Source organism: Acidovorax sp. GW835-FHT14G06 (assembly GCF_058793595.1).
In genome coordinates this window covers 1-55,875 of sequence record NZ_JBXAGA010000009.1, presented here as the reverse complement: position 1 = coordinate 55,875, position 55,875 = coordinate 1, and the positions used below count along the sequence as shown (strand labels likewise).

Annotated in this window: 52 protein-coding genes (1 of these 52 only partly in view); 31 read left to right on the top strand and 21 right to left on the bottom strand. The window is 66.2% G+C overall.

Annotation, left to right across the window (positions count from 1 at the left end; all coding sequences use genetic code 11):
- On the bottom strand, positions 1-928 hold the 5' portion of the coding sequence (locus AC1Q64_RS16755; protein ID WP_492252119.1) for an SPFH domain-containing protein. It extends 422 nt beyond the left edge of the window; only the first 928 of its 1,350 coding nucleotides appear in the window; it begins with the start codon at positions 926-928; its stop codon lies off the left edge, out of view.
- A gap of 230 nt (positions 929-1,158) precedes the next feature.
- Here AC1Q64_RS16755 and AC1Q64_RS16750 point away from each other — a divergent pair, with 230 nt between their 5' ends.
- The 3 genes from AC1Q64_RS16750 to AC1Q64_RS16740 all read left to right on the top strand — a co-directional run bounded on the left by AC1Q64_RS16750 (position 1,159) and on the right by AC1Q64_RS16740 (position 4,551).
- The gene (locus AC1Q64_RS16750) at positions 1,159-1,857 is read left to right on the top strand and encodes a response regulator transcription factor (protein WP_492252118.1); all 699 of its coding nucleotides are present in this window, start codon (positions 1,159-1,161) and stop codon (positions 1,855-1,857) included.
- Positions 1,854-4,031, top strand: a complete 2,178-nt coding sequence (locus tag AC1Q64_RS16745; protein ID WP_492252117.1) for a sensor histidine kinase — start codon at positions 1,854-1,856, stop codon at positions 4,029-4,031. The genes AC1Q64_RS16750 and AC1Q64_RS16745 overlap by 4 nt, the downstream gene beginning before the upstream one ends.
- 127 nt (positions 4,032-4,158) lie before the next feature.
- Positions 4,159-4,551 carry a hypothetical protein gene (locus tag AC1Q64_RS16740; RefSeq protein ID WP_492252116.1) on the top strand — a complete coding sequence of 131 codons (393 nt, stop codon included), beginning with the start codon at positions 4,159-4,161 and terminating at the stop codon, positions 4,549-4,551.
- A 69-nt stretch (positions 4,552-4,620) separates the two neighbouring features.
- Here the strand turns inward: AC1Q64_RS16740 and rpe are convergent, their stop codons facing one another.
- Positions 4,621-5,301 (bottom strand): ribulose-phosphate 3-epimerase, encoded by a 681-nt coding sequence (gene rpe / locus AC1Q64_RS16735; RefSeq protein ID WP_291432779.1) that lies wholly within the window; start codon positions 5,299-5,301, stop codon positions 4,621-4,623.
- 89 nt (positions 5,302-5,390) lie between these two features.
- On the opposite strand from rpe, the gene apaG reads away from it, so the two are divergent.
- The 4 genes from apaG to AC1Q64_RS16715 all read left to right on the top strand — a co-directional run bounded on the left by apaG (position 5,391) and on the right by AC1Q64_RS16715 (position 10,431).
- Positions 5,391-5,798, top strand: coding sequence for a Co2+/Mg2+ efflux protein ApaG (gene apaG / locus AC1Q64_RS16730; RefSeq protein ID WP_291432778.1), 408 nt, complete (start codon positions 5,391-5,393; stop codon positions 5,796-5,798).
- 82 nt (positions 5,799-5,880) lie between these two features.
- Complete coding sequence (locus AC1Q64_RS16725) at positions 5,881-7,899, top strand: site-specific recombinase (RefSeq protein WP_492252115.1); 2,019 nt, start codon at positions 5,881-5,883, stop codon at positions 7,897-7,899.
- A 158-nt stretch (positions 7,900-8,057) separates the two neighbouring features.
- Complete coding sequence (locus tag AC1Q64_RS16720; RefSeq protein ID WP_291432776.1) at positions 8,058-9,317, top strand: cation:proton antiporter; 1,260 nt, start codon at positions 8,058-8,060, stop codon at positions 9,315-9,317.
- Entirely contained in the window at positions 9,307-10,431 is a 1,125-nt protein-coding gene (locus AC1Q64_RS16715; protein WP_492252114.1) for a YbdK family carboxylate-amine ligase, read from the top strand. The genes AC1Q64_RS16720 and AC1Q64_RS16715 overlap by 11 nt, the downstream gene beginning before the upstream one ends.
- A 24-nt stretch (positions 10,432-10,455) precedes the next feature.
- Here the strand turns inward: AC1Q64_RS16715 and AC1Q64_RS16710 are convergent, their stop codons facing one another.
- Positions 10,456-10,854 carry a tautomerase family protein gene (locus tag AC1Q64_RS16710; RefSeq protein WP_492252113.1) on the bottom strand — a complete coding sequence of 133 codons (399 nt, stop codon included), beginning with the start codon at positions 10,852-10,854 and terminating at the stop codon, positions 10,456-10,458.
- Positions 10,855-11,169: 315 nt separating this feature from the next.
- On the opposite strand from AC1Q64_RS16710, the gene AC1Q64_RS16705 reads away from it, so the two are divergent.
- The 4 genes from AC1Q64_RS16705 (at position 11,170) to AC1Q64_RS16690 (ending at position 13,983) form a co-directional block, all read left to right on the top strand.
- Positions 11,170-12,078, top strand: a complete 909-nt coding sequence (locus AC1Q64_RS16705; RefSeq protein ID WP_291432773.1) for a LysR family transcriptional regulator — start codon at positions 11,170-11,172, stop codon at positions 12,076-12,078.
- A 48-nt stretch (positions 12,079-12,126) separates the two neighbouring features.
- Positions 12,127-13,101 carry a thiamine-phosphate kinase gene (gene thiL, locus AC1Q64_RS16700; RefSeq protein WP_492252112.1) on the top strand — a complete coding sequence of 325 codons (975 nt, stop codon included), beginning with the start codon at positions 12,127-12,129 and terminating at the stop codon, positions 13,099-13,101.
- Positions 13,102-13,221: 120 nt separating this feature from the next.
- The gene (locus AC1Q64_RS16695; RefSeq protein WP_492252111.1) at positions 13,222-13,425 is read left to right on the top strand and encodes a YgaP family membrane protein; all 204 of its coding nucleotides are present in this window, start codon (positions 13,222-13,224) and stop codon (positions 13,423-13,425) included.
- 6 nt (positions 13,426-13,431) lie between these two features.
- Positions 13,432-13,983, top strand: a complete 552-nt coding sequence (locus AC1Q64_RS16690; RefSeq protein ID WP_492252110.1) for an RNA polymerase sigma factor — start codon at positions 13,432-13,434, stop codon at positions 13,981-13,983.
- Positions 13,984-14,006: 23 nt separating this feature from the next.
- Here the strand turns inward: AC1Q64_RS16690 and AC1Q64_RS16685 are convergent, their stop codons facing one another.
- The 3 genes from AC1Q64_RS16685 to AC1Q64_RS16675 all read right to left on the bottom strand — a co-directional run bounded on the left by AC1Q64_RS16685 (position 14,007) and on the right by AC1Q64_RS16675 (position 17,732).
- Complete coding sequence (locus AC1Q64_RS16685; RefSeq protein ID WP_492252109.1) at positions 14,007-15,323, bottom strand: ferredoxin reductase family protein; 1,317 nt, start codon at positions 15,321-15,323, stop codon at positions 14,007-14,009.
- A gap of 153 nt (positions 15,324-15,476) precedes the next feature.
- Positions 15,477-16,658 carry an Acg family FMN-binding oxidoreductase gene (locus tag AC1Q64_RS16680; RefSeq protein ID WP_492252108.1) on the bottom strand — a complete coding sequence of 394 codons (1,182 nt, stop codon included), beginning with the start codon at positions 16,656-16,658 and terminating at the stop codon, positions 15,477-15,479.
- Positions 16,659-16,691: 33 nt separating this feature from the next.
- Positions 16,692-17,732 (bottom strand): NAD-dependent epimerase/dehydratase family protein, encoded by a 1,041-nt coding sequence (locus AC1Q64_RS16675; protein ID WP_492252107.1) that lies wholly within the window; start codon positions 17,730-17,732, stop codon positions 16,692-16,694.
- Positions 17,733-17,874: 142 nt separating this feature from the next.
- Between AC1Q64_RS16675 and AC1Q64_RS16670 the strand changes: the two genes are divergently transcribed.
- The 7 genes from AC1Q64_RS16670 (at position 17,875) to AC1Q64_RS16640 (ending at position 23,778) form a co-directional block, all read left to right on the top strand.
- Entirely contained in the window at positions 17,875-18,759 is an 885-nt protein-coding gene (locus tag AC1Q64_RS16670) for a LysR family transcriptional regulator (RefSeq protein ID WP_492252106.1), read from the top strand.
- A 156-nt stretch (positions 18,760-18,915) separates the two neighbouring features.
- Complete coding sequence (locus AC1Q64_RS16665; protein WP_492252234.1) at positions 18,916-20,535, top strand: DUF4139 domain-containing protein; 1,620 nt, start codon at positions 18,916-18,918, stop codon at positions 20,533-20,535.
- 110 nt (positions 20,536-20,645) lie between these two features.
- Positions 20,646-21,125, top strand: a complete 480-nt coding sequence (locus AC1Q64_RS16660; protein ID WP_492252105.1) for a universal stress protein — start codon at positions 20,646-20,648, stop codon at positions 21,123-21,125.
- An 18-nt stretch (positions 21,126-21,143) separates the two neighbouring features.
- Positions 21,144-21,668 (top strand): phosphatidylglycerophosphatase A family protein, encoded by a 525-nt coding sequence (locus AC1Q64_RS16655; RefSeq protein ID WP_291432763.1) that lies wholly within the window; start codon positions 21,144-21,146, stop codon positions 21,666-21,668.
- On the top strand, positions 21,668-22,195 hold the full coding sequence (locus tag AC1Q64_RS16650; protein WP_291432762.1) for a CinA family protein: 528 nt from the start codon (positions 21,668-21,670) through the stop codon (positions 22,193-22,195). Before AC1Q64_RS16655 ends, AC1Q64_RS16650 begins: the two co-directional genes overlap by 1 nt.
- Before the next feature lie 94 nt (positions 22,196-22,289).
- Positions 22,290-23,195, top strand: a complete 906-nt coding sequence (locus AC1Q64_RS16645; protein WP_291432761.1) for an alpha/beta fold hydrolase — start codon at positions 22,290-22,292, stop codon at positions 23,193-23,195.
- Between the two features lie 94 nt (positions 23,196-23,289).
- The gene (locus tag AC1Q64_RS16640) at positions 23,290-23,778 is read left to right on the top strand and encodes a nuclear transport factor 2 family protein (protein ID WP_291432760.1); all 489 of its coding nucleotides are present in this window, start codon (positions 23,290-23,292) and stop codon (positions 23,776-23,778) included.
- A gap of 559 nt (positions 23,779-24,337) precedes the next feature.
- On the opposite strand, the gene AC1Q64_RS16635 is transcribed toward AC1Q64_RS16640, so the two are convergent.
- Positions 24,338-25,189, bottom strand: coding sequence for a UPF0149 family protein (locus tag AC1Q64_RS16635; protein ID WP_492252104.1), 852 nt, complete (start codon positions 25,187-25,189; stop codon positions 24,338-24,340).
- 216 nt (positions 25,190-25,405) lie between these two features.
- Here AC1Q64_RS16635 and AC1Q64_RS16630 point away from each other — a divergent pair, with 216 nt between their 5' ends.
- The 3 genes from AC1Q64_RS16630 to AC1Q64_RS16620 all read left to right on the top strand — a co-directional run bounded on the left by AC1Q64_RS16630 (position 25,406) and on the right by AC1Q64_RS16620 (position 29,974).
- On the top strand, positions 25,406-27,148 hold the full coding sequence (locus AC1Q64_RS16630; RefSeq protein WP_492252103.1) for an FMN-binding glutamate synthase family protein: 1,743 nt from the start codon (positions 25,406-25,408) through the stop codon (positions 27,146-27,148).
- The gene (locus tag AC1Q64_RS16625; protein WP_291432757.1) at positions 27,145-27,960 is read left to right on the top strand and encodes a BUD32 family EKC/KEOPS complex subunit; all 816 of its coding nucleotides are present in this window, start codon (positions 27,145-27,147) and stop codon (positions 27,958-27,960) included. Before AC1Q64_RS16630 ends, AC1Q64_RS16625 begins: the two co-directional genes overlap by 4 nt.
- 160 nt (positions 27,961-28,120) lie before the next feature.
- A complete protein-coding gene (locus tag AC1Q64_RS16620; RefSeq protein ID WP_492252102.1) occupies positions 28,121-29,974 on the top strand; it encodes an ABC transporter ATP-binding protein/permease in 1,854 nt (617 codons plus the stop codon).
- Between the two features lie 11 nt (positions 29,975-29,985).
- On the opposite strand, the gene AC1Q64_RS16615 is transcribed toward AC1Q64_RS16620, so the two are convergent.
- Genes AC1Q64_RS16615 through AC1Q64_RS16605 form a run of 3 tightly spaced genes read right to left on the bottom strand, consistent with a single transcriptional unit; the run spans position 29,986 to position 32,248 of the window.
- A complete protein-coding gene (locus AC1Q64_RS16615) occupies positions 29,986-30,477 on the bottom strand; it encodes a putative toxin-antitoxin system toxin component, PIN family (protein WP_492252101.1) in 492 nt (163 codons plus the stop codon).
- A complete protein-coding gene (locus tag AC1Q64_RS16610; RefSeq protein WP_492252100.1) occupies positions 30,474-31,769 on the bottom strand; it encodes a THUMP domain-containing class I SAM-dependent RNA methyltransferase in 1,296 nt (431 codons plus the stop codon). The genes AC1Q64_RS16615 and AC1Q64_RS16610 overlap by 4 nt, the downstream gene beginning before the upstream one ends.
- Entirely contained in the window at positions 31,766-32,248 is a 483-nt protein-coding gene (locus tag AC1Q64_RS16605) for an acyl-CoA thioesterase (RefSeq protein ID WP_291444428.1), read from the bottom strand. The genes AC1Q64_RS16610 and AC1Q64_RS16605 overlap by 4 nt, the downstream gene beginning before the upstream one ends.
- A gap of 241 nt (positions 32,249-32,489) precedes the next feature.
- Here AC1Q64_RS16605 and AC1Q64_RS16600 point away from each other — a divergent pair, with 241 nt between their 5' ends.
- Positions 32,490-32,969 (top strand): glutaredoxin domain-containing protein, encoded by a 480-nt coding sequence (locus tag AC1Q64_RS16600; protein ID WP_291432753.1) that lies wholly within the window; start codon positions 32,490-32,492, stop codon positions 32,967-32,969.
- A gap of 61 nt (positions 32,970-33,030) precedes the next feature.
- Here AC1Q64_RS16600 and AC1Q64_RS16595 read toward each other — a convergent pair whose 3' ends face one another.
- The 6 genes from AC1Q64_RS16595 to argS all read right to left on the bottom strand — a co-directional run bounded on the left by AC1Q64_RS16595 (position 33,031) and on the right by argS (position 39,511).
- Positions 33,031-34,632: an RNA polymerase factor sigma-54 gene (locus AC1Q64_RS16595; protein WP_291432752.1), complete on the bottom strand. Its 1,602-nt coding sequence runs from the start codon at positions 34,630-34,632 to the stop codon at positions 33,031-33,033.
- 172 nt (positions 34,633-34,804) lie between these two features.
- Positions 34,805-35,602, bottom strand: coding sequence for an LPS export ABC transporter ATP-binding protein (gene lptB, locus AC1Q64_RS16590; protein WP_291432751.1), 798 nt, complete (start codon positions 35,600-35,602; stop codon positions 34,805-34,807).
- 11 nt (positions 35,603-35,613) lie between these two features.
- Positions 35,614-36,273 (bottom strand): lipopolysaccharide transport periplasmic protein LptA, encoded by a 660-nt coding sequence (gene lptA, locus AC1Q64_RS16585; RefSeq protein WP_291432750.1) that lies wholly within the window; start codon positions 36,271-36,273, stop codon positions 35,614-35,616.
- Between the two features lie 107 nt (positions 36,274-36,380).
- Positions 36,381-37,037: a thiol:disulfide interchange protein DsbA/DsbL gene (locus AC1Q64_RS16580; RefSeq protein WP_146872007.1), complete on the bottom strand. Its 657-nt coding sequence runs from the start codon at positions 37,035-37,037 to the stop codon at positions 36,381-36,383.
- A gap of 92 nt (positions 37,038-37,129) precedes the next feature.
- Positions 37,130-37,786 carry an SPOR domain-containing protein gene (locus AC1Q64_RS16575; RefSeq protein ID WP_291432749.1) on the bottom strand — a complete coding sequence of 219 codons (657 nt, stop codon included), beginning with the start codon at positions 37,784-37,786 and terminating at the stop codon, positions 37,130-37,132.
- A 15-nt stretch (positions 37,787-37,801) separates the two neighbouring features.
- Entirely contained in the window at positions 37,802-39,511 is a 1,710-nt protein-coding gene (gene argS / locus AC1Q64_RS16570) for an arginine--tRNA ligase (RefSeq protein ID WP_492252099.1), read from the bottom strand.
- 110 nt (positions 39,512-39,621) lie between these two features.
- Here argS and AC1Q64_RS16565 point away from each other — a divergent pair, with 110 nt between their 5' ends.
- Positions 39,622-40,143 carry a hypothetical protein gene (locus tag AC1Q64_RS16565; RefSeq protein ID WP_291432747.1) on the top strand — a complete coding sequence of 174 codons (522 nt, stop codon included), beginning with the start codon at positions 39,622-39,624 and terminating at the stop codon, positions 40,141-40,143.
- Between the two features lie 132 nt (positions 40,144-40,275).
- On the top strand, positions 40,276-40,569 hold the full coding sequence (locus AC1Q64_RS16560; protein ID WP_291432746.1) for a PsiF family protein: 294 nt from the start codon (positions 40,276-40,278) through the stop codon (positions 40,567-40,569).
- Positions 40,570-40,662: 93 nt separating this feature from the next.
- Here AC1Q64_RS16560 and AC1Q64_RS16555 read toward each other — a convergent pair whose 3' ends face one another.
- Both AC1Q64_RS16555 and AC1Q64_RS16550 read right to left on the bottom strand, forming a co-directional pair.
- Positions 40,663-41,109, bottom strand: a complete 447-nt coding sequence (locus AC1Q64_RS16555; RefSeq protein WP_492252098.1) for a DUF2214 family protein — start codon at positions 41,107-41,109, stop codon at positions 40,663-40,665.
- 172 nt (positions 41,110-41,281) lie between these two features.
- Positions 41,282-42,652, bottom strand: a complete 1,371-nt coding sequence (locus tag AC1Q64_RS16550) for a dicarboxylate/amino acid:cation symporter (RefSeq protein WP_056747783.1) — start codon at positions 42,650-42,652, stop codon at positions 41,282-41,284.
- Between the two features lie 242 nt (positions 42,653-42,894).
- Here AC1Q64_RS16550 and AC1Q64_RS16545 point away from each other — a divergent pair, with 242 nt between their 5' ends.
- Positions 42,895-45,576, top strand: coding sequence for a hybrid sensor histidine kinase/response regulator (locus AC1Q64_RS16545; protein ID WP_492252097.1), 2,682 nt, complete (start codon positions 42,895-42,897; stop codon positions 45,574-45,576).
- Positions 45,577-46,153: 577 nt separating this feature from the next.
- Positions 46,154-46,477, top strand: coding sequence for a hypothetical protein (locus AC1Q64_RS16540; RefSeq protein ID WP_492252096.1), 324 nt, complete (start codon positions 46,154-46,156; stop codon positions 46,475-46,477).
- Between the two features lie 54 nt (positions 46,478-46,531).
- On the opposite strand, the gene AC1Q64_RS16535 is transcribed toward AC1Q64_RS16540, so the two are convergent.
- From AC1Q64_RS16535 to AC1Q64_RS16525, 3 genes are all read right to left on the bottom strand, one after another.
- Positions 46,532-47,173, bottom strand: a complete 642-nt coding sequence (locus AC1Q64_RS16535) for a LuxR C-terminal-related transcriptional regulator (RefSeq protein ID WP_492252095.1) — start codon at positions 47,171-47,173, stop codon at positions 46,532-46,534.
- Between the two features lie 30 nt (positions 47,174-47,203).
- On the bottom strand, positions 47,204-48,139 hold the full coding sequence (locus AC1Q64_RS16530; protein ID WP_492252094.1) for a LysR family transcriptional regulator: 936 nt from the start codon (positions 48,137-48,139) through the stop codon (positions 47,204-47,206).
- Positions 48,140-48,290: 151 nt separating this feature from the next.
- Positions 48,291-50,216 (bottom strand): acyl CoA:acetate/3-ketoacid CoA transferase, encoded by a 1,926-nt coding sequence (locus AC1Q64_RS16525; RefSeq protein ID WP_121941242.1) that lies wholly within the window; start codon positions 50,214-50,216, stop codon positions 48,291-48,293.
- 230 nt (positions 50,217-50,446) lie between these two features.
- Between AC1Q64_RS16525 and AC1Q64_RS16520 the strand changes: the two genes are divergently transcribed.
- From AC1Q64_RS16520 to AC1Q64_RS16500, 5 genes are all read left to right on the top strand, one after another.
- A complete protein-coding gene (locus AC1Q64_RS16520; RefSeq protein WP_492252093.1) occupies positions 50,447-52,657 on the top strand; it encodes a malate synthase G in 2,211 nt (736 codons plus the stop codon).
- A 202-nt stretch (positions 52,658-52,859) separates the two neighbouring features.
- Positions 52,860-53,111 (top strand): cysteine-rich CWC family protein, encoded by a 252-nt coding sequence (locus AC1Q64_RS16515; protein WP_492252092.1) that lies wholly within the window; start codon positions 52,860-52,862, stop codon positions 53,109-53,111.
- Positions 53,112-53,154: 43 nt separating this feature from the next.
- Complete coding sequence (locus AC1Q64_RS16510; RefSeq protein WP_291438609.1) at positions 53,155-53,346, top strand: 4-oxalocrotonate tautomerase; 192 nt, start codon at positions 53,155-53,157, stop codon at positions 53,344-53,346.
- A gap of 56 nt (positions 53,347-53,402) precedes the next feature.
- Positions 53,403-54,860: a DHA2 family efflux MFS transporter permease subunit gene (locus AC1Q64_RS16505; protein WP_291438607.1), complete on the top strand. Its 1,458-nt coding sequence runs from the start codon at positions 53,403-53,405 to the stop codon at positions 54,858-54,860.
- 91 nt (positions 54,861-54,951) lie between these two features.
- Positions 54,952-55,719, top strand: a complete 768-nt coding sequence (locus AC1Q64_RS16500; RefSeq protein ID WP_291438605.1) for a class II glutamine amidotransferase — start codon at positions 54,952-54,954, stop codon at positions 55,717-55,719.
- The last annotated feature ends 156 nt before the right edge of the window (positions 55,720-55,875 follow it).

Genomic DNA, 55,875 nt, shown 5'->3' with positions numbered 1-55,875 from the left:
CGTGCTTCATGGCCTCTTCCTGGGCCTTGGCGGCAATGACCTGCTCACGCGCGGCGGCTTCGGCGGCCACTTCGCGACGCACCTTGTCGGCGTTGGCGTCCAGCTCGGTTTCCTTCACACGCTTGTCTTTCAGCTCCAGCGTGTAGCGCATTTTTTCGGAGGCCAACTCTTCGGCCAGCAGGCTGTCCATGCCACGGCGGTATTCGGCGGGCAGGTCCACCTTGCCGATCTGCAGGCTGCGCAGCGTCACGCCATCGGCAGCCAGGCGGGCTCGCAGTTCGGTTTCGATGATCTGTGCAATTTCGGCGCGCTTGGACGAGAAGATTTCACGCACCGTGTAGCGGGCAAACACCTTGTAGACCAGGCCCTGCACGGCAGGCTCCACGATGTCGACACCCACGTTGTCGGGCAGGTTGCCGGCCTTGACGGCGGGCGAGTTGGGGTCCAGGGCATAGCGCACGCTAAGGTCCAGCCCCAGCGACAGGCCTTCCACTGACTGCAGCGGCGCGCTGCCCGTGGCCTGGCGCATGGCTTCGGGGCGGTAACTCTGGTCGCGCAGCGAGAACACGCGCACCGTGTGCAGGCCGGGCACCACCCACACGCTGCCATCGCGCCACAGGCTCACGGCACCGGTGAACTGATTCAGGCGCACACCGAGGTCGCCTTGCGCTAAGTGTTGCACCGGCGGATTGCGGTACACCATCAGGCCTGCGGCGGCCACCACAGCGCCAGCGGTCAGCCAGCGCACGGTGCGGGCGGTGGGCAGCAGGTAGGCCCAGTTCAGGTGAGGGGCTTCGGCGCCGCGTGCATCGGCTGCCACAGGGCTTTGCAATTCAGCCTCCAGCAAGGGCTCCGTGCCTGCTTCGGACAAAGGGGTAGAGCGGCGGCCCTTCAGGGTCTGCACGATGCGATTCCAGGTGGCTTTCATGGTGTTTCTCTCTTGGGTTGGTTCGGTGTTGTTGTCGGTTCTGAGCCGCCGCGGTGGCTGGCTCATTGAGGACCGATTGTTCGGATCCACCCCGGAAGCAACAATGCAGCGCGGCCCCCAATGCGCTCACACCGGTCGCACGAACCTTCCGGCCCCGGAAGAAAAACTCACACCACCCAATACGGGCCGCCGGGATAATCCGCCCACCCCTCTACTGCCCCGCCCTGCCCATGACCCGCATTGCCGTGATCGAAGACGACCTGCCCACCAGCAACCAGTTGGCCGGGTGGATACGCAGTGCGAAGAGCGGTATCGTCATCGACCAGTGGTTCACCCGCGACGAGGCCGAGGCCGCGCTGGCCCGCGAGCACTACGACGCCGTGGTGCTCGACATCGAACTGGGCCGCGAGCGCCATGCAGGCGTGGCCCTCCTCAACGCTATCAACAAGCTGCGCCAGGGCACGCCGGTGCTGGTGGTGTCGGCCATGCCTGCGGCCATCTACCGCAGCATCATGAAGGCGCTGGACGCGTGGGACTACCTGCAGAAAACCACGTTCGAAGAGGCAGACTTCATCGAGACCTTTCTCGACATCTTGCGTACCACACAGGCCCAGGCCCCAGCCAGCGCGCCCTCCGCCCCCGTGGGTGATGCACTGGTGCTGGACCCGCTGTGGCAGCGCACCCCCACCTGGCGCGGCGAGCGCATCAACCTGCCGCTCACGGCCCAGCGCATCCTGGCCACGCTGCACCAGCGCAGTGGCGAGGTGGTGTCGTATGACGAACTGTTCGAGGTGGTGAAAAGCGGCCGCAACCGCGACAACGTACGTAAGCATGTGAGCACCATCCGCGAGGCGCTGCGTGAAGTCGATCCTGGGTTTGAGGGAATAGAAAACGTGCCCATGCGCGGGTTCCGCTGGGTCGGCAAATGAAGCGCCTGCTGCGCCGCCCCGCGCTGGAAATGCCTAGACTGGGCCTGCCCGCGTTCCGCCTGCGCATCCTCGTGCGCGGGGTGTTCGTGCTGCTGGCCCTGGCCACGGTGGTGCTGAGCGTGGTGGTGCTCAAGGACGAAAAGGAGCGCGCCTGGCAGGCCTACCAGCATGGGTTTGTGCGCAGCCAGGCAGAGGTCATGGCGCGGCTGCGCCACCCCTCCGGCCAGTTGGCGCTGCTCAATGCCAGCCACCTCGGCCAGGGCGTGACGCCGCTGGCGCCGCTGCTGCTGCCCTATGCGGCCATCGACTTTGACGACCCGCAAAAATCACAGCAAGCCGTGGAGATGGCTGGCTGCTCCGTGCAATACCCCGATGGCGCCTCAGTGTGCGTTGCGATTGGCAACAACCCCTATGCAGGCGGCTTCATCTACCTGGTGGGCAGCTTCTATGCAGGCGAACTGACGCCCCGCGAGCGCGGCGCCTTGGTGCCCGCCGAGGCGCACCGCGCGCGCATCAGCCTCGACATGCGCGGTGCCACCTACCGCTGGATTGCGCCGTATGAGGCCATGCCCCCACAAGGCAGCGCGGCCGTGCGCGGGCGCCTGACGGGGTTTGTGGACAACGGCACGCCGCAGCTCGAAGCCCGCGCGCGGCCGGTGCGCGACTTTCGCGGCTGGCTGTGGCAAAACGGCCAGTGCCGCGACCTGCCGCCCCCATCGGTGCAACAACCCACTAGCGGGGCCGCCATCACCTCCGACTGCCTGCGCCGCACCCACTACTCCATCCGCCTGCCGGTCGAACTGTTCCGCGAAGCCCTGTTCCGCAAGGACGAGCGCCTGGTCTGGCCGCCGGAAGACCTGGGGCAGCTGCGTGTGCGAGTGGAGATGCTGGCGCCGGGCGAGGACACCAAACCGCTGTTCGACAGCGACGCACCCGGCGCGCAGCTGGCCGCATCGCTGGGAGACCTCTCGCGCAGCCTGTTGCCGGGCGAGCGTGTGCAGATCCGCAAGCTGGGCAGTGACGAAGCCAGCGCCATCACCCTCAAGGGCGTCGAAGTGCAGGCCGATCCATCTGCCCCTTGGCTCCTGCGCCTGATCCGCTGGCTGCCGCTGGAGGCCGCAGGTGTGGGCCCGGCAGCAGCCACGCCCGCCGCCCCCACGGCCCTGGACATTCTGGACACGCCCACCGGCAACTACGTGGTCAACTTCACCGGCCACCTGCGCGGCGTGGAGCAAGGCCTGGCCGCTGTGGCCACGCGCCTGTCGTGGTACCTGGGTGCCATGCTGGGCGCCATTGCGCTGACCTGGCTGGTGGTCGAGGTGGGCCTGATCCGCCGCGTGACGGCCCTGACCCGCCGCGCCGCCGCCGTGTCGTACAACGTGCAGCCTGGCCACACCGGCCCCCGGCTGGGCGGCCTGGATGTGTCGGACCTGCGCGGCTCGGACGAGCTGGGCATCCTGGCCGGTGGCTTGGCCGACCTGCTGCAGCGCGTGAAGGACGACCTGCAGCGCGAGCAGCTGCGCGCCCAGCAAGAGCGCGACATGTGGCACGCCGTGGGGCACGAGATCATGTCGCCCCTGCAGTCGCTGATGGCACTGAACGGCCCGCAAGACCCTGGCCACCGCTATGTGCAGCGCATGCAGCAGGCCATCCACGTGCTGTACGGCACCGCATCGCCCGCCGAGGCGCTGCAAGCCGCCGATGTGCCCGAGGGGCGGCTGGACCTGGATTCCTTCTTGCGCAACGTGGCGGACAACGCGCACTTTGCGGGCATTCTGGGTGTGAAGTACACGCCAAGCACCACCCGCCCTGGCCCTGTCATCGTGCGAGCCGACGAGTTTGCGCTCGAAGACGTGGTGACCCATATCCTGCGCAATGCCGACCGCTACCGCCCCACGGGCAGCGCCATTACGCTGACGCTGACGGCGTCAGAATCCACCGCCAGCGCCACGCTGCACAACCAGGGATCGACGATTGCCGACGACCTGCTGGAGCGGATATTCGAACTGGGCGTATCCGACCCCGACAGCCCCACCCCGATGGGCGAGGGCGAGCACCGGGGCCAGGGCCTGTTTGTGGCCAAAACCTACATGGCCAAGATGGGTGGCACCATCAATGCGCGCAATATGTCCGATGGCGTGGCATTCGTCCTGACGTTTCAGCGCCTGGGCTGACCAGGCACAAGACGCGCAACCCGCGCACGGGCAAGGGCGGCGCTGTCCGACAGGGGCACATCGTCACGGGACCTACCCTGCTGGCATAGGTTCAGACCTTCGTCTGCCATTGCCTCAGGAGCCCTCCATGAAACGCTTTTCCTTTGCCAGTCCCGTCTTCACCGCTGCCTTGCTGCTGGCCTGCACGGGCGCATCCGCACAAACTCCACCGCAGGACGCGCGGGCACGCTACGAGCAGGAGCGGGAAAAGTGCATGACCAACAACACCCAGGACAGCCTGGCCACCTGTCTGCGCGAGGCCAACAACGCACTGGACGCTTCGCGCAAGGGTGATCTGAGTAACCCTGGAGCCGCCGCCACCAACAACGCCACCCAGCGTTGCGCAGCGTTCCAGACGGCTGCCGACCAGGCGGATTGCATGCGCCGCGTGCAAAGCAGCCCGGCGAGTGGCTCGGTATCCGGCGGCGGCGTGCTGCGCGAATCGACCACGACCACCATCACCGTGCCTGCGCAACAGTAACCAGACCTCCAGTCAGGCCCGGTCTGTCACAGAGGCAGCAGCGCCAAGTCTTCGCGGCGGCCCGTGCGATCAGCCCAAGGCCACACGCATCGCGTCGATCACACCCCGGTAGTCCGGTTTGCCAAAGATGGCACTGCCTGCGACAAAGGTGTCTGCGCCCGCATCGGCCACACGGCGGATGTTGTCGGTCTTGATGCCGCCATCGACTTCCAGACGAATGTCCTTGCCAGAAGCATCAATGCGCTTGCGCACGGCTTCGATCTTGCGCAGCGCGGAGTCAATGAAACTCTGGCCGCCAAAGCCGGGGTTCACGCTCATGATCAGGATGAGGTCGATGTCGTCGATCACCCAGTCCAGCACGTCCAGCGGCTCGGCCGGGTTGAACACCAGGCCCGGCTTGACGCCCTTGGACCGGATAGCCTGAATGCTTCGGTGCACATGGCCCGAGGCATCGGGGTGGAAGCTGATGTAGTCAGCCCCCGCGTCTGCAAAGGCAGCGGCCAGGGCGTCCACGGGCTGGATCATCAGATGCACATCAATCGGCACGGCCACGCCCGTTGCCGTTTTGGCGTGAGGCTTCAAGGCCTGGCAGACCATGGGGCCAAAAGTCAGGTTGGGCACGTAATGGTTATCCATCACGTCAAAGTGGATCCAGTCGGCGCCAGCGGCAATGACATTGCCCACTTCCTCGCCCAGGCGGGCAAAGTCGGCGGAAAGGATGGAGGGGGCGATTCGGAATGTGCGGCTCATCCCCCGATTGTCGCAAAGCGCAGAACCATTGGTGGTTTTGACGCCTGGGAGTTGCCCACACAAGGGGCGGCACGGTTACCATGCGGCCCATGCCAAAGTACCAGTTTGACGTGGAAGTACTGCCCGAATACCTGCCCGAGCAGTCTGCGCCGGACACGGGGGTGTTCAGCTTCTCCTACACCATCACCATCACCAACACGGGCGACAAGCCCGCCCAGTTGATCTCGCGCCACTGGATCATCAGCGACGCCCGCGGCCATACGGAAGAGGTCAAGGGCCTGGGCGTGGTGGGACAGCAACCCTTGCTCAAGCCGGGCGAGTCGTTCCAGTACACCAGTGGCTGCAGGCTGCGCACCTCCAGTGGCACCATGCATGGAACCTTCCATTGCGTTGCCGAAGACGGCGAGCCTTTCAACACCCCGGTGCCCTTGTTTGTGCTGGAGGCGATCAGCCACGGCCCGTCTGGCGAACCCCTGAGCGGCCGGGTGCTGCATTGAAGAACCATTCCCACAGCCCCCACCCTTCCATGAGACCGCTATCCATCGGATGGGCTGCTTTTCCTATGGGGGCAGGCCACCTATGAAAAATTCCGCCGAGCCCAAAGACCTGGCCCACCTGCTGGCGGCGCTGGACCCTGCCGCCGACCTGGCCCATCGCCACCTGTGGCTCATCCACCTGCTGGACTGGGTGCGCGGCAAGCGTGATTCCGTGCCCGCCGCTGTGGGCCGGGTGCAGCTTTTCATCGATGCGGTCGCGGCGCGGCCCGATATCCAGCAGCGGCTGCAGGCCTGGTGGGCGACGCTGGTGGACCAGGTGGACATCACCACCTTGCTGGCGGACTTTGGCTTTGCCCCCCGCACTGCCCTGGTCAGCGAGGTGGCCGAGCGCCTGCGCACCAAGCTGCTGCCCGGCAGCCCCGAAACCATCGATGCCTCAGAGCTTTTCATGCTGGCACTGCCCAGCGCCTTTGATGCCCAATGGCTGACGGCACTGGACGAAGCCACGCTGAATCGGCTGGTGATGCTGCTGGCCCAGAACGGCACGGGCGAAAGCCCAGGCGGCGCCACGCGCTGGCACAAGGCCCTGCTTGACGCCATCACCTACTGCGCGGGGCAAATCCTCTCGACCGGCTTTGCGCCCGAGTTGCGGCTGCGCATGAGCGAGTCCGCGCGCGAGGCACAGCCCTTCCACGCACTCATCCGCGACGTGGAAAGCCTTCGTGTGGAAGTGCTGCACGCCCTGCGCACCCCCGACCGGCTGGACGCATCCGCCCAGCGCCTGCGCGAACGCCTGGAGGCCTGCCGCGCGGCGGCGGCCACCGTGTATGCGCATTTCGAGGACAACGGCATTTCGGTGGGGCTGGTGTTCCGGCTGCGGCAGCTGCGCGAGCGCATCCTGCGAGTGCGGGTGCTGCTCGACTGCCTGCTGTCTGCACAGCCAGCCCTCACAGCGGCGCAGCTCATGGCGCAGCTGGTGATGGTGGGACAAGAGCGGCGCAGCCTGCGCGCGCTGCTGGCGTCCAACTCGTCGCTGCTGGCAGCCAAGGTGGCGGAGCGCAGCGCTGAAACAGGCGAGCACTACATCACCCGCACCAGCGCCGAATACCGCTCCATGCTGCGCAAGGCGGCCGGTGGCGGTGCGTTGATGGCCTTCACCACGCTGGCCAAATTTGGCCTGTATGCGCTGGCACTATCGGCCTTCTGGGGTGGTTTCATGGCAGGCATCAACTACGCCGTGAGCTTTGTGCTGATCCAGCTGCTGCACTTCACGGTGGCCACAAAACAACCAGCCATGACGGCGCCAGCCATGGCAGCCAAGCTCAAGGAGCTGGGCACCGGCGATGCCATCGAGTCGTTCGTGGACGAAATCACGCACCTGGTGCGCTCACAGGTTGCCGCCGTGCTGGGCAATGTGCTGGTGGTATTCCCGGCCGTGCTGGCGCTGGCCGCGCTGATTGCGCTGGCCACCGGCGGCCCGGCCATCAGCGAGAAACAGGCTGAGCATGTGTTCGAGTCCCTGCATTTGCTAGGGCCGTCGCTGTTCTTTGCCGCCTTCACCGGGGTGCTGCTGTTTGCGTCCAGCATCATCGCGGGCTGGACGGAGAACTGGTTTGTGCTGCACCGCATGGACTCGGCCCTGCACTACAACCCGAGCATCACCGGGCTATTGGGTACCGAGCGTGCCGCGCGCTGGGCACGGTTCCTGCGCGAGAACCTGTCGGGCTTTGCGGCGAATATCTCGCTAGGCTTCATGCTGGGCCTGGTGCCTGCGTTTGCTGCGTTCTTCGGTCTGGGGCTGGACGTGCGGCACGTCACGCTGTCTACAGGTCAGGTGGCGGCCGCCAGTGCCACGCTGGGCCTGCAGGTGCTGCAGTTACCCGCATTCTGGTGGGCGGTGGCCTCGCTCCCGTTCCTGGGCGCACTGAATGTGTCGGTGAGCTTTTACCTGGCCTTCAGCCTGGCGCTGCGTGCACAGAACGTGAGTGGCGTGGACCGATCGCACATCTATGCCGCCATCCGCGCCCGCCTGCGTACCGCGCCTCTGAGCTTTTTTGTGCCCGAGCGGCGGCCGCCGTTGGCGACAACCGCACAGGGCTGAGGCGAAACCGCCGCCTCTGTCCTACAAGGGTGGAGTGTGTCCCCCTGTAAATTCGAGGGCCCAACGCCCCAGCGCACCCCGTCCCAACTGCGGAGGGCCTGTGCGCCGGGGCCTCCACTCCAACGGGCAGCGCCCGTCTGACGCAGAGGTCCGATGACATGAATGAAATCCTGAGCTTTTGGGCGCAGTGGCTGCGCCCCTCGGCCGGGCTGCCCACGGTGCAATGGTCACTGCTGCTGGCGGTGGCCGCCATGGCAGGCTATCTCACCCAACGCCACACCGGCCTGCCCAAGGTGGTGGGCTATTCGCTGGTGGGTACAGCAGCGGGCCTGGCGGGCTTCAGCGGCGCTGTCTGGCCGCTGCAGGGCATTGGCCTGTTCCTTCTGGAGCTGGGCGTGGCCATTGTGCTGTTTGAATGCGGCGGCCGCATTCCGCTGCGCTGGTTCCGCCACAACCCCATGGTGCTGGTGCAGAGCATTGCTGAATCCGTGCTGACCTATTTCGCGGTGTACTGGGTGCTGGTGTGGCTGCAGCTGCCCACCCAGGCAGCAGGCCCACTGGCACTGGTGGCGCTGGCGGCATCTCCTGCAGTGCTGACCCGTGTGGTGGCCGACACCCGTGCCGCCGGCCCGGTGACCGAACGCGCCATTGTGCTCACCACGCTCTCCACGCTGTATGCCCTGACGCTGGGCAGCGCCAAGGCAGAACTCATCAACCGCCAGAGCCTCACGGTGCTGGAGGCCGTGTCGCCCGTGGTGGTGGTGCTGGGCGTATCGATTGTGGTGGCCGCCGTACTGGCCCTGGTGCTGCGCATGGCGCTGCGCTTCATGAGCCCCACCAGCGAAAACACCTCCATGCTGTTTCTGGCCCTGGTGGCTGCAGGCACGGCGGTGGCGGCACACATGGGTGGCTCGGCACCGCTGGCCGCACTGCTGGGGGGCATGCTGCTCAAGCAGCTCAACCCCCGCCCCTGGGCCTGGCCACGGCAGCTGGGCAATGCATCGTCCCTGCTCACCATGCTGATGTTCGTGCTGGTGTCCACCGTGGCGGCGCAGGCCGACTGGAGTGCGCCGGTGGTCGGTGTGGTGCTGGCACTGATCGCCGTGCGCCTGCTGGCCAAGGCCACCGGCGTGGCGCTGGGCAATGTGGGCAGCGGCGCCAGCTGGAAGCAGGCGCTGTGGGTGGGCTGCGCGATGACGCCGATGTCGTCCATCGCCTTGCTGATTGCCTCGCAGTTCGTGCTCGCATCGCCTTCGACCGGCCATGTGATTGCCGGTGTGGCGCTTCCCGCCATCTTGCTGATGGAAGTGTTTGGTGCCGTCATTGCCACCGTGGCCATTTACCGTGCGGGCGAAAGCTCCAAACCCTGGGCGCCCCTGACCCGCAGCAACAACGGAGATTCCCCCCGTGAGTCTTGAAGCCTTTACCCATTCCGAGCCGCTGACGCTGGGCGTCGAGCTGGAGCTGCAGCTGGTCAACACCAACGACTACGACCTGGCGCCCTACGCCGAGGACATGCTGCGCCTCATGAAGAAAACCCCGCTGCCCGGCAGCGTGGTGCCCGAGATGACGAACAGCATGATCGAAATCTCCACCGGCATCTGCCACTCGGCCAGCGAGGTGCTGGGCCAGCTCACGCCCATCCGCGATGCGCTGGTCAAGAGCGCAGACAAGCTCAACATTGCCGTGGTGGGTGGCGGCACGCACCCGTTCCAGCAGTGGCACGAGCGCCGCATCTACGACAAGCCGCGCTTTCGCGAGCTGTCGGAGCTGTATGGCTACCTGTCCAAGCAGTTCACCATCTTCGGCCAGCATGTGCACATCGGCTGCCCTGACGCGAACGCCGCGCTGCTGATGCTGCACCGCATGAGCCGCTACATCCCGCACTTCATTGCACTGTCGGCATCGAGCCCTTATGTGCAGGGCCAGGACACGGCATTTGATTCGGCACGCCTGAACTCGGTGTTTGCCTTTCCGCTGTCCGGTCGCGCCCCGTTTGCGCTGACCTGGGACGACTTCACGACCTACTTCAACAAGATGACGCGCACCGGGGTGGTCAAGAGCATGAAGGACTTCTACTGGGACATCCGCCCCAAGCCCGAGTTCGGCACCATCGAGATCCGCGTGTTCGACACACCCCTGACCATCGAGCGCGCCGCCGCCCTCGCGGGCTATGTGCAGTCGCTGGGCGCATGGTTCCTGGCCGACCAGCCTTTCATGCCTGAAGAAGACGACTACCTCGTGTACACCTACAACCGCTTCCAGGCCTGCCGTTTTGGCATGGACGCGGTGTACGTAGACCCGGCCACGGGCGACCACATGCCGCTGCGCGAGCACATCCTGCGCACCATGGACAAGATCGCCGGGCACGCCGCCGTGCAGGGGGCATCCAGCGCCATGCACATGCTGCGCACGGAGGTCGAGGCGGGCCAGAACGATGCCCGCTGGCTGCGCCAGCGCCAGAGCGAAGAGCAGTTGCTGGCCGAGGTAAGCCGCCAGGCGGCGCAGCGTTTTCGCGGCGCGGCGGCCTAGGGAGCCCCGCGCGCGCTTGCCACCTCACCCCGCCAGCGCCAGCTTGCGCGCCTGCTGCGTGCGCCCGCCATAGCCCCAGTCGCTGGCGGGCAGCTCCCGCACCACCACATAGCTGGCCGTAGCCAGCACGCCGTCACCGGCCAGTTGGCGCTGCAGCTCAGCGAACGCGGCAGCGATGAAGGCGGCCTTCTCCTCCTCGGTGTTTGTGCCCTCGGTGATGCTGATCTCCAGCAAGGCCGTCGGCTGTGCCACGGGGGCACCACCAATGTGCCAACGCGCGCCGGGCAGGTCGTCAATGATCACAGCAGTCACCTCGCGACGTTTGCGCAACAGCTGGACCGTGAGGTCGGTGAGTGCGCTGGCCAGCGTCTGGTAGCGCTCGGGGTTTTGCAGCGGAGACAGTTTCAGAACAAGGGTTGGCATGGTGTGGGGGCCTCCGGAGTGGCTTGGGTCGTGGGCGCGGACGGGGTCCGCAGTGAGTGGAAAACCCGGCGGCTCATGCGCACAATCCCCCGCACCACCCAGGCTTGGGCTTCACGAATCGCCTCCTGACGCAACTGCACGGCGTGGCGCTGGGCCGCGTCGCGCAGACGCTGATAGTCGTCAGGGTACAGGTGGGGGGCCATGGCATTCCTTTCAGGGTGAGGCCACTGTAGGCAGCACAGCGCACAGCGGAAACCGCAGCCCATACAAGACTGTTTTGCGCCGGGCGCAAAGCCCCGCCGTTACCATCGCCCGATGCGCGACATCCGCTTTGAAGACATGCACCTGTTCGCCCGCGTGGCCGACCTGGGTTCGCTGTCGGCCGTGGCCCGCGAGCGCGATGCGCCTGTGAGCCAGGTCTCGCGCACCCTGGCGCGCATCGAGAAAGCCTGTGGCGCGCGGCTGCTGCACCGCACCACCCATGGCCTCACGCTCACGGCCGAGGGGCAGACGTTTCTGGACTACTGCCGCCGCATCACCAGTACGCTTGACGAGCTGGAGGGCGAGTTCGCCCAACAAAGCGGCCAGCCCAGCGGCTGGGTGCGCGTGGCGTCCAGTTCGGTGGTGGCCGAACACTTGCTGATCCCCAGCTTTGACAGCCTGCAGCAAAAACACCCGCAACTGCGCGTGGAACTGGTGGTGGACGACCGCATGGCCGACATGGCACGTGATGGCATCGACATTGCCATCCGCACCGGCCCGCCGCAGACCGACACCGTGGTGGCGCGCCCGCTGGGCACGCTGGCCCGCGCCCTGTACGCCACACCCGGCTACCTGCAGACGCACGGCGTGCCACGGCACATCGACGATCTACGCCAGCACCGGCTCATCACCAACAGCGCGGTGGCGTTTCTGAACCACTGGCCTTTCCAGATCGATGACGAACCCCACGTGCTGGTGGCCGAGGGCCAATGGCGCTCGGGCAGCACGGCCATCACCGCGCGGCTGGCGCTGCAGGGCCTGGGCATTGCGCGCCTGGCCACGGTGGTGGCGGAGCCCCTGGTGCGCCAGGGCCTGCTGACCGCGGTGCTGGCCAACTGCGTGGACCCGCAGCCCAGCACCATTCACGCGATCACCCTCACCCGCAGGCACCGGCTGCCCAAGATCCAGGCCTGCATCGACCACTGGGCGGCGTGGTTTTCTCAGACAGAAAGCAATACCTGATGCCTTTGACCTTTTTGACCTTTTTTTCTTGGATCACCAGGCAGCGCCATGGGTGAGTTCGACCTGATCGCCCGCTACTTCACGCGCCCCGTTCGCAAGGCTGCACTGGGTGTGGGCGACGACTGCGCGCTGCTGGCGCCCACCCCCGGCATGCAACTGGCCATCTCCAGCGACATGCTGGTGGAGGGCCGCCACTTCTTTGCCGACGTGGACCCCGAAGCCCTGGGCCACAAGGCGCTGGCCGTGAACCTGTCGGACCTGGCGGCGTGTGGTGCCAAACCGCTCGCGTTCACCCTGGCCCTGTCGCTGCCTCGGGTGGATGAGGCCTGGCTGGCAGGCTTCTCGCGCGGGCTGCTGGCGCTGGCCGATGCCCATGGCTGCGAGCTGGTGGGCGGCGACACCACGCAAGGCCCGCTCAACATCTGCATCACCGTGTTTGGCGAGGTACCCACCGGCCAGGCCCTGCTGCGCAGCCGCGCACAGCCCGGCGACGACATCTATGTGAGTGGCACGCTGGGCGACGCCCGGCTGGCGCTGGAGGCGCTGCTCGGCCACATCGCCCTGCCCGCCGAGGTGATGGCCCGCGCCCGCCTGCGGCTGGAGCGCCCCACCCCGCGCGTGGCCCTGGGCCTGGCCCTGCGCGGCGTGGCCACCAGCGCCATGGATGTGAGCGACGGGCTGCTGGGCGACCTGTCGCACATCCTCCAAGCCTCGGGGGCAGGGGCCTGTATCGACACCTCCAAAACTATACTTTTGATAGCAGAAGAGGCATATTCGACTAGCGCAACCGGCCCATTGGACCCTGAACTGGTCCACCAATGCACCTTGGCGGGCGGTGACGACTACGAGCTGGCCTTCACCGCCCCGCCCGCGCAGCGTGACGCGGTGGCCGCCTCGGCGCAGGCCAGCGGTACGCCCGTCACCCGCATTGGTACCGTGCTGGCTGAGCCAGGCCTGAAGCTGGTGGACGCGCAGGGGCAGGCGGTGGAGAACCGTTACGCATCGTTCGACCATTTCCGGTGACGGGTGGTGGCAGGAAAAAATTTTTTGCAACCCATGAATCCTTTTGCGCAACCAGCCGCTCTTGGTAGGGAAGGCGCCCTGTGCCGGCGCCTTCATTTCCCCACCAAGGAGTTTTTCACCATGCTGTACCGCAAGAACATCACCCGCCCCGAAAGCCTGCTGCGCGTTGCAGGGGGCGTCACCCTCATCGCCGCAGGCCTGTGGTGGATGTCCGCATCGCCCCTGGGCCTGGCATTGGCCGCCTCGGGCGTTGGCAGCATCCTGAGCGGCGCCTTTGGCTACTGCCCCGCCTGTGCCATGGTGGGCCGCAAGCCTGTCGAGTGACCGCCCATGGCCACCACCCACCCAGCCCCCACCGTGGCCCAGCTGCTGCCCGCCGCACGCAGCGGTGACGCGGCCGCCATGGAGCAGCTGCTGCGCCTCACCCGTCCCGACATCCGCCGCTATGCGCTGCGCCACTGCGCCGGCACCACAGCGACGGACGACGTGGTGCAGGAGGCGCTCATCATCGTGTACCGCCGCGTGGGCGCGCTGCGCGAGGTGGCGGCGTTCGGCGGGTGGGTGGTGCGCATCGTGCAGCGGCTGTGCATGCAGCCCATGCTGGCCTGGCTTAAGGGCGAGCCGCTGGCACAGGTGGAAGACAACCTCGCCTGGTCGCACCGCCCCGACCACGAACTGCGCCATGACCTGGCCCTGGCCATCGACTCGCTGCCACCCCTGTACCGCGAGGCCTTGCTGATGCGCGACTTCGAGGAGCTGACCATCGAGGAGATGGCGCAGCGGCTGGGTGTGACGCGCGAGGCGGCCAAAAGCCGCCTGCACCGCGCGCGGGCCCTGGTGCGGGAGTACCTGGCACCCACGGACGGCACCGGCACCACATAGCGCTGCGGCGCGGAGAACCCGCCTCAGCGCATCTGGAACAGCTCCTGGTGAAAGCGCGCAGGCGAGCGCCCCAGCTGCTCCATGCCTTGGCGCACCACCTCGGCAAAACCCTGCGGCCCGCAGAACCACACACTCGCCGCCTGGCTGGTGCCCGCCAGCAGCGCTGTGGGAGTCACGGGCCCTGCATCGTCGCTGTAGTGGATCTCCAGCGTCACGCTGGGCAAGCGGGCACACAGTGCAGCCATGCGCTCGGCAAACACGGCCTCGCCCGCATGGCGCACACAGTAGTGCAGGTGCACCCGGGGCGCCAGCGCGGGCGTGGACTGCATCGACTCCAGCCAGGCCATGAACGGCGTGGCGCCAATGCCTGCGGCGATCCACACCTGCTCGGTGGCGCTGTCGCTGCGAAAGTCAAAGCAGCCGTACGGCCCCTCGATGCTCACCTGCTGCCCGGGACGGACATGCAGGGGCAACTGGCTCGTGTGGTCGCCCAGCGCCTTGATCGCAAACCGCAGCACGCCGTCGCCCTGGTCGGCATTGAGCAGGGTGAAGGGGTGCGCCCCCTCGGCACGGCCAAAGGTGACAAACGCAAACTGACCGGCCGCATGCTTCCAGCCACTGGCGGGGCTGACCTGGCAGATCACTTCCAGCACCCCAGCCCCTTGGGGCGACACGCTCACCACACGGGCTGCATGGCGGCGGCGGCGCCCGATGGCCCCGGCCAGCGAGCGCACGGCGCACAGCACCCCCACCAGCGTGCACAGGCCCACCAGCACACCCGCAGGCTGCGGCCACCAAGCAGGCGGCGTGAGCACTACAGCATGGAAGGCCAGCACCAGGTACACCACGGCCAGCAGCTTGTGCAGGTAGCGCCACACGTGGTACGGAAACCGCTGCCACAGCGTGATGACCAGCATGGCCGCGAGGAACCACACCGCCCATTCCCCCATCCCCTCGGCCAGGTGGCGGAAGGTGTTGAGCCACCAGTCCGCGCGCGGCGCGCGCACCGGGCGGCCCACCCAGTCGGCCAGCAGGCTGCGCGAGAGTTGCAGCCCGTAGTGCGCCAACCCCAGCACAATCGCGCCAATGCCCGCCCACTTGTGCAGGCGGTAGCTCTTATCCAGGCCGTCCAGCGGCTTTTCCAGCCACGCGGGCCGCACGGCCAGCACCATGATCAGCGACATGAGTGCCCAGGCCGATACCCCGGTGAGCAGAATCAGCTGGTTGCGCCACCACCAGACATCGGCCCACGCGGGCGGGGCAGGCTGGGGCACGATCAAAGCCAACATCCACACGCCGATGGCCACCGCCAAAGTGCCTCCCAAAACCTTCTTCCACATCACCAGTCCCAACCATTTGTTGCAATGCAGCAAATATAGAAACCTGCAATGAACGCCACCTGAACGGCGTGTGAAGCAGCGGCAAAGCGCGCCAGCTTGTGGCCGGAGGTTGATCTGCATCAGCCCGCTACGCGGGCACCGACCTCCCCGCAATCAAGTCCGCACAAAACGCGCGAGCGGCCTGCGCGGCGTGGCAGGCACCTCGCCCTGCGGGTAGCCCATGCGGCAGAACATCTGCACGGTGGGCTCCTGGGGCGTGCGCGGCGCGGGCCGCCCCAGCAACAGCTGGTGCACGCGCTCGAAGTGCGGGGCCATTTCGGCAAACTCCTGCACCGCCTGGCTCATGGGGTGCATGCCCACACCCAGCGCCGTGGCCTGCAACTGCTGGCGCACATACAGGCGCCCGGTACGGATCTGGTCGCTGCGGGTGTTGGGGCCGGTGATCCACACAAAACCCATGGCCGTGCGGCTATGGCCCTCAAAACGCCCCATGGCGCTTTTGTAGGCGGCGCTGCCTTCCGCCGGGGGCTGGGTGCGGTCGAACATGCCCAGAGCGTCCACGGCGCGCACAAAGGGCGAGTTGATCGAGATGCCATCGCGGTGCTGCAGGATTTCGCCTGGCCCCACGCGGGTGAGCTGGATGCTTTCCATCATGGTGCGCGGCGTGAGCAGCTCTACCCGGGCAGATTCCCAGCACAGGGTGCGCAGCGCGGGCAACTGGTCGGCGCTGACGGTGCCGCCCGCGCGCAGCGGGGCTTCAGCCGGGGCGCTGCCCAGCAACTGGGCCAGCACCCCGGGCGCGATGGCCCGGGTGGTATCGAAATCCGTCTTGGGCGTGCGGCGCAGCAGCACCTGCGCAAACAGCGGGTCGGGCTGGCCACCCGGCTTGAGGGTGATGCGCGCCACGGGGCGGTCGTCCCAGTCCTTCAGGGCCGCAGGCATCTCGCCCTGCGGCCACAGCAACACCTCGCTGGCCACGCCTTGCTGAGCCAGCGCCATCACCAGCAGCTCCAGAAAGGCGCCATGGCCGATCAGGATCTGGCGCCCCCACGGATCCGTCTGTGGCAGCACCCGCGCAGGGTCGGTGCGCAGGGTGATGACACCGCTCTCGCGCAAGTCCACCAGCCAGGGCTGTAAGTTGTGCGAATTGGGTGCGGTGATGGCATAGGCCACGGCACGGCGGCGCAGGTCGGTCTCGCCCACCGGGCCTTTCCAGGCCTCCACCGCCTCGGCGGGATAGTGCGAGCCCACGGCACCACAGGCGACCAGCGTGCCCGCAGTAGCGGCGGCGATGGTGCCACCCCCTGCCAAACGGATGAAGTTGCGACGGTTCATGAGAATGCTCCGGTGATTCAAAAGGTGATGCGGTCAGGCCAGCGCGGCGCGGGGCAAACGGGTGGACACCAGCCCCAAATCGACCAGCGCCTGGCGCACGGCCTGATCGAAGGGGGTGTGGAGCTCGTCGCCGATGAGCGCGCGCAGGCGGGTGTTGTCCAGACGGTGGGGCGTGCGCCACAGATAGCGCATGTCCGCCAGCGCAGCGAACGTGGGTGCCACCAGCCCCATCACGCGCAGCAGCGGCCACGGTAGCTGGCCCACCCGCAGCGCGCCCGCATCGGGCAACCAGCCCTGCTCTGCTGCAATGGCCGTGAAGCTGTGCAGCCACTGCTGCGCGGTAACGTGGTGTCCAGCGAAATGCAGGCACTCGAAAGCAGCCAGCCGGTCACGCTCTTGCGCCACGCGCACGAAGGTGCGGGCCAGGTCGGGCAGGTAGGCCCAGGGCGTGGCCACGTCCAGCGGGCCGGGCCAGGTGATACGGCCCCGGGGCAGATCCTTGGCGATGGCCTGGTCAATCCAGCTGCCGGTGCCGCTGCCAAAAAAATCCCCGGCGCGCAACACCACAGCACGCATCTCGCCCTGTCGCGTGGCGGCCTGCAGTCGCTGCTCCAGCTGCACCCGCATGCGGCCCTTGAAACCGGTGGCGGCCTGGGGCGTGTCTTCACGCAGCACGGGCGGCATGGCTTCGCCAAAGTTGTAGACGTTGCCCGGCAGCATCAGCGTGGCGCGCAGCTGGCGGGTGACGGCAATGGCTGCCTCCATCAACGCGGGCGCCTCTTCGCGCCAGGCCTTGTGCGTGTAGGCGGGGTTGAGCGCGTGCACCACCACCTGCGCGCACTGTGCCAGGGCCGCCAGCGCGGCGGTGTCTTCCACTGCCACCGGCATCCACCACACGCCAGGAATGGCGGGCAATGCAGCGCTCTGCGCACTGGAACGCACCTGGGCCAGCACCTGCCAGCCCGCCTGCGCAAATGCCCGGGCGGCCGCCAGGCCCAGGCGGCCCCGTGCACCCAGAATCAGAACGGTGGACGGGTGGTCCGTGGAGGGTCCAGAAAAGGGATGGGGGGTCATGCCAGGGCTCCATTCACAAGGGATGAAGCGATTGTGAAAACGCAGACCCGGTTACACAATTGGCTAAGCATTCATAACAGCAATGCAAATATGAATACCTCCAATTGCCCCACGGCCACGCCATTGCGGGCACGCTATCGCCATGAATCAAACTTTTGACTGGAGCCTGGTGCAGTCTTTCCTGGCCGCGCTAGACCAAGGCAGCCTGTTGGGCGCAGCCCGTGTGCTCAATGCCAGCCAGCCCACCATCGGCCGCCATATCGCAGAACTGGAGTCGCAACTGGGCGTGGTGCTGTTCGAGCGCACCGGGCGCGGCCTGCTGCCCACTGCCACAGCGCTGCGACTGGCCGAATCGGCGCGCACCATGGAGGCAGGAGCGCACCAGCTCGCGCGCAGCGTGTCGGGCGCCGAGGAGGGCGTGAGCGGCACGGTGCGCATCACCGCCAGCCAACCTGTGGCCTGCGTGCTGCTGCCCCCGGTGCTGGCGCACATGCGCCAGGCACTGCCCGAGGTGCAGGTGGAGCTGGTGGCCAGCAACCAGGTCACCAACCTGCTGCGCCGCGAGGCCGACATTGCGCTGCGCATGGTGCGCCCCGACCAGGCCAGCCTGGTGGCCAAGCGCATCGGCGCGGTGACCCTGGGCGCCTACGCCCACCGCGACTACCTGCGCCGCAAGGGCACACCCCGCCAACCGCCCGACCTGCTGCAGCACGAGCTGGTGGGCAACGACCGGCACGAAGACATCCTGCAAGGCTTTGCCGCCATGGGCTACCCGGTGGAGCGCCAGCACTTTGCGTTCCGCACCGACGACCTCATGGCGTACTGGGAGGCCTTGCGCGCAGGTCTGGGCATCGGCTTTGTGGCCCACTACATGGCCCGCACCGACCCGAACGTGGTGGCTGTGCTTCCCCAGCTGCCGTTGCCCGAGCTGCCCATCTGGCTCACGGTGCACCGCGAGATCCGCACCAGCCGCAAGATTCGGGCGGTGTATGACTTTCTGGCAGCGGAGGTGCCTCTGGTGCTTTGAGAACGTGTTGACGTCCTCAGCGCCTGTTCCAAGCCACGGCGGCTGCTAGCATCCCATTCCCTTTGTCCACCGCGCCCAAGGAGCCCCGTGATCCATCCCTCCCTTGCCTCGCGCTTGCACGCTCCACTCCCGCTGCGGCCCCTGTGCCTGGTCAGCATCGCCCTGCTCTGCAACGCAGCCTCCCCGGCCCTGGCGCAGGACACCTCCCGCATCGCCCGCGTCACCGTCTACCCCGGTAGCGCCACGGTGGAGCGCGTGGCCAAGGTGGTAGCTGGCGCCCGCAGCCTCACGCTGGCCTGCCTGCCCGCGTCGCTGGATGTGCAAAGCCTTCAGATCAACGCCGACCCCGCCGTGCGCGTGGGCGAGTTCAATGTGCTCACCGAGGACCGCGATGTGGCGGCAGGCTGCGCCAGCCCGCTGGACGGCCGCATCCGCGAGCTGGAGGACCAGATCGCTGGCGTGAAGGCCGAGGCATCGGCGCTGCAACTGGTGGACGGCTATCTGCGCAGCGTGGCCAACACCGGTGTCGCACCCAGCGAGCCCCTCGCAGGTCGTGCCAGCAGCTCCAGCCCCAGCCCTACTCCCGCACAGATCACCGCCACCGCCGAGGTGTTGCGCAAGTCCGGCCAGGACAGCTTTGCACGCGCGCACCAGCTCCAGCGCAAGCAGGAGTCGTTGGAGCTTGCGCTCAAGCCCCTGGTGGCCGAACGCGACCGCGTAGCCAGCCAGCGAGCGCGGGTGGTGTCGGTCACCATCAACCTGGCGACCGAGCGCGAGGCCGAGCTGCGCCTGTCCTACCAGGTGCGCGGCCCCGGCTGGCAGCCCAGCTACCGTGCGACGCTGGATGCAAACAAATCCACCGTGCTGATCGAACGGCAGGCGCTGGTGGCGCAAAACAGCGGCGAGGACTGGGGCAATGTGCAGCTGACCCTGTCCACCGGCCAGCCCGGACGCGCCACCCAGGGGCAGCTGCCACGCCCCTGGTGGCTGAACGTGGCGCCGCCACCGCAGGGCCCGGCCACACCCTCCCCAGCCATGGCGATGGCGCCCGCGCCAGCACCGGCCATTGCATCGCTGTCCCGGTCACGCAATGCCGCCGAGGAGGTCATGCCCAGCTTTGACGTGAGCGCCCTCGACAAGGGGTTTGCCACCGAGTTCGCTGTGCCCCAACGCATCACCGTGCCCTCCAGCGGCCAGCGCGTGACGCTGGCGCTGGGCAGCCACACGGCCCCCGCCACGCTGATCACCCGCACGGCACCGGCCATGGAAGAGGCCGCCTACGCGGTGGCCCAGATTGCGCAACCGCCGGGCGTATGGCCCGCGGGACCGGCAGGGCTGTACCGCGACGGCGCGTTTGTCGGCAATGGCCGCATCGACTTCAGCGCGACCAGCGCGGGAGCCCCGGCGGGCAGTGCCAGCCTGTCGTTTGGCCGCGATGAACGGGTCACCGTGCGGGCCGAGCCTGCGCAGGACCTGACGGGCAGCGCGGGCTTTACCGGTGCGCGCACCGAGCGCAAAACGCGCCGCGCCTACAGCGTGGAAAACCGCCACACCACCGGCATCACGCTGCAGGTGCTGCATGCCGCACCGGTATCGCGCAACGAGAAGATCGAGGTCGAATCGCGCTACCTGCCGCAACCGGCGGACACGGCCTGGAACCGCACGCCCGGCACCGTGGCCTGGCAGCAGCCTGTGGCTGCGGGCGCCACCGCTCAGTTCAGCGCCGAGCACACCATCCGCTACCCCAAGGACGTGGAGCTGATCGAACGCCAGTGACCTTGGGAACAAGGTGACTGGCCCTCTGAAGGCCCCGCGCAACGGCGTGTCGGTCACAATCCGCCCCAGCGATCACATCGGTGCCACCGAGCCCCCAGGAGCCCGCCGCCATGAGTTACCAACACCTCCTCGTTGCCGTTGACGGCAGCCCCACCTCCGACCACGCAGTGAGCGAAGCCACGGGCCTGGCCAAGGCAACAGGCGGACGCATTCGCCTGCTGAATGTGATGGACCCTTTGGCCCACATCAGCGGTTTCGAGCGGCCCGAGGTTTACAGCCAGGAGGTGCTGCCCCGCCTGCGCCAGGCGGGCGAGGCCTTGCTGCGCCGCGCCCAGGAGCGCGTGGCGCAAAGCGGTGTGCCGGTGGACACCGTGCTGATCGAAAACCTGGACGCCCGGGTGGCTGACCTGGTGGTGGAACACGCACGGGCCTGGGGCGCCGACCTGATCGTGCTGGGCACCCACGGGCGCCGTGGCCTGGCGCGCGTGCTGATGGGCAGCGATGCCGAGCAGATTGCCCGCACCGCCACCGTGCCCGTGCTGCTGGTGCGCCTGCCCGCCGGGGCAGACGGCAGCTCCGCCAGTACCTGACCCTTTTTCTTCAGTGCCATGACCGTTTCCGAGCCCCAGCCACCCCTTGCACCCTTGCGCCCCAGCGTGCGCTTCATGCTGTCCCACCCGGCCCACTTCATGGCGCTAGGCTTTGGCGCGGGCCTGGCCCCCAAGGCGCCGGGCACCGTGGGTACGCTGTGGGCATGGCTGGCCTACCTGGTGCTGCAGCAGTGGCTGAACCAGCGGCACATGGGCCTGCTGATCGCTGCCAGCACCGTGGTGGGCTGGTGGGCTTGCACTACCACGGCGCGCCACATGCGCGTGGCCGACCCCGGCAGCATCGTGTGGGACGAGGTGGTGGCCTTCTGGCTGGTGCTGTGGCTGGCCATGCCCATGGGGCTGTGGGGGCAGGTGGTGGCCTTTGGGCTGTTCCGCTTTTTTGATGCTGCCAAACCCGGCCCGGTGGGCTGGGCTGACAGTCTGTTCAAGGGCTTTGGCTGGCGCGGCGGCTGGGGTATCTTGTGGGACGACTTTGTGGCAGCCTTCTGTACCCTGCTGGTCATCGCACTGTGGAGGTTCTGATGGCATCCAATTCACTATCAAAAAGTGAGCTGCTAGCGCAAGAATTACAAGCGCTTGAGGCCAATTTGACGCAAATATCGCTGCGTTTGCTGGCCCGCCGCCACATGCTGACCACTGCCGAGAGCTGCACCGGCGGCATGATCGCAGCCGCCTGCACCGACCGGTCGGGCTCCAGCCAGTGGTTCGAGCGCGGCTTTGTGACCTATTCCAACGAGGCCAAGGCCGAGATGCTGGGGGTGCCCCCCGGCCTGATCGAGCAGCACGGCGCGGTCAGCGAGCCTGTGGCGCGCGCCATGGCCGACGGGGCGCTGGCCCACTCGCGCGCGCAGGTCAGCCTGGCCGTGACCGGCGTCGCGGGCCCCACGGGCGGCACCGAGGCCAAACCGGTGGGCATGGTGTGGTTTGCCTGGTGCGTGGGCGGCGAAACCCACAGCGAGATGCAGCACTTTGCGGGTGACCGTGCTGCAGTCCGCACGGCCACGCTGCGGTACGCGCTGAAGCGGCTGCTGAGCCTGCTGCCTGCCTGACTGACCCAGCCGGCAAGGCGCCCTGCCCCGGCATGGGCGGCGGCTGTCGTCCACAAGACAGGGCTTCACCCGCCCCTTGCCACAACATATGGCCATGACAACGACATCTCCCTGGTTTGACGGCTTCACCACCCAGCGCATCACCACTTCGGGCGCTGAAATTTTTGTGCGCACTGGGGGCGCCGTGGGGGCCCCGCCGCTGCTCTTGTTGCACGGCTTTCCGCAGACCCACGCCCTCTGGCACCGCGTGGCGCAGCAGCTGGCGCGCGACTACTTTCTGGTGATGCCCGATCTGCGTGGCTATGGCGACTCATCGCACGCCCCCGGTCTGCCCGACCACAGCAACTACAGCAAACGCGCCATGGCGCAAGACATGGCCGAGGTGATGACCGCGCTGGGCCATGACCACTTCTACCTGTGCGGCCACGACCGGGGCGGCCGCGTGGCCCACCGCCTGGCGCTGGACCACGCCGCGCGCGTGAAGAAGCTCTGCGTGATCGACATCGCGCCCACGCTCGACATGTACGCGCGCACCGACATGGACTTTGCGCGCGCCTACTACCACTGGTTCCACCTGATCCAGCCCGCCCCGCTGCCCGAAACCATGATCGGCGGCAACGCCCGCGCCTACCTGCACGCCAAGCTGGGCGGCTGGGGCAGCGCGGGCCTGGTCCACATCGAGCCCCAGGCCCTGGCCGACTACGAACGCTGCTTTTGCGCGCCCGAGGCCATCCACACTGCGTGCGAGGACTACCGCGCCAGCGCGGGCATCGACCTCACCCACGACCGCGAAAGCCGCGCGCGCAACGAGAAGATCGCGTGCGACACCCTGGTGATCTGGGGTGAGCACGGCGTGGTGCACCGGCTTTTCGATCCACTGGCGCTGTGGCAGGCGCAATGTGCGGGCGTGGTGACGGGCCTGGCCGTGCCAGCGGGGCACTTTATCCCCGAGCAACTGCCCGGCGAAACAGCCGATGCGCTGCGCAGCTTCATGCGCTGAGCGGGCCTGCGCCGGACGCCGAACCAGGGTCGCCCCGGCGGCATGTGGTGTGTGTGCCCCGGTGTAGCATGGGCGCCCTTGAGGAGGAGACCCCATGCACCCCAACGCCCAGACCCTGCAACGCTTCTACACCGCCTTCGCGCAGCTCGACCACGCCACCATGGCGGCCTGCTATGCACCCAACGCCACGTTTGACGACGAGGCCTTTTCGCTCAAGGGCCGCAACGAGGTGGCCGGCATGTGGCGCATGCTGTGCACCGCCACCAAAAAGCCCGGCGCCGCAGAGCACTGGAAGCTGGAATTCAGCGGCATCGATGCCAATGCCACAGGCGGCAAGGCCCACTGGGAGGCCCACTACCTCTTCAGCGCCACGGGGCGCAAAGTGCACAACATCATCGACGGCACCTTCACCTTCACGCCTGACGGGCTGATTGCCACACACCGCGACCGCTTCAACTTCTGGCGCTGGGCGCGGCAGGCGCTGGGTGCGCCGGGGTTGTTGCTGGGCTGGTCGCCCTCGCTCAAGCGCAAGGTGCGGAGTACGGCGGCGGGCAATCTGAAGAAGTTTCTGGCGCAGGGGTGAAGCGAGGGTTGTCGGGCGCCGTGCGCGCCATGGCGCACACGGCAACACAGATAGAACAAAGCATCTAGCGTTTTAGCTCACGGCCAGGCGCTGACATTGGTGCAGGTGAGCTGCCAAGTGACGTACCCGATATTGACGATAGTTGCTCTGGTTTTTCTTATGGCGCTGCCCGTGTGGATCGCGTCACATGTTTATGTGGTGATACGCGCAAGGACACTTGTGGGCTACTTCGAACTGCGTGAACGAGGGCGGGCGGGAGAGACGGTGGCGCGCGTGTCTTTCTTTGCTTGGAACGTAGCCATCGCGTGTATCACCGTTTTTCTTTTCGCCTCGTTCGGTGACTTGGTTCTTGCTTGTTGCACAAAATAGGCGCAGCGGCTGCAACGGACCTGAAGCACCCCATCACCTCACTCGACAAACGATAGGCAGCCACCGACACTGAACATCAGCCACATCTGCAGCGGCAGCGGCAGCGGCAGCAGAAAAATTTCAGGCCAAATTGATATTTAGCGCTTAAATCATAAGCACCAGACGCTATCAAATCAGTAGCAAATACTACTCAAGCCCCATGGCACTTCTTGTACTTCTTGCCACTACCGCAGTGGCAAGGGTCGTTGCGCCCAGGCTCGGGCGCCTTGCGCACGGTCTCCACGCGCGGGCCCATGCTCTTCCACAGCTGGCGCAGGTCGTACACGGCCCAGATGGCTTCGCCGAAGGCTTCGACACGTGCCTGGCTGGTGCTGGGGGGGCCGTCTTCGTCGTACATGCAGACTTCGGGCTTGCCAGTGTCGTCTTCGGTCAGGGCGACGATGCGGTCCAGCGCGTCGTCCAGCCACTTGGCAGCTTCCTTGTCGCGCGGGGCGGCCCAGTCCTCGGGCCAGTTTTCGACCGCAAACATGAACCCGAGGGCCCAGACCTGGCCAAAGGACGGGATCTCCTGTCCTTCCATTTCAGCACGCTCTGCCTCGGGCAGGCTGGCCACGGCGCCGCGCATGTCCATGGCTTCGGGCTGGAAGGTGCGGTCGTCGTCCAGCGTCTTCACATCGGTGTCGAGCTGGGTGGTGATCTCGGCCCAGCGGCGGTCCCACAGCTCCAGGAAACGCGCCTGCTGGGCGGCATCGGCAAACGCAGGCAGCACGGGCAGCGGAGCGCCTTCGGCCACATCCAGCTCGGCACCGTCGCCCAGCAGCATGGGCAGGTATTCGGCCGGGGCGATGGGGCGGCGGCTGCAGATCAGCGCAGTCATGAAGCCGTCGCAGAACTCCCACTGCGGGATTTCCTCGCCGCGCGCACGCAGGTCGTCGAGGATGTTGTCGATCTCTTCCAGCTTGTCCGGGCCCAGCGCGGCGGCCGGGGCTGTGGTGGGGTCGAGATCGTCGGTGGCGGGGGTGGGCGATGTGGGTTCGGTCATGAGGGACTCCGGTCGTCAAGCGAGAAAGCGGGGGCGGTAAAGCAAATTTTTACTTTTATGATGCGCAGGCCTTGTGCCAAGGCGCGGGTGCAGCGGCGGCAAAGCGGCCGGGGGGTGGAGCCGGGCCCGCAAGAACGCCGTGAGCCACATTGCAACCCGACAAAAAGGCGGCCAGTGTAGCCCCCTCGCACCGATCCTCCCCAACCAGGACATCCGATGATCCACCAACTGAACTCCCTGTACCCGGTGCGCTACACGGCCTTTGCGCTGTGCGTTTTCGGGCTGCTGCTGTCGCTGTTTGCGCTGGTGGCGTTTGGCGTGGGGCTGCCGGTGGTGCTGGTGTTTGTCGCCCTGGTAGCCCTGGGTGTGTACGACCTGCAGCAGTCGCGCCACGCCATTTTGCGCAACTACCCGGTCATCGGCCACATCCGCTTCATGCTCGAGTATGTGCGGCCCGAGGTGCGCCAATATTTCATCGAGAGCGACAGCGAGGCCGCGCCGTTCTCGCGTGCGCAGCGCTCGCTGGTCTACCAGCGCGCCAAAGGCGACCCGGACAACCGCCCGTTTGGCACCCACCTGGACGTGGGTGCACAAGGTTATGAATGGGTGAACCATTCGCTCGCGCCCACACAGCTGCCGTCGCACGACTTTCGCGTGTGGATCGGAGGCAGCCCCGATGCGCCATCACCGTCCGTATCACCCTGCACCCAGCCCTACCACGCGAGCGTGTTCAACATCTCGGCCATGAGCTTTGGCGCGCTGTCGGCCAACGCCATCCTGGCGCTGAACCAGGGCGCGAAGAAAGGCGGCTTTGCGCACGACACGGGCGAGGGCAGCATCAGCCAGCACCACCGGGTGCATGGCGGCGACTTGATCTGGGAAATCGGCTCGGGCTACTTTGGCTGCCGCAACCCCGATGGCAGCTTCAGCGAAGAGCGTTTTGCGGCCAGCGCCACCGACTCGCAGGTCAAGATGATCGAGCTCAAGCTCAGCCAGGGCGCCAAGCCCGGCCACGGCGGCGTGCTGCCCGGCGCCAAGGTGACGGCCGAGATCGCGGCTGCGCGCGGAGTGAAGGCAGGCGAAGCCTGCATCTCGCCCGCCAGCCACAGTGCGTTCAGCAACCCGGTAGAGATGATGCAGTTCATCGCCAAATTGCGCACGCTGTCGGGCGGCAAGCCCACGGGCTTCAAGTTCTGCCTGGGCCACCCGTGGGAGTGGTTTGCCATCGTCAAGGCCATGCTGGTCACCGGCATCACGCCCGACTTCATCGTGGTCGATGGTGCCGAGGGCGGCACGGGCGCTGCGCCCGTGGAGTTCACCGACCACGTGGGCGCACCGCTGCAAGAGGGTCTGCTCTTGGTGCACAACACGCTGGTGGGCGTGAATCTGCGCGACCGCGTGCGGCTGGGCTGCGCGGGCAAGGTCATCAGCGCCTTTGACATCGCGCGCATGATGGCGCTGGGAGCCGACTGGTGCAACGCGGGGCGCGGCTTCATGATGGCGCTGGGCTGCATCCAGGCGCAAAGCTGCCACACCGGCCACTGTCCCACAGGCGTGACCACGCAAGACCCGCTGCGCCAGCAGGCCCTGGTGGTGCCCGACAAAGCCACGCGCGTGGCGCAGTTTCACCGCAGCACATTACACGCGCTGCAAGAGCTGGTGCAGGCCGCCGGGCTGCGCCACCCCAAGGACATCACGGCCCACCACATCGTGCGCCGCATCAGCGACACAGAGGTGCGCCTGCTGTCCAACCTCATCACCCGCATGCAACCCGGCGCACTGCTGGGCCCGCTGGATGCGCAGCACAACGTATTCCGCCTGTACTGGCCCCTGGCCAGCGCCCACAGCTTTCAGGCCAGCGAGCCTGCGCTGGAGCCTTCCGTGCCACACCATGTGGAAATGGTCCACGCCGCGGCTGCAGGCACCGCTGCCGTGGTGGCCGGGGACGCAGCCGTATGACGATGGACACCACGCCGCGCACTATCGACTACAGCGCCTTCTTACAGCAGCAGCTGGCCACGCAGCCCCACAACGTGATGGCCCATGTGCTGGGCGATGAACAGATCTGGATCAAGCGCGCAGGCGCGCCCCACGGCATGGGCCGCTACCGCGCCATGGCCGTTCTGGCGGGCCTGCTGCGGCTGGAAGTGCTGCGCCCCGTGCCTAACCCGGGCGGCCCGGTGGCCATTGCCACCGAAGTGCGGCGCCTGCAGGACCTGGCCGCGCGCGGTGTGCACGTGCCCGAGGTCCTGGCCGTGCAGGAAAACGGCTTTGCCATGCGCCACCTGGGTCGTGTGGGCGAAGAGGCCCACTCACTGGGCAATGCGATCGAGCGGACCCTGCGTGCCGACAACCCAGCCGCTGTGCTGACGCTGTGGCAGCAGGGAATGGACGCGCTGCTCCACGTACACCACCAGGGTACTTGCCTGAGCCAGGCGTTTGCACGCAACATGGTGCGCGACCCCAGCGGCGAGGTGGTCTGCATCGACTTTGAAGACGACCCGGCCGCCGTACTGCCACTGCCCCTGTGCCATGTGCGCGATGCGCTGTGCTACGCGCACTCCACTGCCATTTTTCTGCAACAGAGCGGCAGCCTCCCCGAGGCGCGTGAGCGCTGGGCGGCATGGGTGGCACGGGGCAGTGCGGAGATGCAGGCGGTGCTGGCCACCAGCATTCGCAGGATGGGATGGATACGGCACCTGCCCGCCAGCCGCAGGCTGGGGCGGGATTTACAGCGGGTGCGCGCGGCGTATGACTTGCTGAGCGGGTAACAACGCTGCTGCGCCCGATGCGGACAGGTAACCAGTGGATGAACGGAGCGACAAGCGCGGCCGTCCTTAGCTAGCTGCCGTCTTTCGCTGACAGCGCTGCAGCCTGTTCAACCGCTATGGTGCAGGCTGAGTCTCCCTCCCGCCCTTGTTCCATCTCTTCATGCCCCTGCCTGCCGCTGCCCCCGACCCTGCGCCTTTGCCCCCTGCAACGGACAATCTCAGCCGCCAACGCCCGCCCACCCTGTCGCGTGCTGCCTGGAATCAGTTCATGGGCGTGGCACGCCCCTACTGGGCGGGAGACAAAAAAGGGACCGCCTGGGGTCTGATGGCGCTGCTGATCGCTCTCATGGTGTGTGAGACCCAGCTGGCCGTCATGCTCATCGACAAGACGGGGGAGATGACGTCGGCCCTGGCCGCCAAGCAGGCCGACCGCTTCTGGGCCGCGGTGATCACCAGCCTGGTGGTGCTGGGGTTTGCGGTGCCTGTGTACGCTATCTACTACTACATGCGCGACGCGTTCTCCACCCACTGGCGGCGCTGGTTGACGCACCGCTTCCTGGATGGTTACCTGAGCGAGCGCAAGTACTACGAGATCGGAGCAGGTGGCGACATCGACAACCCCGACCAGCGCATCAGCGAAGACATCAACACTTTCACCAGCCGGTCCACGCACTTCTTGCTGGTCTTCATCAGCTCGCTGATGCAGCTGGTGGCATTTAGCGCGGTGCTGTGGTCAATCTCCAGGACGCTGGTGGCGTTTTTGGCTGTGTATGCCCTGCTGGGAACGTTCGGGGCGCTTTACTGGTTTGGCGCGCCGCTGATACGGCTGAACTTCTGGCAAATCCGCCGCGAGGCGGACTTCCGCTTTGGACTGATGCGGCTGCGCGAAAACGCCGAATCCATCGCCTTCTACCGGGGCGAAGCCCAGGAGCGCGTGCAGATCGATCACCGGTTTGAGGCCGTTTTCACCAACTTCGCCCGGCTCATCAAAAAGCAGCTTTCCCTGAACCTGTACCAGCGCTCTTTCAGTCAGCTCACCTTGATCCTGCCCAGCATCATCCTGGCCAACGCGGTGCTCTCAGGCGAACTGGAGGTGGGGCGGGCCATCCAGGCCGCAGGCGCCTTTGCGGCCGTGCTGGGCGCCATCTCGCTGATCGTGGACAACTTTGAGAGCCTGAGCCGGTTTGTGGCAGGCATTGACCGACTGCATACCCTGTCTCAGGTAGTGCTCAAAACCCCTGCCGCCCCTACCCCGTGGGCCGAGCCAGGCACAACAGCGGGCAAGACTGCGGACGTCGCACCGGTGCCCGCAATATCCACCGAGCCTCTCAAACCCTCGCCGCAAATCATCACGCGCATCGGCGACACACTGGTTATCGAAGGACTCTCGCTGTACACCCCCCAGTTTGGCCGCCTGCTCGTGGCGGACCTCTCGCTGCAGTTGCAGCCCGGCGATGCGCTGCTCATCACCGGCCCGAGCGGCTGCGGCAAAAGCTCGCTCTTGCGCGCCATTGCCGGCCTGTGGCGCACGGGCAGCGGCACCGTACAGCACCCGCCGCTGGGGGACATGTTCTTCCTGCCCCAGCGCCCCTACATGCAGATCGACACGCTGCGCAGCCAGATCATTTATCCCAGCAAGCAGACCACGCTGAGCGACGAACGGCTGCTGGAGCTGCTGCAGGAGGTGCACCTCGAATCCCTGGCCGAGCGTGTGGGCGGGCTCAACGCGTCCCACGACTGGGAGAAACTGTTGTCCGTGGGCGAGCAGCAGCGCCTGGCCTTTGCCCGCGTGCTGGCGCGCCAGCCCAGCATCGTCATCCTGGATGAAGCCACCAGCGCGCTGGACAGCGCCAACGAGACCGCCCTCTACGAACGCCTGCGCGCCAGCGGCACCACCCTGATCAGCATCGCCCACCGCCCCGCCGTGCTCAAACACCACACGCGCGTGTTGGAATTCAAGGGCGAAGGGGCTTGGGAGCTGCATGCGGCAGCGGATTTCAGGTTTGATCGCTGAGCGCAGCAGGCTCAGGCGTCAGCGGGCGCGACCTCTCCCGCGCTGACGAGCACCAGCTCCGTCGCCACATGGGCATCGAGCGTGAGCAGCCGCTTGCGCATGCAGATCACGGCCTTGTCCTTGCTCAGCAAGATGGCCTGGTGAGCTGCCGCCAGGTCAATGAACTTCTGGTCGTCCGCGTCCTTGCACACGTAGGCCACCTTTGGCGCTATCTCCACCCGCCGCACCTGCGCGTCAAACGCCGCCAGCACCTGGGCCGCATCCACTCGGTAGTAGTCCATGCGCCCAACGATGTGCGGATAGGCCAGCACACGCTCCAGTTCATCGCGCATGACTTGCGTGGCGATCCAGGCCAGGCGCCCCTGGGCCAGCAGCGTGCGCAACGGGGCAGTGCGCGCGTCGCTGAAGATCAGCAGGTCCAGCGCCACATTGGTATCCACCACTACCGGGCGTGCGGGCTCGCCCGCCGGGGCCTCGGCGGGCAGGCGCAATTCGACCTTCATGGCGCGCCGTTGCCGGGGTCTTGGGCAGTCGATGGCTTTGCAGGACGCTCGCGCACAGCGCCCTTGATCATGTCGAAGCGGAACATGCGGCATTCGATGGGGCCGTTCCACATCGGCACGCGGCGCGATTCTTTCAGGCGCATCTTGCCGGGCAGCTTGAGGTCGGGCGTGAGCATCCAGGCCGTCCAGCCGCTGTAGTTCTTCTTCCAGTGGGTGGCCAGCTGGCTGAAGAACTCGCCGCCGTCTTCGGTCTGCGCCTCTTCGCGGCCCACAGCCATGCCCTGGGCGCGGTCGGCGGCGCGTTCGCCGGCGTTACGGCCTGCGCTCCCTGCAGCAGCAATGCGCTCGCCGTAGGGCGGGTTGAGCAGCATCACGCCGGGCTGATCGCAGGGCGGCATGCGCTGCAGGGCGTCGCCGCCGCGCAGCTGCACGGCATCGGCCACGCCCGCGCGCTCAGCGTTGCGCTGGGCGAAATCAACCATGCGGAAGGCGACATCACTGCCAAACAGGGGGACAGCGCTAGTGCATATTGCACTTTCAGCTTCGTTTTTTATAGCACTCCAGACATGGGCCTGGAACGGCAGCAGTTTCTCGAACGCAAAGCGCCGCAGCATGCCCGCCGGGATGCGGCAGGCGATCTGCGCAGCCTCGACCACGATGGTGCCGCTGCCGCAGCAGGGGTCGTACAGCGGCTGGGGGTTGTCGCCGTGCGGGTCCCAGCCACTGGCGGCGATCATGGCGGCGGCCAGGGTTTCCTTCAGCGGCGCATCGCCCTTGTCCTCGCGCCAGCCGCGCTTGAACAGCGGCTCGCCCGAGGTGTCGATGTAGATCGTGGCCTCGTCGGTGGTCAGGTGCAGGTGGATGCGCACATCGGGCCACTGGGTGTTCACATCGGGGCGCACGCCGCTCTTGTGACGAAAGCGGTCGGCCACAGCGTCCTTGACCTTGAGGCCCGCGAAGTTGAGGCTCTGCAGCGGGCTGTGCTGAGCCGTCACCTCGACCTTGAACGTCTGGCGCGTGGTGAACCAGATCTCCCAGGCCACATCGCTGGCCATGGCATAGAGGTCGTTCTCAGACCGGTACGGGCGGTGCGCCAGTTGCACCAGCACGCGCTGCGCCAGGCGGCTGTGCAAATTGAGCAGCAGCGCCTGGCGCCACGAGGCGCGCAGCAGCACACCGCCCCGCCCCACCAGCAAGTCTTGTCCCGTGAGGCCGGTGATGCCATGCACCTCGTCGGCCAGAAAGCCCTCGACACCGGCGGCGCAAGGGAGAAAAAGTTGGAGTTGGTTCATGTCGATGGGGAGGATACGCGCTCGGACAATGCATGGGAATCCGGCGTGCCCGCGCGGGCCAGCAGCAACTGGCGGATGGAGTCAGGGATCGGGGCGACCTTGCGGCTGGCCTTGCCGATGAAGACGATGCCAATCTTGCCGCGCGCCACCTCGCGGCCTGAGGCCTTCTCGGTCATGCAAAAGACCAGGTCAAACCCATAGCGGTTGAAGTCCGCAGGCGCCATCTCCACGCGCATGGTCTCGCCATGAAAACCTTCGGACTTGTACTGCGCCACGATGTCGCCCACCACGATGGACAGCCCGCCCACATCGGCCTCAGGGTAGCCCAGGGACTGGAAAAAGCGCACGCGCGCTTCGGACACCAGGCTGAGCAGCTGGGCGTTGTCCAGATGCCCGCCCTGGTTGACGTGGCTGATGTAGATCTGCAGTTCGGTGGCAAAACCGAAGTGCGCGGGAAGGTCGAAGACGATGCGGGCCATGGGGCGGAAAGTGGTAGGGCAAAACAGGAAGCGGGGGGACGGGTACCAACGGCGGACATAGCGCATTGCGCGACAGACAATGTCTGCCTTCCAGGCACCCGATGAGAAGCACGCGGGGGTCACCAGCCCATCCACACCGTGGCGCCCGTGCCGCTGCATGGGGGTGTTGCGCACGAGTCCTGTGAGCCGGGCGCCACTGTCTCGTATGCTCTCGGGCAGTGGATTTTACCGGAGCCCCCTCATGCGCCTTTTTGTTCGGACCCTGCTGACCACCCTGGCGCTGGCAGTGATGCCTCTGGCTGCCAACGCTCAAACACTCTACAAATCAGTGGGAGTAGACGGCAGGGTGGTCTACAGCGACCAGCCACCGGTGACTGGAGCCGTAGAGAAAACGATGAAGCTGGAAAACCTGCCAGTCAGCGTGGTGCCAGGCGCGGCCTCCACTCCCCAAGCAGCAACCCCCGACACCCCACAGGTCGCAATCGCACGAGGCGATGTGGTGCTTTATATGGCCACCTGGTGCGGTTACTGCAAGGCGGCCAAGGCCTATCTGACTAACAAGGGCATCGCCTACCGGGAGTTGGACATCGACACGCCTTCTGGCAAGGCTGCGTTCAAGCAACTGGGTGCCAGAGGTGTGCCAGTCTTGCTGACCAACGGCCAGAAAATCGCCGGGTTCACACCCCAGGCGTATGACGCGGTATTCATGGCGCGCAAGTAATCCGTCAGCATCCTGCGTTCAGGGCGTTGAGGGAGGCTTATGCTCTTCAATGCGTTGAGCACTACAACGCCTTGCGCAGATTGGCCGGCGCGATCTTGAGCGCCTCGCGGTACTTGGCCACCGTGCGGCGTGCGCACTCGATGCCCTGCTCCTTGAGCATCTCGGCAATCTGGCTGTCGGACAGCGGCTTGGCGGGGTTTTCGGCAGACACGAACTGCTTGATGAGCGCGCGCACGGCGGTGCTCGATGCATTGCCGCCGGTCTCGGTGCCCAGACCCGAGCCAAAGAAATATTTGAGCTCGTAGGTGCCAATCGGTGTGGCCATGTACTTGGCGGTGGTCACGCGGCTGATGGTGGACTCGTGCAGGCCCAGCTCGTCGGCGATGTCGCGCAGCACCAGCGGGCGCATGGCCAGTTCGCCGTGGGTGAAGAAGTTCTTCTGCCGCTCGACGATGGCGCGCGAGACGCGCAGGATGGTGTCAAAGCGCTGCTGGATGTTCTTGATGAACCATCGCGCCTCCTGCAGGCGCTGCTGCATGCCCTGATGTCCCTCGCCGCCCTTGTGGCCGCGCAGTGCGCCAGCGTAGATGTCGTGCACGCGCAGGCGCGGCATCACGTCGGGGTTGAGCTGCACGATGAAGTTGTGCTGCCCGCTGTGCCCATTGGCACGCCCGGCTTTGCGCACGATGACGTCGGGGATGATGATGTTGCGCTCTACATCGGCAAAGCGGCGGCCGGGGCGGGGCTCCAGCCGTGCGATCAGCGCCATGGCGGCACGCGTGCGCTCTTCGCCGCTGGCGCCGCCTTCGCTGCACAGCAGCGTCAGGCGACGGATGTCGCGGCGGGCCAGCATCTCCAGCGGCTGCTGGCAGATCGAGAGTGCTGTACGCACCGTGTCCGGGTCGGCATCGCTGTCTTCGTCGGCGGCCAGGGCCGTGAGCTGCAGCGTCAGGCATTCGGCCAGGTTGCGCGCGCCCACGCCCACAGGCTCCAGGCTTTGCAGAAGCCGCTGGGCCACGGTGAAGCGGTGCACCAGCTCCTCAATCTGCTCCAGATCGTCGGGCCCGGCCAGGCTGATGGCCAGCTCTTCGAGCGGCTCTTCGAGGTAGCCATCGTCGTTCAGCGATTCGATGAGAAAACGCAGCGCGGCCGTGTCCACTTCAGACAGCCGCAGCGACAGCGCCTGGCGGTGCAGAAAGGCGGTGAGCGATTCTTGCGAGCGGGCCAGCTCGGTAGCGTCGGCCCCGTCGCCTTCCGCATCGTTGCGGGTGCGTGCCGGGGCGTCGCCGCCCCACTCGGCGTCGTTGGGCGCCATCTCAACGGTGCCGTCGCCGCTCCAGTCGGGCTCGTCGGCGCCTCCACCGGGGATTTCAGCCTCGTTTTGGCTCTCAGTGCTGGTACTGTTTGCACTGACAGCTCCTGAAAACATAGCATCATCGGCACCGTAGTCGTCGGCCTGCGCGGGCGTATCGGCGGCTTCCAGACCAAACTCCTCGCGCGGTGCTTCGTCGGCATTGCGTTCGAGGAACGGGTTTTCGTCGAGCATCTGCTCGACTTCCTGCGAGAGTTCGAGCGTGGACAACTGCAGCAGCCGGATGGACTGCTGGAGCTGGGGGGTCAATGCAAGGTGCTGCGAGACGCGCAGCGAGAGTCCAGGCTTCATTGATTGAGCGCCGCCGGGCCGCCCCAAGGCGCGAAAGCCCCCTTGGGGGGCAGCGAACCACGCGCAGCGGGGAGCGTGGGGGCACAGTGCTGCGCCGCCGGGCCGCCCCAAGGCGCGAAAGCCCCCTCAGGAGGCAGCGCAGTACACAAAGTGACAAGCGTGGGGGCCATGTCTACATCCTGAAGTGTTCGCCGAGGTACACACGGCGCACTTCGGCGTTGTCCACGATCTCGGAGGGGGTGCCCTGCGCCAGCACGCGGCCGTCGCTGATGATGAAGGCGTGGTCGCAGATGCCCAGCGTCTCGCGCACGTTGTGGTCGGTGATCAGCACACCAATGCCGCGTGCCTTGAGGAAGCCGATGATGCGCTGGATCTCGATCACGGCGATGGGGTCAATGCCCGCAAAGGGCTCGTCCAGCAGGATAAAGCGCGGCTGGGTGGCGAGGGCGCGGGCGATCTCGACGCGGCGGCGCTCGCCACCGGACAAGGCCAGGGCAGGCGATGCACGCAGGTGGTCCACACGCAGCTCTTGCAACAGGGCCGTCAGGCGCTCCTCGATGGCGTCGCGCGTCAGCGGCTGGCCGTCGTCGGCACGCTGCAGCTCCAGCACTGCACGCACGTTTTCTTCGACGGTGAGCTTGCGGAAAATGGAGGCTTCCTGCGGCAGGTACGACAGCCCCAGCCGTGAGCGGCGGTGGATGGGCATGTGGGCCACCGAGTGGCCGTCGATACGGATGTCGCCCGCATCGCTGCGCACCAGGCCCACGATCATGTAGAAGGACGTGGTCTTGCCCGCGCCGTTGGGGCCCAGCAGCCCCACGACCTCGCCTTTTTGCACCACCAGCGACACATCCTTGACGACCTTGCGGCTGCCATAGGACTTGGCCAGGTGCTGAACCTCCAGGCGGCTGCCCGACTGGGAATCGGGCCCCAGGCGGTTATCAGCCCGGGTATCAGGACCAGTACTCACAGCGGGCCCGCTCACTTGGCGCCGCCGCCAAGGCTGTTGCTGGGGCGCAGCGCCGGTGCGGGCGCGTCAGGCACTGCGGCTGGGGCCGCCGCGCCGGACGGCGGGTCTTTGGGCGCCAGCACGGCACGCACGCGGCCACCGGACGCTGGCGTGTCGCCTGCGGCAGCAGACGACGCTGGTGCCCTCTGGCCGTCCACCGTGAACACGTCGGTGAGGTTGTTATAGACGATCACGGCACCGGTGATCTCGTCGTTCAGTACCGACCCACGGTAGCGGCGGAGTTCGGCGCGGGTGATGAAGCGCACGTTGTCGGCTTTGCCGTCGTACTCGATGACCTCGCTCTCGCCTTCGATGAACTCGTCTGGCACTCCAGCTACGGTGTCGCGCTTTTGGCGGAAAAACGCCCGTTTGCCCGCCTCGGCCGTGACCACGCCGTATTGGTAACCGTCGGCGTCCTGGCGCACATCCAGCCGCGCACCGCGCAACACGATGGTGCCTTTGGTCATCACCACGCGGCCCGAGAACACGCTGGTCTGCTTGAGTTCATCGTGGCGCAGGGCGTCGGCCTCGATGTTCATGGGCTTGGCACGGTCGGCCTTTTCGGCGTGTGCCATACCCGCAAGACCGGTCAGGGCTGCGAGCAACAGGAGGGGGAGTAGGCGGTGGGTCATAGGGCACGAATCTTGCAATGATTGTAGCCACCCGATAGTACCCACCCCGAAAAAAAGCCCGCATCAGCGGGCTTTTGGAACAGCTTGCCGACAGAGTCGGCACCTTGTCAGGCTTTGCGCGCCGTGGCCGCCAGGTATTCGACCACTTGCAGCACCGTCTGCATGCTGCCAGCCATCGTGCCGTCGGTGTAGTACTTGCCCGCCACGCCCATGGACGGCACGCCTTCGACGCCATACGAATCTTGCAGCTGCGAGGCGCGACGCACCTGGTTGGCCACGCTGAAGGAACCATAGACTTCCTTGAACTTGGCGGCATCCACGCCCTGCTGGGTCACCCAGGCCAGGATTTCGTCGTCCTTGGCGAGCTTGGCCTTCTCCACATGGATGGCGCGGAATACCTTGGCGTGCAGCGCGTCGAGCTTGCCCATGCCTTCGAGTGTGTAGTACAGCTTTTGCTGGGGCACAAAGCTGGCGTTGAACGCCACGGGCACGCGGCGGATGGAGAGGTCCTTGGGCGCGGCCTTGACCCAGGCGTCCAGCGTGGGCTCAAAGGCGTTGCAGTGGGGACAGCTGTACCAGAAGAACTCGATCACATCGACCTTGCCAGCGGGGGCATCGGGGGCGACGGGCTTGTCCAGCCGCTTGAAGTCCTTGCCCTCCTTGAACTGGCGGGCTTGCGCCATGGCGGGGTTGGCCACTGGCAGCGTCAGGGCAGAAGCGGCAACCGCCGACGCGGCGGACAAAGAAAACTCACGGCGTTTCATGACAAAGACTCTCCTGGTTCAGGTATGGGGGATGTGAGACATCCCTTTACAAAAAGTTCAGCCCTGGCGTTGACGCCGTTTTGGCAGGCCTGTCAGCGCTGCACGCGCACCAGCGCCGACTCCAGCCCGGCGCCATCGAGCTTTTCCTTGAGCACCTCGGCATCGTCACGCTTGGTGAAGGGGCCGATGCGCACCCGGAAGACCGCACGGCCATTTTGCTCACGCTCGCTCACGCGGGCCTCCCAGCCCAGCATGGCCAGCTTGGCGCGCTGGGCGTCTGCGTCGGCCTGGGTGCGGAAGGCGCCCGCCTGCACGAAGTAGTCAAACGGGTCCACACTGCCCTTGGCCGCTGCCTTGGCCACGGCCAGATCGCCCAGCGGATCGGCGCCTGCCTTGCTCTCGGCCTTGGCGTCGGCTTTGGCCTCTGGCTTGCTCGCTGCAGGCTTGGCCGCTGAGGCGGCAGCGCGCACCTCGGGGGCAGGTGCCGATGCAGGAGACGATGCGGCGGCTGCAACCGGTGGCGCGGCAGGACGTGCCGGATTCTTGCCATACAGCGGCGAGTTCGGATCCCAGTTCTTGTTCTTCTGGGATTCGGCTGCGTCCATGTCTGCCCCCCGACCATTGCCCTTGTTCAGGAAGGGCACCGGCACCTTGGTCACATACACGGCCACGGCCAGCGCCGCGCCCAGGCCCACAATGACCCCGACGATGAAGCCGACAATGGTCCCGCCCGTCTGTTGCTTTTTCATATTGGTAGTAACTGCTTACATTCTGGCTGGGGCCGACACGCCCAGCACGGCCAGGCCATTGTGCAATACCTGGGCGGTGGCGGCGACCAGCGCCAGGCGCGCCTTCTTCACCGCCTCGTCATCCACCAGGATGCGCTCGGCATCGTAATAGCTGTGGTAACTGGCGGCCAGGTCGCGCAGGTAGAACGTCACATCGTGCGGCGCCTCGCCATCTGCGGCGGCGGTCAGCATCTCGGGGTACTTGGCCAGCTGCAGCATCAGCGCCTGGGCCTGAGGGCCCTCCAGCGCGGACAGGTCCACATCCTTGAGCGAAGCCACATCACCACCGCCCGCCTCTTGCCAGGCGCGCAGCACCGACTGGATGCGCGCATGCGCGTACTGCACGTAGTACACCGGGTTGTCGTTGTTCTGGGCCACGGCCAGATCCACGTCGAAGGTGTACTCGGTGTCGGGCTTGCGGCTGAGCAGGAAAAAGCGCACCGCATCCTTGCTGGTCCACTCGATCAGGTCGCGCAGCGTGACGTAGCTGCCCGCACGCTTGCTGATCTTGACCTCTTCGCCGCCCTTGACCACCCGCACCATGGTGTGCAGCACGTAGTCGGGGTAGCCCTGCGGAATGCCCACATCGGCCGCCTGCAGGCCGGCGCGCACGCGGGCGATGGTGCCGTGGTGGTCCGTGCCCTGGATGTTGACGACCTTGGTGAAGCCGCGCTCCCACTTGGCAATGTGGTAGGCCACGTCGGGCACGAAGTAGGTGAACGTGCCGTCCTGCTTGCGCATGACGCGGTCCTTGTCGTCGCCGTAGTCGGTGCTCTTGAGCCACAGCGCGCCGTCTTGCTCATACGTCTTGCCGTTGGCCACGAGCTTGTTCACGGCAGCCTCGACGCGGCCGCTGGTGTACAGGCTCGATTCCAGGTAGTACTCATCAAAGTGCAGGTTGAACGCCTGCAGGTCCTTGTCTTGCTCGTTGCGCAGGTAGGCCACCGCAAACTGGCGGATATTGTCGTAATCCTCCACATCGCCATTGGCCGTGAACTCGCGGTCGTCGGCCTTGACGGTGGCCTTGGCCTTGAAGGCCTCGGCAATGTCGGCGATGTAGTCACCGTTGTAGAAGTTCTTGGCCAGCGGGTTGTCGCTGTCGGTAGGCCAGCAGTCGTCTCCGGGCTTGAAACCCTTGGCGCGCAGCTGCGTGCTCTTGGTCAGAGTGTCGATCTGCACGCCCGCGTCGTTGTAATAGAACTCGCGGTGCACCTTCCAGCCCTGGGTGCTGAACAGGTTGCAGATGGCATCGCCCAGCGCGGCCTGGCGGCCGTGGCCCACGTGCAGCGGGCCCGTGGGGTTGGCCGACACGAACTCGACCAGCACCTGCTGGCCATTGCTGGCCTGGTAACCAAAGCGCTCGCCCGCAGCCAGCACCTCACGCACCACTTCCTGCTTGGCGGCGGGTTGGAGGCGGATGTTCAGAAAGCCAGGGCCCGCGATTTCGATGGCGGACACCCAGCGCTGAAAGGCAGGCGTGGCTTCGAGTGCGGTCTTGAGCTGCTCTCCCAGTGCGCGCGGGTTGAGCTTGAGGGGCTTGGCCAGTTGCATGGCTGCGGTGCAGGCGAAGTCGCCATGGGCCGCCACCTTGGGAGATTCAAATGCCGCCTTGGCGCCAGCGCCGGGGGACAGGTTTTCCAGCTCGGCTGCGAGCGCAGCGAGCAATTCATTTTTGGCTGTGAGCATCGGCGGATTTTACGGGTGCGCCAGCCGCAAGGCGCCGGACCTGCCACCAGAGGCGGTCCCACAGCCAAAGGCACAATGGACAATAGTGCCCATTCCACAGGAGAAAGCGCATGCAGCCTCAGCCCATCATGCTCTACCGGCGCCGCTGGACCTTGGTGTTTCAGGTGCCTTTTACCCTGCTGGTGCTCGCGTGTCTGGCCTTTTCGCTGTATTGGGCGGCTGTATCGAATGACCGGCTGCTCACGATCCTCTGCTTGTGCGCCGCGTTTGTGGCGTTCTGTGTAGGCGGAACCCTGGGCAGGTCCACCCTGGAGGCCTACCGGGTACGAGACCCTGCGGTGGTCATCGACGCCACCGGCATCACCGACCTGCGCCAGGACGACCCGCACACCGTGCCCTGGGAGGCCATGGAACGTGTGCACCTGGACAATTATGAGAACGTGATCCTTGTCAAGCTGCGCCCTGGCCACAAGGACTCTGCGTTGCGCGTGATCTTCAAAGCGCTGCAACGCTGGCAGCAGCGGGGAGATGTGGTGTTTTTCCTGGGAGGCCTGGCCTACGACACCCGGCAGATCCAGACCGCGCTCAAGGCGTTCCATGCAGCCGCAGCGCCCAAACCCCGCACTCTCTGAGAGATCAACGCACCCGGCTCTTGCCGCACGCTGCGTATTGGGTTGTCAGGACTTGTGCGCGTTGTCGCACGCCATGTTCTATGGTGCAATGCCCCCGGGACCCCCCATAACGCATTCACACCAGGAGATTCCATGAAAAAGCTTCTTTCCTTGACTGCACTCGGACTGGCCCTGTCAGTGGGCTTTGGTGCCCACGCCGCCGAAGACGCCAAGGCCCCCACCAAGCAGCAATCGAAGATGGCGACCTGCAACAAGGACGCCGGAGAGATGAAAGGCGACGAGCGCAAGGCGTTCATGAAGACCTGCCTGAGCAACAAGCCCGCCACCCAGCAGGACAAGATGAAAACCTGCAACGCTGATGCCAAGGCCAAGACCCTCAAGGGCGATGAGCGCAAGGCCTTCATGAGCGAGTGCCTGAAGAAGTAAATTCGCGCACAGTGCACCTTCCTCGGTGCGCCCTCAAAAGAAAAGCCCGCCAGCAGCAAGCCTGGCGGGCTTTTTTTTATGGGGTACTTGCACTTACCAGCCGCGCGCCCAGAACACCGCAATCACAGCCACCACGGGCAGCACATGCGACTGGATCATCACCAGGCGGCGCACCCGCGCGACTTCCGTGGCGGGCGGCAGCGCGCCGGTGCTGCGCAGGTTCTGGCGCCAGCGGCGAAACGCGGCCGAAGGCACAAACGACAACAGGACCATGGCCAGCACCAGGGTGATCTTGATGTGAAACAGGGGCTGCGACAGGTACCACGACGCGCCCTTGACGCCCCAGATCAACCGGGCCAGACCACTGCCAATCATCACCGCCCCGGCCACACCGTAGATCACATCCAGCCGGGCCAGCCGCTCGACCACGGCGGCATTGAGCCACTCGATGCGGCACAGCGCCGCCTGGCTGGACAGGAAAACCACAAAGGTCAGGATGGCCAGAAGGTGAAAGGCAGCCAGGAAGGCTTCGAGGGTCATGGTGCGGATTCCTTGTAGCGCCCGAGGCCACTGCGCCGCGCCAAGCGCTCACAGTGCCGTCCGGCAGGGCCACCATTGTGCGCGATGGCGTGGGCTCAACGCGCTCAACGAAAAACGGCTCGGGCCCGAAAGCCCGCGCCGCTGGGAGCGCAGATTCAGCAAGTGCCAACCATCAAGCCACAGTGCGCGCCACCGTGGCCACAGGCACATCCGCCGGCACCACGGGCGCCGACGCCGCTGACACCGCGAGTGGCAGCGGATGGCCATTCATCGCCGCGTCCAGGCGTTCCTGGTCCAGCGCGTTTTCCCAGCGGGAGACAACCACCGTGGCCACGGCGTTGCCGATGAAATTCGTCAGCGAGCGGCATTCGCTCATGAAGCGGTCCACGCCCAGAATCAGCGCCATGCCGGCCACGGGCACTTCGGGCACCACGGCCAGGGTGGCGGCCAGGGTGATGAAGCCCGCGCCCGTCACACCCGCTGCGCCCTTGGAAGACAGCATCGCCACCAGCAACAGCGCCACCTGGTGGCCCAGCGTCAGCTCGGTGTTGGTGGCCTGGGCGATGAACAGCGCGGCCAGCGTCATGTAGATGTTGGTGCCGTCCAGGTTGAACGAGTAGCCCGTGGGCACCACGAGGCCCACCACCGACTTGCTGCAACCGGCCTTTTCCATCTTTTCCATCAGCGACGGCAGGGCCGATTCAGACGAAGACGTGCCCAGCACCAGCATCAGCTCGGCCTTGAGGTAGCGGATCAGCTTGAACACCGAGAAGCCACACAGGCGCGCCACAAAGCCCAGGATCACCACCACAAACAGCAGCGAGGTGATGTAGAACGAACCCACCAGCCAGGCCAGATTGACCAGCGAGCCCAGGCCAAACTTGCCAATGGTGAACGCCATGGCACCAAACGCACCCAGGGGCGCGGCCTTCATCACGATGCCCACCACCTTGAACACAGGCGTCGTCAGCGCGTCCAGAAAGTTCAGCACCGGACGGCCTGCCTCACCCACCATGGCCAGGCCAATGCCAAACAGCACGGCCACCAGCAGCACCTGCAGGATGTTGTCGCCCACGAACGGGCTCACCAGCGTCTTGGGGATGATGTCCATCGCAAAGCCCGTGAGCGTCATCTCGTGCGACTTGGCCACGTAGCCCTTCACAGCCGTCTGGTCCAGGTCGGCCACATTGATGTTCATGCCCGCGCCGGGCTGCACCACGTTGGCCACCACCAGGCCCACCACCAGGGCCAGCGTGGAGAAGAACAGGAAGTACGCCATGGCCTTGCCGAACACGCGGCCCACGGTGGAGAGCTGCGACATGCCAGCGATGCCGGTCACGATGGTCAGGAAGATCACCGGAGCGATGATCATCTTGACCAGCTTGATGAACGCGTCACCCAGCGGCTTGAGCGCCTCGCCGTAGGACGGCTCGAAATGGCCCAGCAGAACGCCCAGGACGATGGCGAACACCACCTGGAAGTACAGTTGCCGGTAAAAAGGCAGCTTCAAGGTCGAGGCTGCGGGAGCGGAATGGTTGTGCATGGAACGGGTCTCCTGGGGTCACGGGTCTGCACCACCGGGGTGCCTCCGGCGCGCGTCAAGGGTGCCGTTTGTACCGCTGCACTTTGTTTCAGCCGATAACCTATTGGTATTAGTCGAGAGCGGCTTCATAGGAGAGCGCGTGCACCAAATCAGGGTAACTACTTAGTCCCCAGCCTGGTGCTGCACACTCCTACCCGCGCCAAAGTGGCCTTGGTGCCGCACAACCCCCCCGCTGGATTCCCATGCCCACGCCCCGCCTTCGCCAGTTCTGGACGCTGCTCATCCTGCTTGCAGGCACGGTGGCCAGCATGTTCGCGGCGGGCCAGTGGGCCTGGCACCGGTCTTTGCTGGACGAAAGCGAGAGCGTGCAGCGCCAGCTGGCCCTGTACGGGCAGACGCTGGCCCAGCGCATCGACCGCTACCGCACCCTGCCCGAGGTGCTGGCCCTGGACGCGCAGTTGCAGAACGCCCTGCGCCGCACCCTGAGCACCGACGAGGTGGCGCAGCTCAACCGCAAGCTGGAGCAGGCCAACGGCGCCAGCCAGTCCTCCACCCTCACCCTGCTCAACCGCGACGGCCTGGCCGTAGCGGCCAGCAACTGGCGCACTGCGACCAGCAACGTGGGCGTGGACTACAGCTTTCGCCCCTATGTGCAGCAGGCGCTGGCCCAGGGCCGCGGCAGCTTCTACGGCATCGGCGTGACCACGGGCGAGCCGGGCTACTTCCTGTCGCAGGCCATTCGCGACGACAGCGACCACATCCTGGGGCTGGTGGCCATCAAGATTGCGCTGCAGGAGCTGGAGCGCGAATGGCTGCAGACGCCCGACATCGTGCTGGCGTCGGACGCGCATGGCGTGGTCTTCCTGGCCAGCCAGGATGCCTGGCGCTACCGGCTGCTGGAGCCGCTGGACGACGAGGAACGCCGCGAGCTGAACGCCACGCGGCAATACTCCGACCAGCCACTGCGCCCGCTCGACGTCCGCGTGGACGACCGCCTGGACAACGGAGGGCGGCTGGTGCGCGTTCAACCGTCCGCCGACATGCCCGCCCCGCCCGGCCGCATGCTGTGGCTGACCCAGCCCTTGCCAGGCACGCCCTGGCAACTGCACCTGGTGCACACCACCCACAGCAGCATTGCCGACAGCCGCTGGGCGGCCGCAGCCGGGGGCGGCGGTTGGCTGGCCCTTTCGCTGCTGGTGCTGTTTGTGCGCCAGCGCCAGCGCCTGGCCCGCCTGCGCCAACGCAGCCGCCAGGAGCTGGAGACCGTGCTGCAACAGCACGCGCAGGAGCTGCGCACCGCGCAGGACGGCATCGTGCAGGCGGCACAGCAGGCCGCGCAACAAACGGACACGGGCTTGAGCCGCAGCCTGGAGCACCTGCCCCAGGGCGTGGTCATCATCGACGCCGACCTGAAGCTGGTGGCGTGGAACTCACGCTACGTGCAGCTGTTCCGCTACCCCGCCGACCTGATGCAAGTGGGCCGCCCCATCGAAGACCTGATGCGCCACAACGCGCGCCGGGGCCTGCTGGGCCCGGGCCCGGTGGAAGAAGCCATCGAACGCCGCCTGGCCCACCTGCGCAGCGGCACGCCCCACCTGCACGAAAGCGCCAAGGAAGACGGCACGGTACTGGAGATCCGGGGCAACCCGCTGCCCGAGGGCGGCTTTGTGACCAGCTACGCCGACATCACCAGCTACAAGAACGCCGCACGCGAGCTGCGATCGCTGGCTGATGCGCTGGAGCAGCGCGTGGCCGACCGCACCCGCGACCTGGACGCCGCACGGCGCGAGGCCGAACAGGCCAACCGGTCCAAGACGCGCTTTGTGGCCGCCGCCGTGCACGACCTGCTGCAGCCCCTGAACGCCGCACGCATGTTCACCTCGCTGCTGCGCAGCCATCTGCCGGGCGACGCCGAGCGCCACGCTGTGGACAGCATCGACGGCGCCTTGGCTGCGCAGGACGCCATCCTCAACAGCCTGCTCGACATCTCGCGCATGGAATCGGGCCAGTTCGATGTGCACATCCATGACGTGGCCCTGGGGCCGCTCTTGCAGGTGCTGGGCCACAACTTTGGCGTGCTGGCCGAAAGCCAGGGCCTGCAACTGCGCTGCGTGCCCACGCGCGCCGTGGTCCGCACCGACGACAACCTGCTGCGCCGCATCCTGCAGAACTTTGTCTCCAACGCCATCCGCTATAGCCGGCGCGGGCGCATCGTGGTGGGCTGCCGCAGGGTGGGCGACCACCTGCGCATCGAGGTGCACGACCAAGGCCCCGGCATCCCCGAGGCACTGCAGCGCGAGATTTTTGAAGAATTCCGCCGCCTGGACGAAGGCCGGGCCGACGACCGGGGCGCAGGCCTGGGCCTGGCCATCGTCGAACGCCTGGGCCGCCTGCTGGGGCACGAGATTGGCCTGCGCTCGCAACTGGGGCGCGGCAGCGTGTTCTGGGTGTGTGTGCCGCTGGGCAACCCCGCCGCCGCGCAGCAGGCTGCGCCCCCCGCTACCACGCAGCAACCCGCCGACGACGCCCCCCTGCAAGGCAGCAGCGCCTGGGTCATTGATGACGACGGCCCTACCTGCGCCGCCACGCAGGCCCTGCTGCAGCGCTGGGGCTGCACGGTGCCACTGGCCGCTGGCGCGCCCGAGGCCCTGGCCGCTGCCCAGCCCGGCCAGGCGCCGCAGCTGGTGCTACTGGACGTGCACCTGGGCGCCGGCCTCCACGGCCCTGAAGTGTTCGCGCAGCTGTGCCAGCGCTGGGGGCAGACGCCTGCCGTGATCCTGGTCACCGCCGAGCGCGATGCCACCCTGCGCCGCCAGGCCGCCGAACGCGGCTGGGGCTTTCTGGCCAAGCCGGTGCGCTCCCCGGCGTTGCGGGCATTGATGAGCCAGACGCTGCTACGACTGGGGGAAAGCAATAGAAAGTAAGCCCTGTCGCGTGCAGACAGGCAAGCCGGCCGGCGGAAACACCAAGACAGCGCCCAAAGCAGCGCAGGCTCTCGTAAAGTAGCTTGCCACCAAAACACCCGAGGTACCGCCCGCGCCACGCAGACACTGCAGGGCGGCCACCCCCCCACACCGAAGCGGAGGACGGAAAGATGAGCGAAGCGATTCTGTATGCGATGGATGCACCGCGTGCCAAAAGCGCAGACGCGGCGGCAGACCTCGTTGAGAAATGGCAGGACAGCAAAAAGGCCCCCACCGCGCGCATTGAGGGCTTCTTTGAGCATCTATTGCAAACTTGGCCGACAGACGGCCCCGGAAGCGCCATTTGGTACGAAGGCTTTGACCACAACCCGCCCACAGGGCCTGTGCTCGCCATGGCGTTCGAGCTGCGCGAGTTCAACACCGACCGGCTGCAGCAGCTGCGTGCAATGGCCCAGGAACATGGCGTGCACATCTTCGACCCGGAAGGCCATGTGCTGTACCTCGCCGATGGCAGCGAAGCTCGGGCGCCGTCGTTGCCCCCCCGGAACCCAGCGCCCCCGTCCAGTGCCCATCTGGCGTGCGCTTTGACGGCGTGTACGAGACGAAGCGGGAGAAGGGCTGGACCTACCTGTGCTTCACGGCCGATGGAAAGATCTTCTGGCAAAGCACCGGGGGCCGCTTCCAGGCCCGCGCTGCGATGGAGAGCTTTGCCACCGGCGACTCCTTCATTGTCAAAGGCACCTACAAACCTGGCGACAACGCGTTCAGCGCACGGCTCAAAGCCTCGTTTGGCGCGTTCAAGATGAACGGCGTGCTGAAGGAGGACGGCTTGCACGTCCATTCGGAGCGCACCAACGGCAGCTACCCGTTCGACTCCGTGTACACGTTCCTTCCGCTGTAGCACGCCATCGATTCGGATCTGCGCCACGCACTTGGCGTAGACACGCCCGGCCGCTCACGCGGTGGACTCTGTCTCCAGGCTCTTCACCAGCACCGCCGCCTGCGTGCGGCTGTAGCACTCCAGCTTTTTCAGGATGGCCGTGACATGCACCTTCACCGTGTTCTCGGCCAGGCCCAGCGCGCTCGCAATCTGTTTGTTCAGCAGGCCATCGGCCAAACACAGCAGCACGCGGAACTGCTGGGGCGTGAGCTGCGCCAGGCGCGCGGCCAGTTCGGCGTCGGCCTCGGAGCGTTCGGCCGCCATGGGCGGGAACCAGCTGCCACCGTCCAGCACGGCCTGGATGGCGTCGCCCATGGCGTCGGCGGGCGCGGACTTGGGGATGAAGCCCGCAGCACCAAACTGCTGGGCGCGGCGGATGACGCGGGGGTGGTCGTTGGACGAGATGATGACCACGGGCAGCTCGGGGTATTCGCCGCGCACATGCAGCAGGGCAGAGAAGCCGCGCGTGCCGGGCATGCTCAGGTCCAGCAACACCAGCTCGACCTCGGGGTGGTCCTGCAGCGCCTGGCCCAGCGTGGCGGCGCTGGCCGCCTCCAGCGTGCGAAACTGCGGCAGCCGCTCGCGCAGCACGTGCAGCACAGCCGCACGGAACAGCGGGTGGTCGTCAGCGACAAGGAGCGTGGGCGCGGTGGACATGGATTGTTGTGCAGTCTGCCACGGGGGCTATCAGCCGCCGGCCTGCGGGCCTTTCCAGAACGCGGGCTGTGCGTACTGGTGCTTGAGGTGTTCGATCCACAGCCGCACCCGCAGCGGCATGTGCTTGCGCTGCGGAAACACCACATAGATGCCGTTGGGCGGCGCCGCAAAATCGTGCAGCACCTCCACCAGGCGCCCGGCGGCGATCTCGGCCTCCACCTCCCAGGTGCTGCGCCAGGCAATGCCGTAGCCCGCCAGGCACCAGTCGTGCAGCACCTGCCCGTCCGAGCAATCGAGCGGGCCGCCAGGCTTGAGGTGGATGACCTCGGTGCCACCGCCTTCGACCGGCATGCGGAACGCCCAGCCCCGTGTTTGCGAGGCCTCGCTCGACAGCGTGAGGCAGTCGTGCTGCACCAGCTCGCTGGGGTGGCGCGGCGTGCCGTAACGCTGCAGGTAGGCGGGCGTGGCCACGCACAGGCGGCGGTTATCGGCTATGCGCACGCTCACCAGCGACGAGTCGGGCAGGTCGCCCACGCGCACGGCGCAGTCATAGCCCTCGCCCGCCAGGTCCACCACGCGGTCGCTGAGGTTGAGCGAGATGGTCACGTCCGGGTGGGCGGTGCGAAAACGTGGCACCAGCGGCGCCACATGGCGGCGGCCAAAGCCGGCCGGTGCGGTGATGCGCAAATGGCCCGTGGCCTTGACGCCCCCTTCGGACACGCTGGCCTCGGCATTGGCCACGTCGGACAACAGGCGCTGGCAGTCTTCCAGAAACGCACTGCCCTCGTGCGTGAGGCTGATGCGGCGTGTGGTGCGCACCAGCAGCTTCACGCCCAGGTGTTCTTCCAGCGCATCGAGCCGCCGCCCCATGATGGCTGGGGCCACGCCCTCGGCCTTGGCCGCAGCGGTGAGGCTGCCGCGTGTTGCCACCGACACAAACGATTCGAAGGCCTTGAGTTTGTCCATGGGCGCTGATTATGGGGATAAAGCGGCGAAGGGCCTGGTGACGGACTTGGGCACGGCCTGTGATCGGTTTTGAAGCAAAACAGGCCGAATGCGCTGGTGCAACATGCCTGAGCAGCTACACAAATGATAGTGAACCAGGATCACCCCCACTTCACACCAGGCGCGACTTGAGGAACCCCACGGTGCCATAGCGCTTGACCTCGGTGTAAAGGTCGCGCGTGAGGCCCTGCACCATGGCGGTGTAGGCGTCGGCCAGGTCGGGGGCGATGGTGAAGTGGTCGTAGTTCACGATCACGCCCACGCGCTCGCCCTGTGCGGCGAGCGGGGCGAGCAGGCGGCGCACCTCCTGCTCGATGGCGTCAATGGTGCTGGCGGTGTTGATCTGCAGGCCCGAGAAGTCGATGTGCAGCAGCTGGCGCGCGGCGTCCAGCTCAAAGCGCTGCACCAGCGGGCGGTTGAGCAGCTGCTCGCGCAGGCCCAGCGGGCCGGGCTCGAACAGGCGCAGGTCCATGGTCTGCAGGCCGGGGCTGATGCGCGGCGTGAATGCCATGTGGGCCAGCACGTCGCGGTGCAGGTCGATGCCGGGCGCCAGCTCGATGAGTTCCAGCGCACCGCCGCCATCCGCCTCGCCCGAGGGCACCAGGCGGAACACGCAGCGCTCGGTCACATACAACACGCGCTGGCCGCGCCGCAGGGCTTCGGCGCCGCTGAAGGTGCGGTGCTCGACCTCGCGCACCAGCTTGCGCGCGCCGCCTTCGTGCAGGATGTGCAGGTGGCCGTCCACCGCCTCCACCTGCAGCGCGCCGGCCGTGAAGGTGCCGACAAACACCACGGTCTTGGCGTTCTGGCTGATGTTGATGAAGCCGCCCGCACCCGCCAGGCGCGGCCCGAACTTGCTCACGTTGAGGTTGCCGTGCTGGTCGGCCTGCGCCAGGCCCAGGATGGCGATGTCGAGGCCACCGCCGTCGTAGAAGTCGAACTGGTTGGGCTGGTCGATGATGGCCTGCGGGTTCACGGCCGCGCCAAAGTTCAGCCCGCCGGCGGGGATGCCGCCGATCACGCCGGGCTCGGCCGTGAGCGTGACCAGGTCGATGATGCGCTCTTCGGCCGCCACGTTGGCCACACCCTCGGGCATGCCGATGCCCAGGTTGACCACCTGGTGCGGGCGCAGCTCCAGTGCCGCGCGGCGGGCGATGATCTTGCGCTCGGTGAGCGGCATGGCCTCCAGCGTGTCCATGGGCACACGCAGCTCGCCCGCAAACGCTGCGCTGTAGGGCTCGGCAAAGGTCTGGTGGTGGTGCGCGGGCTCGGTGGCCAGCACCACGGCGTCCACCAGCACGCCGGGCACCTTCACCTGCCGGGGGTTGAGCGTGCCGCGCTCGGCGATGCGCTCGACCTGCGCGATGACCACGCCGCCCGAGTTGCGCGCGGCCATGGCAATCGCCAGCGCTTCGAGCGTGAGCGCCTCGCGCTCCATGGTGAGGTTGCCGTCCGCGTCGGCCGTGGTGGCGCGGATGATGCCCACGTGTATCGGAAAGGCTTTGTAGAACAGGTAGTCCTGCCCGTCGATGGGCAGGATGCGCACCAGGTCTTCGGTGGTGCGCGCATTGAGCTTGCCGCCGCCGTGGCGCGGATCCACAAAGGTGTCCAGGCCCACGCGCGTGAGCGTGCCGGGCTTGCCTGCAGCGATGTCGCGAAACAAATGCGTGATCACGCCCTGGGGCAGGTTCCAGGCCTCGATCTGGTTGTCCACCGCCAGCTTCTGGATGCGCGGCACCAGGCTCCAGTGCCCGCCGATCACGCGCTTGAGCAGGCCCGCATGGCCCAGGTGGTTGAGGCCGCGCTGTTTGCCGTCGCCCTGGCCTGCGGCGTAGACCAGCGTGAGGTCGCGCGGGGTTTGGGTCGTTTCCCAGCGCTGGGCCAGCGCCACGGCAATGCTCTCGGCAAAGCCGATGCCCACAAAGCCGCCCGTGGCCACGGTGTCGCCGTCGTGGATGAGCTGCACGGCATCGGCGGCGCTCACGATCTTGTTCTTGTGGGCCGCGTTGAGCGCGCTGGCGTCCAGGGGTGCCTGCATGGGTTTGTCTCCCGGTGGGTTTGTTGTGGGCGCAGCGTAGTGGGTAACGGGCGAAAGCACCATTCAGGGTGACTACGGACTGTCACCAGTTTTGCGTAAAAGTCACTGGTTTAGAGATTTTCAGCGTATTTATGTGGGCAAACATTTGCAATACAGTCTGTCCATGGCCTGCTGTTGCGGGCACCGTTTTTCATTGATCTCCGTTTTCACCACTCTTCTTGAGGCACCCCATGACCGACCGCACCCAAGTCCACGGCCTGCAAGTGGCCACCTCCCTGTACCGCTTTGTCGAAGACAAGGTGCTGCCCGGCACGGGTGTCGATGCCGCTGCCTTCTGGAAGGGCTTTGACGCCATCGTGTCCGACCTGGCCCCGCGCAACATCGCCTTGCTGGCCGAGCGCGACCGCCTGCAGACCGAGCTGGACACCTGGCATAAAGCCAACCCCGGCCCCATCCAGGACATGGTGGCCTACCGCAGCTTTCTTGAAAAGATCGGCTACCTGGTGCCCCAGCCTGCCGATGTGAAGGCCACCACCGCCAATGTGGACGACGAGCTGGCCACGCAGGCCGGCCCGCAGCTGGTGGTGCCCATCCTGAACGCCCGCTATGCGCTCAACGCCGCCAACGCGCGCTGGGGCAGCCTGTATGACGCGCTGTATGGCACGGACGCCATCAGCGAAGAAGGCGGCGCCGAGAAGGGCAAGGGCTATAACCCGGTGCGCGGCGCCAAGGTGATTGCGTTTGCGCGCCAGGTGCTGGATGACACGGCGCCTTTGGCTGCAGGCTCGCACAAGAATTCGACCGGCTATCGTGTGGAAGGCGGCCAGCTGGTTGTGTCGTTTGCCAACGGCACCACCACGGGTCTGAAGGACGCCTCGCAGTTCAAGGGCTACCAAGGCAACGCCGCCGCGCCTTCGTCTGTGCTGCTGCAGCACAACGGCCTGCACCTGGACATCCAGATCGACCGCAGCACCCCCATCGGCCAATCCGACGCGGCGGGCGTGAGCGACCTGGTGCTGGAAGCGGCCCTCTCCACCATCCTGGACCTGGAAGACTCCGTGGCTGCCGTGGACGCCGAAGACAAAGTGCTGGGCTACAGCAACTGGCTGGGCATCATCCAGGCCACGCTGACCGAGCAGGTCGCCAAGGGCGGCAAGACCTTCACGCGCGGCCTGAATGCCGACCGCGTCTACACGGGCCCGGCCGGCGGCGAAGTGCGCCTGCATGGCCGCTCGCTGATGTTCCTGCGCAATGTGGGCCACCTGATGACCAACCCGGCCATCCTGTGGACCGACGTGCAGGGCCAGGTGCGCGAGATTCCAGAAGGCATCATGGATGCGGTGGTGACCACGGCGATTGCGCTGCACGACCTGCAAGGCCATGGCGCCAACGGCATCCGCAACTCCCGCAAGGGCAGCGTCTACATCGTCAAGCCCAAGATGCACGGCCCCGCCGAGGTGGGCTTTGCTGCCGAACTGTTCGGCCGCGTCGAAAAGCTGCTGGGCTTGCCCGACAGCACCGTCAAGCTGGGCATCATGGACGAGGAGCGCCGCACGTCCGTCAACCTCAAGGCCTGCATTGCCGCTGCATCGACCCGCGTGGCGTTCATCAACACCGGCTTCCTCGACCGCACGGGCGACGAGATGCACACCGCCATGCACGCCGGCCCCATGGTGCGCAAGGGCGACATGAAGACCAGCGCCTGGATCCAGTCGTACGAGAAGAACAACGTGCTGGTGGGCCTGAGCTGTGGCCTGCGCGGCAAGGCGCAGATCGGCAAGGGTATGTGGGCCATGCCCGACCTTATGGCCGAGATGCTCAAGCAGAAGATCGCCCACCCCAAGGCTGGCGCCAACACCGCCTGGGTGCCCAGCCCCACGGGCGCCACGCTGCACGCGCTGCACTACCACCAGGTGAAGGTCAGCGACATCCAGATCGAGCTGGAAAAAACCGATGTGAACGCAGAACGCGACAACCTGCTGACCGGCCTGCTCACCGTGCCCGTGGCCTCCGCTCCCAACTGGAGCGACGCCGAGAAACAGCAGGAGCTGGACAACAACGCACAGGGCATTCTGGGCTACGTGGTGCGCTGGGTGGACCAGGGCGTGGGCTGCTCCAAGGTGCCTGACATCCACAACGTGGGCCTGATGGAAGACCGCGCCACGCTGCGCATCAGCAGCCAGCACATGGCCAACTGGCTGCACCATGGTGTGGTGACCGAAGCCCAGGTGCGCGAGACCTTCGAGCGCATGGCCGCCGTGGTGGACCAGCAAAATGCGGGTGACCCGCTGTACCAGCCCATGGCCGGACACTTTGCCACCAGCATGGCCTACAAGGCAGCGTGTGACCTGGTCTTCAAGGGCATGGAGCAGCCCAGCGGCTACACCGAGCCACTGCTGCACGCCTGGCGCCTGAAGCTGAAGGCAGCGCAAGCGGCCTGATTCCCGACTGCAGGCAGTGCCATATTCATGGCGCTGCCCGCTCTACTTTTGATAGCTGCTAGCGCAATCAACATTTGCACTAGCAGCTATTTTTCTTTCAGGCAGTACTCCGGCTCACCTTGTTCAGTTGTGTGAGAGGCGGCGACCGCGTTTGGGGCAAGCTGCGCCGTACACTGGCACCGACGCCCACGCGTTCACTCCTATGCCTGCAGCACCACCTACCCACCCCGTTCCGTCTGTCTGCCCGCTGTGCGGGCAGCACAACCAGTGCGCTATCGCGGCGGGTCTCCCAGCAGAAAGCTGCTGGTGCATGACGCAGACCATCGACCCTGCGGCCTTGGCCGCTTTGCCGCAGGAGGCACGCGGCAAGGTCTGCATCTGCGCGGCTTGCGGCGCGCCGGCGCCAGACGCACAGCAACACTCCGCCGCAGGCCACCCGCCTTCGCCGATATGATTTGGGCTTTTCGCTGTCTTCACAGCGCGCGAAGGAGTTGGACATGCCCACGTACCACATCGAAATGATGGAAGGCCGCACGGTCGAACAAAAGAAGAAGCTGGTGGAAGAGATCACCCGCGTGTCCGTCGAGATTCTGGGAGGCTCGCCCGAGTCGGTGGACATCCTGATCACCGACATCAAGCGCGAGAACTGGGCCACGGGCGGCAAGTTGTGGCTGGAGCGCACTTCCTGATCGCTGCGTCCCGCCGTCATTGACCCCGTTGCCCCGCCTCAGCATTTGATCGTTTCATGAGCACTTCCTCGGGGTCTTTGTCGGTATTGCGCGAGCGCTATGGTGAGCGCTACCGATGGCTGCTATTGCTGTCCGTCATGGTGGGGACCATGGCCTCCATCATGTCCTCCACCATCGTGAACGTGGCGATACCGGACATGAGCCACTACTTCTCGCTGGGTCAGGAGCGCGCCCAGTGGGTCACGTCAGGCTTCATGGTGGCCACCACCGTGTCCATGCTCACCACCCCCTGGCTGTTGTCGCGGTACGGTTACCGTTCGACCTATGTGGGCGCGATGTTGCTGCTGCTCATTGGCGGAGTGGGGGGCGGCCTGGCGCGCGACTTCGGTCTGGTGCTCGCAGCACGCGTCGCCGAGGGGCTGGCTGCGGGTGTGGTGCAGCCCATCCCGGCCGTCATCATCCTGTACGCGTTTCAGCCCCATGAGCAAGGGCGCGCCAGCGGCATCTTCGGCATGGGCGTCGTGCTGGCCCCGGCCATCGGCCCGAGCATGGGGGGATTGCTCGTGGACTGGTTTGGGTGGCGCTCCATATTCTTCATGGTGGTGCCCCTGTGCCTGGCCTCGATCTGGTTGGCGTACAAGTTTGTGCCAGTCACAGCCCCGGGGGGCGTGGAGGCCAATCGCCAGGGCCAGGCTCTGGACTGGCGCGGCCTGTTATTGGGCACCGTGGGCACGCTGTGTCTGCTCAACGGCCTGGTGTCGCTGCATGGCGGTTCTGTGGTTGAGGCGGTGGGCCTGCTGATAAGTGCTGCAGTGGCTGTCGCGTGTTTTATTGTCTGGCAGCGCAGGCTGCTTCGCACCGGGCGCAAGCCGCTGATGGACCTGCGCCTCTTTCAGTACCGCCAGTTCGCCATGGGCAGTGTGGTGGCGTTCATCTACGGCACGGCCTTGTTCGGCTCTACCTACCTGTTGCCGGTGTTCATGCAACTGGGGCTAGAGCTGTCGGCATCCCATGTGGGCACCCTCATGCTGCCTGCCGGTTTTGTCTTGGCAGCCACCATTGCAGTGGTGGGCCGGCTGGCGGACCGGCAGCCGACCCATTTTCTGGTCAGCATCGGGCTCGGTTTGCTGGCCCTGTCTTTTGGACTGATGGTGTTTGTGGGACTCGGCTCGTCGCTGTGGATGCTGGTCGCTTTTGCGATCTTGGGGCGCATCGGACTCGGCTTCATTCTGCCTTCGCTGAATCTGGGTTCCATGCGCCCGCTGGACAAATCGCTGATTTCGCAGGGCTCCAGCGCCATCGGTTTCTTGCGCATGCTGGGCGGTGCGGCAGGTGTCAGTTTGTGCGGTATCGTGCTCGAGTGGCGGCTGGGCGCACATGGCGCCTCGCTGACCGCCGGAGCGAGTAACCCTGCCCGCATTGCAGCGTTCGGCGAGACTTTTCTGATGCTGACTTTTCTTTGTGTGCTGGCGCTGGTGGCAGCATGGCAGCTGCGCGAGGTACGGTCTAACTGACAGCACGCCCACGTTATCCTGATGCTTGTTTGCAAGGGCGGCCAGTGCCTCTCCAAGCGTTGTACGAAATCGAAGAAACGGAATCTCCGCCATGTGCCAGCTCCTCGGCATGAACTGCAATGTCCCCACCGATGTCACCTTCAGCTTCACGGGGTTTGCGCAACGCGGTGGTAAAACCGACCACCATACCGATGGCTGGGGTATAGCGTTCTTCGAAGACAAGGGGCTGCGGCATTTTGTGGACCATCTGGCGGCGGTGGAGTCTCCTGTGGCTGAGCTGATTCGCCGCTACCCCATCAAGAGCCAAAATGTCATCGCCCATATCCGCAAGGCCACCCAGGGCGTTGTGAGCCTTCAAAACTGCCATCCGTTCGTGCGTGAGCTGTGGGGTCGTTACTGGGTATTTGCCCACAACGGAGATCTGAAAGACTTTCGCCCACGCCTGCATGCGCATTTTCGCCCCGTGGGCGATACCGATAGCGAGCATGCGTTTTGCTGGATCATGCAGGAACTGGCCAAGTCGCACGCCAGCGTGCCCTCCGTTCCAGAACTGACGTTGACGCTCAAGGAACTCGCTGCACGCATAGCGCCCCATGGCACGTTCAATTTCCTGCTCTCCAACGGCCAGGCGTTGTGGTCGCACGCCTCCACAAACCTTCACTACATAGAACGCCGCCACCCATTTGGCGCAGCGCAACTGAGCGACGAAGACCTGCAGCTGGATTTTTCGAAGGAAACCGGCGAGCATGATCAGGTGGCAGTGATCGTGACCACCCCCCTCACGACCAACGAAGCGTGGACAGCCTTCGGCAAGGGCGAACTGCTGGTGTTCGAGCAAGGTCGGCGGCTGCCTATCTGACGTATGCAATGCCTCATCGCGGGGCGTGGCAAGCGATGGCTTGACCAATGGCGTCGCTTCATTCAAACCCGATCCGACGTGATCCTGTGTGATCAGTTGCTCGTCGCGTCGCGGTGCGCTGAAGCTACTCACACGGCGTGACTTGAGATGGTGCGC

Bases quoted from the DNA above. Each gene is read 5' to 3' on its own strand.
- AC1Q64_RS16640 (WP_291432760.1), top strand. From the start codon at position 23,290: ATGCACCCCAACGCCCAGACCCTGCAACGCTTCTACACCGCCTTCGCG.
- AC1Q64_RS16605 (WP_291444428.1), bottom strand. From the start codon at position 32,248: ATGGCCCGCATCGTCTTCGACCTTCCCGCGCACTTCGGTTTTGCCACC.
- AC1Q64_RS16655 (WP_291432763.1), top strand. From the start codon at position 21,144: ATGACCGTTTCCGAGCCCCAGCCACCCCTTGCACCCTTGCGCCCCAGC.
- AC1Q64_RS16675 (WP_492252107.1), bottom strand. From the start codon at position 17,732: ATGACCCCCCATCCCTTTTCTGGACCCTCCACGGACCACCCGTCCACC.
- AC1Q64_RS16660 (WP_492252105.1), top strand. From the start codon at position 20,646: ATGAGTTACCAACACCTCCTCGTTGCCGTTGACGGCAGCCCCACCTCC.
- AC1Q64_RS16630 (WP_492252103.1), top strand. From the start codon at position 25,406: ATGATCCACCAACTGAACTCCCTGTACCCGGTGCGCTACACGGCCTTT.
- AC1Q64_RS16750 (WP_492252118.1), top strand. From the start codon at position 1,159: ATGACCCGCATTGCCGTGATCGAAGACGACCTGCCCACCAGCAACCAG.
- AC1Q64_RS16685 (WP_492252109.1), bottom strand. From the start codon at position 15,323: ATGTGGAAGAAGGTTTTGGGAGGCACTTTGGCGGTGGCCATCGGCGTG.
- AC1Q64_RS16740 (WP_492252116.1), top strand. From the start codon at position 4,159: ATGAAACGCTTTTCCTTTGCCAGTCCCGTCTTCACCGCTGCCTTGCTG.
- AC1Q64_RS16510 (WP_291438609.1), top strand. From the start codon at position 53,155: ATGCCCACGTACCACATCGAAATGATGGAAGGCCGCACGGTCGAACAA.
- AC1Q64_RS16705 (WP_291432773.1), top strand. From the start codon at position 11,170: ATGCGCGACATCCGCTTTGAAGACATGCACCTGTTCGCCCGCGTGGCC.
- AC1Q64_RS16580 (WP_146872007.1), bottom strand. From the start codon at position 37,037: ATGAAACGCCGTGAGTTTTCTTTGTCCGCCGCGTCGGCGGTTGCCGCT.
- AC1Q64_RS16560 (WP_291432746.1), top strand. From the start codon at position 40,276: ATGAAAAAGCTTCTTTCCTTGACTGCACTCGGACTGGCCCTGTCAGTG.
- AC1Q64_RS16690 (WP_492252110.1), top strand. From the start codon at position 13,432: ATGGCCACCACCCACCCAGCCCCCACCGTGGCCCAGCTGCTGCCCGCC.
- thiL (WP_492252112.1), top strand. From the start codon at position 12,127: ATGGGTGAGTTCGACCTGATCGCCCGCTACTTCACGCGCCCCGTTCGC.
- AC1Q64_RS16610 (WP_492252100.1), bottom strand. From the start codon at position 31,769: ATGAACCAACTCCAACTTTTTCTCCCTTGCGCCGCCGGTGTCGAGGGC.
- AC1Q64_RS16565 (WP_291432747.1), top strand. From the start codon at position 39,622: ATGCAGCCTCAGCCCATCATGCTCTACCGGCGCCGCTGGACCTTGGTG.
- AC1Q64_RS16575 (WP_291432749.1), bottom strand. From the start codon at position 37,786: ATGAAAAAGCAACAGACGGGCGGGACCATTGTCGGCTTCATCGTCGGG.
- apaG (WP_291432778.1), top strand. From the start codon at position 5,391: ATGCCAAAGTACCAGTTTGACGTGGAAGTACTGCCCGAATACCTGCCC.
- AC1Q64_RS16620 (WP_492252102.1), top strand. From the start codon at position 28,121: ATGCCCCTGCCTGCCGCTGCCCCCGACCCTGCGCCTTTGCCCCCTGCA.
- AC1Q64_RS16650 (WP_291432762.1), top strand. From the start codon at position 21,668: ATGGCATCCAATTCACTATCAAAAAGTGAGCTGCTAGCGCAAGAATTA.
- AC1Q64_RS16670 (WP_492252106.1), top strand. From the start codon at position 17,875: ATGAATCAAACTTTTGACTGGAGCCTGGTGCAGTCTTTCCTGGCCGCG.
- AC1Q64_RS16530 (WP_492252094.1), bottom strand. From the start codon at position 48,139: ATGGACAAACTCAAGGCCTTCGAATCGTTTGTGTCGGTGGCAACACGC.
- AC1Q64_RS16615 (WP_492252101.1), bottom strand. From the start codon at position 30,477: ATGAAGGTCGAATTGCGCCTGCCCGCCGAGGCCCCGGCGGGCGAGCCC.
- AC1Q64_RS16550 (WP_056747783.1), bottom strand. From the start codon at position 42,652: ATGCACAACCATTCCGCTCCCGCAGCCTCGACCTTGAAGCTGCCTTTT.
- AC1Q64_RS16545 (WP_492252097.1), top strand. From the start codon at position 42,895: ATGCCCACGCCCCGCCTTCGCCAGTTCTGGACGCTGCTCATCCTGCTT.
- AC1Q64_RS16535 (WP_492252095.1), bottom strand. From the start codon at position 47,173: ATGTCCACCGCGCCCACGCTCCTTGTCGCTGACGACCACCCGCTGTTC.
- AC1Q64_RS16635 (WP_492252104.1), bottom strand. From the start codon at position 25,189: ATGACCGAACCCACATCGCCCACCCCCGCCACCGACGATCTCGACCCC.
- AC1Q64_RS16520 (WP_492252093.1), top strand. From the start codon at position 50,447: ATGACCGACCGCACCCAAGTCCACGGCCTGCAAGTGGCCACCTCCCTG.
- AC1Q64_RS16720 (WP_291432776.1), top strand. From the start codon at position 8,058: ATGAATGAAATCCTGAGCTTTTGGGCGCAGTGGCTGCGCCCCTCGGCC.
- AC1Q64_RS16710 (WP_492252113.1), bottom strand. From the start codon at position 10,854: ATGCCAACCCTTGTTCTGAAACTGTCTCCGCTGCAAAACCCCGAGCGC.
- AC1Q64_RS16745 (WP_492252117.1), top strand. From the start codon at position 1,854: ATGAAGCGCCTGCTGCGCCGCCCCGCGCTGGAAATGCCTAGACTGGGC.
- AC1Q64_RS16725 (WP_492252115.1), top strand. From the start codon at position 5,881: ATGAAAAATTCCGCCGAGCCCAAAGACCTGGCCCACCTGCTGGCGGCG.
- AC1Q64_RS16600 (WP_291432753.1), top strand. From the start codon at position 32,490: ATGCGCCTTTTTGTTCGGACCCTGCTGACCACCCTGGCGCTGGCAGTG.
- argS (WP_492252099.1), bottom strand. From the start codon at position 39,511: ATGCTCACAGCCAAAAATGAATTGCTCGCTGCGCTCGCAGCCGAGCTG.
- AC1Q64_RS16555 (WP_492252098.1), bottom strand. From the start codon at position 41,109: ATGACCCTCGAAGCCTTCCTGGCTGCCTTTCACCTTCTGGCCATCCTG.
- AC1Q64_RS16505 (WP_291438607.1), top strand. From the start codon at position 53,403: ATGAGCACTTCCTCGGGGTCTTTGTCGGTATTGCGCGAGCGCTATGGT.
- rpe (WP_291432779.1), bottom strand. From the start codon at position 5,301: ATGAGCCGCACATTCCGAATCGCCCCCTCCATCCTTTCCGCCGACTTT.
- AC1Q64_RS16695 (WP_492252111.1), top strand. From the start codon at position 13,222: ATGCTGTACCGCAAGAACATCACCCGCCCCGAAAGCCTGCTGCGCGTT.
- AC1Q64_RS16680 (WP_492252108.1), bottom strand. From the start codon at position 16,658: ATGAACCGTCGCAACTTCATCCGTTTGGCAGGGGGTGGCACCATCGCC.
- AC1Q64_RS16500 (WP_291438605.1), top strand. From the start codon at position 54,952: ATGTGCCAGCTCCTCGGCATGAACTGCAATGTCCCCACCGATGTCACC.
- AC1Q64_RS16525 (WP_121941242.1), bottom strand. From the start codon at position 50,216: ATGCAGGCACCCCTGGACGCCAGCGCGCTCAACGCGGCCCACAAGAAC.
- AC1Q64_RS16515 (WP_492252092.1), top strand. From the start codon at position 52,860: ATGCCTGCAGCACCACCTACCCACCCCGTTCCGTCTGTCTGCCCGCTG.
- AC1Q64_RS16645 (WP_291432761.1), top strand. From the start codon at position 22,290: ATGACAACGACATCTCCCTGGTTTGACGGCTTCACCACCCAGCGCATC.
- lptA (WP_291432750.1), bottom strand. From the start codon at position 36,273: ATGACCCACCGCCTACTCCCCCTCCTGTTGCTCGCAGCCCTGACCGGT.
- AC1Q64_RS16625 (WP_291432757.1), top strand. From the start codon at position 27,145: ATGACGATGGACACCACGCCGCGCACTATCGACTACAGCGCCTTCTTA.
- AC1Q64_RS16595 (WP_291432752.1), bottom strand. From the start codon at position 34,632: ATGAAGCCTGGACTCTCGCTGCGCGTCTCGCAGCACCTTGCATTGACC.